48 protein-coding genes and 1 pseudogene (1 of these 49 running past the window's edge) are annotated in these 54,565 nt (G+C 72.7%); 27 read left to right on the top strand and 22 right to left on the bottom strand.

Annotation, left to right across the window (positions count from 1 at the left end; all coding sequences use genetic code 11):
* Positions 1-363 carry the 5' portion of a GlxA family transcriptional regulator gene (locus ACWDY5_RS26525; RefSeq protein WP_449724879.1) on the bottom strand. 582 nt of this gene lie to the left of the window's left edge, so 363 of the gene's 945 nt are visible here — the first part of the coding sequence; its start codon is at positions 361-363; its stop codon lies beyond the left edge, outside the window.
* 130 nt (positions 364-493) lie between these two features.
* On the opposite strand from ACWDY5_RS26525, the gene ACWDY5_RS26530 reads away from it, so the two are divergent.
* The 3 genes from ACWDY5_RS26530 to ACWDY5_RS26540 are packed head-to-tail and all read left to right on the top strand — an operon-like array spanning position 494 to position 1,842.
* Entirely contained in the window at positions 494-1,129 is a 636-nt protein-coding gene (locus ACWDY5_RS26530; RefSeq protein ID WP_449724880.1) for a DJ-1/PfpI family protein, read from the top strand.
* A 4-nt stretch (positions 1,130-1,133) separates the two neighbouring features.
* Positions 1,134-1,598 carry a hypothetical protein gene (locus ACWDY5_RS26535; RefSeq protein ID WP_449724881.1) on the top strand — a complete coding sequence of 155 codons (465 nt, stop codon included), beginning with the start codon at positions 1,134-1,136 and terminating at the stop codon, positions 1,596-1,598.
* A 1-nt stretch (position 1,599) separates the two neighbouring features.
* Positions 1,600-1,842 carry a hypothetical protein gene (locus ACWDY5_RS26540; RefSeq protein WP_449724882.1) on the top strand — a complete coding sequence of 81 codons (243 nt, stop codon included), beginning with the start codon at positions 1,600-1,602 and terminating at the stop codon, positions 1,840-1,842.
* Between the two features lie 1,111 nt (positions 1,843-2,953).
* On the opposite strand, the gene ACWDY5_RS26545 is transcribed toward ACWDY5_RS26540, so the two are convergent.
* From ACWDY5_RS26545 to ACWDY5_RS26580, 8 genes and pseudogenes are all read right to left on the bottom strand, one after another.
* Positions 2,954-4,177, bottom strand: coding sequence for a Glu/Leu/Phe/Val dehydrogenase dimerization domain-containing protein (locus tag ACWDY5_RS26545; protein ID WP_449724883.1), 1,224 nt, complete (start codon positions 4,175-4,177; stop codon positions 2,954-2,956).
* A 61-nt stretch (positions 4,178-4,238) separates the two neighbouring features.
* Positions 4,239-5,468 (bottom strand): annotated as a pseudogene (gene thrS / locus ACWDY5_RS26550) (threonine--tRNA ligase); the annotation flags it as partial.
* Between the two features lie 157 nt (positions 5,469-5,625).
* On the bottom strand, positions 5,626-6,234 hold the full coding sequence (locus ACWDY5_RS26555) for a TetR/AcrR family transcriptional regulator (RefSeq protein ID WP_449724884.1): 609 nt from the start codon (positions 6,232-6,234) through the stop codon (positions 5,626-5,628).
* Between the two features lie 144 nt (positions 6,235-6,378).
* Entirely contained in the window at positions 6,379-7,752 is a 1,374-nt protein-coding gene (gene eccD, locus ACWDY5_RS26560; protein WP_449724885.1) for a type VII secretion integral membrane protein EccD, read from the bottom strand.
* Between the two features lie 14 nt (positions 7,753-7,766).
* Positions 7,767-8,123: a YbaB/EbfC family nucleoid-associated protein gene (locus ACWDY5_RS26565; RefSeq protein WP_449724886.1), complete on the bottom strand. Its 357-nt coding sequence runs from the start codon at positions 8,121-8,123 to the stop codon at positions 7,767-7,769.
* A 21-nt stretch (positions 8,124-8,144) separates the two neighbouring features.
* The gene (locus tag ACWDY5_RS26570) at positions 8,145-9,242 is read right to left on the bottom strand and encodes a polymorphic toxin type 44 domain-containing protein (RefSeq protein ID WP_449724887.1); all 1,098 of its coding nucleotides are present in this window, start codon (positions 9,240-9,242) and stop codon (positions 8,145-8,147) included.
* On the bottom strand, positions 9,239-10,198 hold the full coding sequence (locus ACWDY5_RS26575) for a WXG100 family type VII secretion target (protein WP_449724927.1): 960 nt from the start codon (positions 10,196-10,198) through the stop codon (positions 9,239-9,241). The genes ACWDY5_RS26570 and ACWDY5_RS26575 overlap by 4 nt, the downstream gene beginning before the upstream one ends.
* A 34-nt stretch (positions 10,199-10,232) precedes the next feature.
* Complete coding sequence (locus ACWDY5_RS26580; RefSeq protein ID WP_449724888.1) at positions 10,233-10,982, bottom strand: WXG100 family type VII secretion target; 750 nt, start codon at positions 10,980-10,982, stop codon at positions 10,233-10,235.
* Between the two features lie 123 nt (positions 10,983-11,105).
* On the opposite strand from ACWDY5_RS26580, the gene eccCa reads away from it, so the two are divergent.
* The 6 genes from eccCa to ACWDY5_RS26610 all read left to right on the top strand — a co-directional run bounded on the left by eccCa (position 11,106) and on the right by ACWDY5_RS26610 (position 18,454).
* Positions 11,106-15,074 carry a type VII secretion protein EccCa gene (gene eccCa, locus ACWDY5_RS26585; RefSeq protein WP_449724889.1) on the top strand — a complete coding sequence of 1,323 codons (3,969 nt, stop codon included), beginning with the start codon at positions 11,106-11,108 and terminating at the stop codon, positions 15,072-15,074.
* A gap of 119 nt (positions 15,075-15,193) precedes the next feature.
* Positions 15,194-15,553: a WXG100 family type VII secretion target gene (locus ACWDY5_RS26590; protein ID WP_252480385.1), complete on the top strand. Its 360-nt coding sequence runs from the start codon at positions 15,194-15,196 to the stop codon at positions 15,551-15,553.
* A 22-nt stretch (positions 15,554-15,575) separates the two neighbouring features.
* Positions 15,576-15,899 (top strand): hypothetical protein, encoded by a 324-nt coding sequence (locus ACWDY5_RS26595; RefSeq protein WP_449724890.1) that lies wholly within the window; start codon positions 15,576-15,578, stop codon positions 15,897-15,899.
* Between the two features lie 102 nt (positions 15,900-16,001).
* A complete protein-coding gene (locus tag ACWDY5_RS26600) occupies positions 16,002-16,367 on the top strand; it encodes a hypothetical protein (protein WP_449724891.1) in 366 nt (121 codons plus the stop codon).
* Entirely contained in the window at positions 16,364-17,635 is a 1,272-nt protein-coding gene (locus ACWDY5_RS26605; RefSeq protein WP_449724892.1) for a WXG100 family type VII secretion target, read from the top strand. Before ACWDY5_RS26600 ends, ACWDY5_RS26605 begins: the two co-directional genes overlap by 4 nt.
* A 12-nt stretch (positions 17,636-17,647) precedes the next feature.
* Positions 17,648-18,454 carry a hypothetical protein gene (locus ACWDY5_RS26610; RefSeq protein WP_449724893.1) on the top strand — a complete coding sequence of 269 codons (807 nt, stop codon included), beginning with the start codon at positions 17,648-17,650 and terminating at the stop codon, positions 18,452-18,454.
* On the opposite strand, the gene bla is transcribed toward ACWDY5_RS26610, so the two are convergent.
* The 4 genes from bla to eccB are packed head-to-tail and all read right to left on the bottom strand — an operon-like array spanning position 18,447 to position 22,591.
* Positions 18,447-19,355, bottom strand: coding sequence for a class A beta-lactamase (bla, locus tag ACWDY5_RS26615; protein WP_449724894.1), 909 nt, complete (start codon positions 19,353-19,355; stop codon positions 18,447-18,449). The genes ACWDY5_RS26610 and bla overlap by 8 nt on opposite strands.
* Positions 19,356-19,374: 19 nt before the next feature.
* Positions 19,375-20,508 (bottom strand): S8 family serine peptidase, encoded by a 1,134-nt coding sequence (locus ACWDY5_RS26620; RefSeq protein ID WP_449724895.1) that lies wholly within the window; start codon positions 20,506-20,508, stop codon positions 19,375-19,377.
* A complete protein-coding gene (locus ACWDY5_RS26625) occupies positions 20,508-21,170 on the bottom strand; it encodes a LuxR C-terminal-related transcriptional regulator (protein WP_449724896.1) in 663 nt (220 codons plus the stop codon). The genes ACWDY5_RS26620 and ACWDY5_RS26625 overlap by 1 nt, the downstream gene beginning before the upstream one ends.
* Positions 21,167-22,591, bottom strand: coding sequence for a type VII secretion protein EccB (gene eccB / locus ACWDY5_RS26630; RefSeq protein WP_449724897.1), 1,425 nt, complete (start codon positions 22,589-22,591; stop codon positions 21,167-21,169). Before eccB ends, ACWDY5_RS26625 begins: the two co-directional genes overlap by 4 nt.
* A 100-nt stretch (positions 22,592-22,691) precedes the next feature.
* Between eccB and ACWDY5_RS26635 the strand changes: the two genes are divergently transcribed.
* Positions 22,692-23,795 carry a type VII secretion protein EccE gene (locus tag ACWDY5_RS26635; protein ID WP_449724898.1) on the top strand — a complete coding sequence of 368 codons (1,104 nt, stop codon included), beginning with the start codon at positions 22,692-22,694 and terminating at the stop codon, positions 23,793-23,795.
* A 4-nt stretch (positions 23,796-23,799) separates the two neighbouring features.
* On the opposite strand, the gene ACWDY5_RS26640 is transcribed toward ACWDY5_RS26635, so the two are convergent.
* On the bottom strand, positions 23,800-24,594 hold the full coding sequence (locus ACWDY5_RS26640; RefSeq protein ID WP_449724899.1) for a helix-turn-helix domain-containing protein: 795 nt from the start codon (positions 24,592-24,594) through the stop codon (positions 23,800-23,802).
* 69 nt (positions 24,595-24,663) lie between these two features.
* Here ACWDY5_RS26640 and ACWDY5_RS26645 point away from each other — a divergent pair, with 69 nt between their 5' ends.
* Positions 24,664-25,596 (top strand): alpha/beta fold hydrolase, encoded by a 933-nt coding sequence (locus ACWDY5_RS26645; RefSeq protein WP_449724900.1) that lies wholly within the window; start codon positions 24,664-24,666, stop codon positions 25,594-25,596.
* Between the two features lie 139 nt (positions 25,597-25,735).
* On the opposite strand, the gene ACWDY5_RS26650 is transcribed toward ACWDY5_RS26645, so the two are convergent.
* Positions 25,736-26,407 carry a winged helix-turn-helix transcriptional regulator gene (locus tag ACWDY5_RS26650; protein ID WP_449724901.1) on the bottom strand — a complete coding sequence of 224 codons (672 nt, stop codon included), beginning with the start codon at positions 26,405-26,407 and terminating at the stop codon, positions 25,736-25,738.
* 51 nt (positions 26,408-26,458) lie between these two features.
* Here ACWDY5_RS26650 and ACWDY5_RS26655 point away from each other — a divergent pair, with 51 nt between their 5' ends.
* From ACWDY5_RS26655 to ACWDY5_RS26670, 4 genes are all read left to right on the top strand, one after another.
* A complete protein-coding gene (locus ACWDY5_RS26655) occupies positions 26,459-26,866 on the top strand; it encodes a DUF1761 domain-containing protein (protein ID WP_449724902.1) in 408 nt (135 codons plus the stop codon).
* A gap of 44 nt (positions 26,867-26,910) precedes the next feature.
* A complete protein-coding gene (locus ACWDY5_RS26660; RefSeq protein ID WP_449724903.1) occupies positions 26,911-27,537 on the top strand; it encodes a TetR/AcrR family transcriptional regulator in 627 nt (208 codons plus the stop codon).
* A complete protein-coding gene (locus tag ACWDY5_RS26665) occupies positions 27,534-27,737 on the top strand; it encodes a helix-turn-helix domain-containing protein (RefSeq protein ID WP_449724904.1) in 204 nt (67 codons plus the stop codon). The genes ACWDY5_RS26660 and ACWDY5_RS26665 overlap by 4 nt, the downstream gene beginning before the upstream one ends.
* A gap of 439 nt (positions 27,738-28,176) precedes the next feature.
* Entirely contained in the window at positions 28,177-28,479 is a 303-nt protein-coding gene (locus ACWDY5_RS26670) for a hypothetical protein (protein WP_252480400.1), read from the top strand.
* Here the strand turns inward: ACWDY5_RS26670 and recD2 are convergent.
* Positions 28,464-30,689 (bottom strand): SF1B family DNA helicase RecD2, encoded by a 2,226-nt coding sequence (recD2, locus tag ACWDY5_RS26675; RefSeq protein WP_449724905.1) that lies wholly within the window; start codon positions 30,687-30,689, stop codon positions 28,464-28,466. The two genes, ACWDY5_RS26670 and recD2, sit on opposite strands and share 16 nt — an antisense overlap.
* A gap of 103 nt (positions 30,690-30,792) precedes the next feature.
* On the opposite strand from recD2, the gene ACWDY5_RS26680 reads away from it, so the two are divergent.
* The 3 genes from ACWDY5_RS26680 to ACWDY5_RS26690 all read left to right on the top strand — a co-directional run bounded on the left by ACWDY5_RS26680 (position 30,793) and on the right by ACWDY5_RS26690 (position 37,518).
* Positions 30,793-34,002 (top strand): BTAD domain-containing putative transcriptional regulator, encoded by a 3,210-nt coding sequence (locus tag ACWDY5_RS26680; RefSeq protein WP_449724906.1) that lies wholly within the window; start codon positions 30,793-30,795, stop codon positions 34,000-34,002.
* A 67-nt stretch (positions 34,003-34,069) separates the two neighbouring features.
* Positions 34,070-36,010: an AAA family ATPase gene (locus tag ACWDY5_RS26685; RefSeq protein ID WP_449724907.1), complete on the top strand. Its 1,941-nt coding sequence runs from the start codon at positions 34,070-34,072 to the stop codon at positions 36,008-36,010.
* On the top strand, positions 36,007-37,518 hold the full coding sequence (locus tag ACWDY5_RS26690; RefSeq protein ID WP_449724908.1) for a hypothetical protein: 1,512 nt from the start codon (positions 36,007-36,009) through the stop codon (positions 37,516-37,518). The genes ACWDY5_RS26685 and ACWDY5_RS26690 overlap by 4 nt, the downstream gene beginning before the upstream one ends.
* On the opposite strand, the gene ACWDY5_RS26695 is transcribed toward ACWDY5_RS26690, so the two are convergent.
* Positions 37,502-38,476 (bottom strand): Lrp/AsnC family transcriptional regulator, encoded by a 975-nt coding sequence (locus ACWDY5_RS26695; protein WP_449724909.1) that lies wholly within the window; start codon positions 38,474-38,476, stop codon positions 37,502-37,504. The genes ACWDY5_RS26690 and ACWDY5_RS26695 overlap by 17 nt on opposite strands.
* 108 nt (positions 38,477-38,584) lie before the next feature.
* On the opposite strand from ACWDY5_RS26695, the gene ACWDY5_RS26700 reads away from it, so the two are divergent.
* The 3 genes from ACWDY5_RS26700 to ACWDY5_RS26710 all read left to right on the top strand — a co-directional run bounded on the left by ACWDY5_RS26700 (position 38,585) and on the right by ACWDY5_RS26710 (position 41,861).
* Positions 38,585-40,120, top strand: a complete 1,536-nt coding sequence (locus ACWDY5_RS26700; RefSeq protein ID WP_449724910.1) for a carboxylesterase/lipase family protein — start codon at positions 38,585-38,587, stop codon at positions 40,118-40,120.
* Positions 40,121-40,157: 37 nt separating this feature from the next.
* A complete protein-coding gene (locus ACWDY5_RS26705; protein WP_449724911.1) occupies positions 40,158-40,802 on the top strand; it encodes an MBL fold metallo-hydrolase in 645 nt (214 codons plus the stop codon).
* A gap of 63 nt (positions 40,803-40,865) precedes the next feature.
* Positions 40,866-41,861 carry an exonuclease domain-containing protein gene (locus tag ACWDY5_RS26710; protein WP_449724912.1) on the top strand — a complete coding sequence of 332 codons (996 nt, stop codon included), beginning with the start codon at positions 40,866-40,868 and terminating at the stop codon, positions 41,859-41,861.
* Here ACWDY5_RS26710 and ACWDY5_RS26715 read toward each other — a convergent pair.
* From ACWDY5_RS26715 to ACWDY5_RS26730, 4 genes are read right to left on the bottom strand one after another with little or no spacing between them, the layout of a single operon-like run.
* Entirely contained in the window at positions 41,809-43,029 is a 1,221-nt protein-coding gene (locus ACWDY5_RS26715) for a glycosyltransferase 87 family protein (protein WP_449724913.1), read from the bottom strand. The two genes, ACWDY5_RS26710 and ACWDY5_RS26715, sit on opposite strands and share 53 nt — an antisense overlap.
* Entirely contained in the window at positions 43,026-44,936 is a 1,911-nt protein-coding gene (locus tag ACWDY5_RS26720; RefSeq protein WP_449724914.1) for an ArnT family glycosyltransferase, read from the bottom strand. Before ACWDY5_RS26720 ends, ACWDY5_RS26715 begins: the two co-directional genes overlap by 4 nt.
* Entirely contained in the window at positions 44,933-45,811 is an 879-nt protein-coding gene (locus ACWDY5_RS26725) for a TauD/TfdA dioxygenase family protein (protein WP_449724915.1), read from the bottom strand. The genes ACWDY5_RS26720 and ACWDY5_RS26725 overlap by 4 nt, the downstream gene beginning before the upstream one ends.
* Before the next feature lie 18 nt (positions 45,812-45,829).
* Positions 45,830-46,633, bottom strand: coding sequence for an L-tyrosine/L-tryptophan isonitrile synthase family protein (locus ACWDY5_RS26730; RefSeq protein ID WP_449724916.1), 804 nt, complete (start codon positions 46,631-46,633; stop codon positions 45,830-45,832).
* 269 nt (positions 46,634-46,902) lie between these two features.
* Here ACWDY5_RS26730 and ACWDY5_RS26735 point away from each other — a divergent pair, with 269 nt between their 5' ends.
* Complete coding sequence (locus tag ACWDY5_RS26735; RefSeq protein WP_449724917.1) at positions 46,903-47,862, top strand: LysR family transcriptional regulator; 960 nt, start codon at positions 46,903-46,905, stop codon at positions 47,860-47,862.
* 65 nt (positions 47,863-47,927) lie between these two features.
* On the top strand, positions 47,928-48,860 hold the full coding sequence (locus tag ACWDY5_RS26740) for an aldose 1-epimerase family protein (protein WP_449724918.1): 933 nt from the start codon (positions 47,928-47,930) through the stop codon (positions 48,858-48,860).
* Here the strand turns inward: ACWDY5_RS26740 and ACWDY5_RS26745 are convergent.
* A complete protein-coding gene (locus ACWDY5_RS26745; protein ID WP_449724919.1) occupies positions 48,785-49,693 on the bottom strand; it encodes a helix-turn-helix transcriptional regulator in 909 nt (302 codons plus the stop codon). The genes ACWDY5_RS26740 and ACWDY5_RS26745 overlap by 76 nt on opposite strands.
* Before the next feature lie 177 nt (positions 49,694-49,870).
* On the opposite strand from ACWDY5_RS26745, the gene ACWDY5_RS26750 reads away from it, so the two are divergent.
* The 4 genes from ACWDY5_RS26750 to crtI all read left to right on the top strand — a co-directional run bounded on the left by ACWDY5_RS26750 (position 49,871) and on the right by crtI (position 54,480).
* On the top strand, positions 49,871-50,866 hold the full coding sequence (locus tag ACWDY5_RS26750) for an aldo/keto reductase (protein WP_449724920.1): 996 nt from the start codon (positions 49,871-49,873) through the stop codon (positions 50,864-50,866).
* A 71-nt stretch (positions 50,867-50,937) separates the two neighbouring features.
* Complete coding sequence (locus tag ACWDY5_RS26755) at positions 50,938-51,822, top strand: oxygenase MpaB family protein (RefSeq protein ID WP_449724921.1); 885 nt, start codon at positions 50,938-50,940, stop codon at positions 51,820-51,822.
* A gap of 40 nt (positions 51,823-51,862) precedes the next feature.
* On the top strand, positions 51,863-52,969 hold the full coding sequence (locus tag ACWDY5_RS26760) for a polyprenyl synthetase family protein (protein ID WP_449724922.1): 1,107 nt from the start codon (positions 51,863-51,865) through the stop codon (positions 52,967-52,969).
* Between the two features lie 41 nt (positions 52,970-53,010).
* Entirely contained in the window at positions 53,011-54,480 is a 1,470-nt protein-coding gene (gene crtI, locus ACWDY5_RS26765; RefSeq protein ID WP_449724923.1) for a phytoene desaturase family protein, read from the top strand.
* Positions 54,481-54,565 lie beyond the last annotated feature (85 nt).

Raw genomic sequence — 54,565 nt, forward strand, 5'->3', positions numbered from 1 at the left:
GGTGGCCCGCATCCCGTCCAGCACACCGGCCTCGGCCAGCACGAACGCCCCCGAGCAGATCGAGGCGATGCGCGCCCCGGCCGCCGCGGCCGCCCGCAACGCGGCCAGCACCACCGGGTCCACCGGAAGGCTGACATCGCGGACGCCGGGAACTATCACCGTGTCCGCCCCGGCCAGCGCGCTCAGGTCCCAGCGGGTGCGCACCTCGAACATCCCGGCATCCACCACACCCCCGGCCGAGCACACCCGCACCTGGTAGGCGGGCCGGCCGCCGGGCAGCCGGGTCCGCTCGAACACCTCACACGGAATGGCCAGATCCGAGGGCACCACGTCGTTCAACGCCACAATGGCCACCACCCGCATGGCCACACCATACCCATCGCCGCAGGTCACCGGCTTGGCGAGAAGTCGGCGGTTATTGGCTTTCCAGCCACTCGTGCCCCAGCGGCCCACCCGCCACAGTGATCACCGACCCCGAGGGGAAAGGATCACCATGCTCGCCCAGATCGTCCTGTTCGACGGCGTCGACCCACTCGACGCGATCGCCCCGCACGAGGTGCTCGGCGCCGCCGGCGCCCACACCGGCGGCGCGATCACCGCCCAGCTCGTCACCGTCGGCACCGCCACCACGGTGGTCAGCGGCAACGGCCTCACCCTGCACGCCCAGGCCGCACTCGACCCCGACCGCGCCGACCTACTGATCATCCCCGGCGCCGCGGGCTCCATGGCCAACGGCGCCACCGAGATCACCGACCGGCTCACCGCAGCCCTCACCCCCGCCCTGCACCAGGCACTGCACACCTTCACCGCCCGCCCCGGCACCGTGCTCGGCACCGTCTGCGGCGGATCACTGCTGGTAGGCGCGGCGGGCCTGCTCACCAACCGGCCCGCGGTCACCCACCGCGCCGGCCTGGCCCAACTGGCCGCCTTCGGCGCGGTCGTGGTGCCCGCCCGGGTGGTCGACGACGGCGACCTGGTCACCGCGGGCGGCGTCACCTCCGGCCTGGACCTCGCCCTGCACCTGGTCGAACGCTTCCTCGGCGCGGAGACCGCCTTCGCCATCGAGACCCTGTTCGAACACGAACGCCGCGGCGTGGTCTGGCGTGCCGACGCGGTGACGACGGGCTGAGCCGATGACGAAGTTCCTGCTCAGCGTGCACGTGCTCGCCGCCATCGTGCTGATCGGCCCGGTCACCGTCGCCGCCAGCCTGTTCCCCCGCTACGCCGGCGCGGCCCTGCGCGCGGAGGCCACCGCGGTCCCGGTGACACTGCTGCTGCGGCGGATCACCCGCGGGTACATGATTGCTGGAATCGTGGTGCCGGTGTTCGGCCTGGCCACCGCGGTCCAGCTGAAGGTGCTGGGCGACGCGTGGCTGATCATCTCCATCATCCTCACTGCGCTCGCCGCCGCGGTCCTCGCGGTGGTTGTCGTGCCGGCGCAAACCACGCTGGTCAACGCCCTACCCAAGGCCGGCGGCGACGAGCCGTGGCAAGGCGTGCTGCGCACACTGCGGATGTCCACCGGCGTCTTCAACCTGCTGTGGGCGGTCGTGGTGGTGCTGATGATCGTCCGCCCCGGCTCGACCACAGGAGCCTGAGATGCGCCTGCTCCGCTACGCCGCCCTGGCCGAGATGATCACGGTCGCGGTACTGCTGCTGAACCTGGTGACGGTGCACTGGCGTCCGGTCAGCGCACTCACCGGACCGCTGCACGGCACGGCATACCTGCTGGTCATCGCGGCCTGCCTACTGATCGAGGACACCCCGGCCCGCACCCGCCTGCTCGCTTTCATCCCGGCCATCGGCGGCTACCTCGCACTGCGCCACCTCCAGCAACGCTAGGCCGGCCAGCTCCTTCACCCGCCGCGGCCGCGTCCGGGATCCCCCACACCGGCACCATCCGCTTGATCTTGAGCTGGGCCGCGATCTGATCGGCGCACTCGCCCCGCCGACCTGCCCGACCCATTGTGCTGCAACACCTTTCGGCAACGCGGACCCGGCTCATGGTCCACCAGCCACCCTCGGTCTCCCTGCGGAGTGCAACGCCAGCAACGCGAATTCGTCCCCTTCCTCGGCGAAGTCGATCTGCTGGGTCACAGGCGGAGCCGGACGCCGGTCGCCTCGGCCAGCCGCTCGGGTCTCGATGCGGGTTGTGGGTTTTTGCTGCTTGAACGGATCAGTTTTGATTGTCACTGAAATTATCGGAGGAGATGAGCTTTTGTTGGTGACTGTGGTGCTGGCGTGGCTGTTCCGGCACACCATCAAGAGATGGGTCGACCGGCACCGGCGGCGACCCGGCCCGGGGTCCGGCGGGTGAGATCGACGAGGTAGGATCGGGCCACTGAAGTGCGGTTATGGTCCAGACGCGGTGGTTGACACCGCACAGTTGACCCGATCGGGCGACAGTGATCCAAAACGAAAGGCAACCAAAACCGGGGTTCGAGCGTTCCGCAGAGGAACGGTGGCGGCGGCGGACCCCGTCAGGGGCGGCAGCGACCACTGCTCCCCCGGCCCCAGCCAAGGCTCACTCGACCCCGCACCGGGAAGTCGATCGGCCGGATATCGGCAAGCCAGCGAGCCCCGGCCGGCCAGCGGCTCGCGCCGGCACCGCGCCCACGGCCGTGGCCCGGGGCCCCGCCCCGGCAGGGGTGGCCAGCGCGGTCTGGCCCCGGCTCGCGGAGGAGTTCCGGCGTGGTGCCGGGACTTCAGCTTGCGCGAGCCAAGGTGAGGCGCAGCCGGAACTCGGGTGAGCGCGGAAGCCGGAACTCGCGAGACATCGGAAGCCGGGCGCAGCGGGCCAGGCTGGCCGGGCGAGGCTTGACGGGGGCGGCTTGACGGCGCGGCAGAGGCTGAACTGCGCTGCGGAAGCTAGGCGAGTGTGGACGCCGGGCGGAGCGGCTGGGGCGCGAGGCTGGGATGCGCGCCGGTGGCCGACCGGTGGCCGGGGCGGTGGTCAGCCGAAGCGGGCTTCGATGGCGGCGAGGTTTTCCGTGGTCATCGCGGTCGCGGCGGCGCGTGGGGGTACGCCGGTGGTGCGGGAGCGGTGCAGGATCTGGGTGACCAAGTGGTGCATTTGGGTGCGGACCTTGGTGAAGGATTCGGGGGCGTTGGGGTTGATGTCGCCGAAGAGGGTCCACCACCACCAGGAGTTGGTGGCGGAGTTGGCGACGATGTCGGGGATGACCGTTACGCCCCTGGCGGTCAGGGCCGTTTCGGCTTCTGGGGTGACGGGCAGGTTGGCGGCTTCGACGATGAGGCGGGCCGTGACGCGGGTGTGGTTGGCCGTGTTGACGCAGTAGGAGATCGCCGCCGGGACCAGGATCTCGGTGGACAGGGCTAGCCAGGCGTCTCGGGGCAGCTGCTCGTCGGTGGGGCGGAGCTGGGTTCGGTCGATGGCGCCGTGGGGGTCGCGGGCGCGCAGGAGGCGTTCTACGTCCAGGCCGTTGGGGTTGGCGATGGTGCCGTGGATGTCGGCGATACCCACCACGCGCAGGCCCGCCTCGGCCAGGAAGCGGGCCGTGGCGCCGCCCATGGAGCCGAAGCCCTGGATGACCGCGCGGGCGCCTTCGCGGGGCATCTTGAGTTCGGCCATCGCGGTGAGGGCGGCTTGGGCTACGCCTGCTCCGCCGACCAGCTCGTCCAGGGCGATGCCGTCGACGGTGATGGCGAAGGCGTCGGTGAGGCGTTGGGTCGCGGCGGGTTCGTCGTCCAGCAGGGGGTAGACGGCTTGGATCGAGCTGCGCAGGCCCAGCTCGGCGATGACCTCGTCCAGGGTGTCCTGGCGCAGGCCGAGGTCTTCGCCGGTGGTCCAGGCCGTTTCCAGGTACGGGCGGACGGCTTCCAGGTAACGGCGCAGGACTTGGCGGGACGCCGGGTCGTAGGGGCTGCAGTCGATGCCGCCCTTGGCCCCGCCGAGCGGGAGGTACCGCGCGGCGGGGTCGTAGTTGAGGGCTTCCTTGGCGGTCATGCCGCGAGCCAGGCCCCGGACCTCGGACAGGATGCAGCCTTCGCGCATGCGGAGGCCGCCGCTGCACACGCCGCGGACCAGGCGGTCGATGACCAGGAAGCCGCGTTTGCCGGTGACCGGGTCGGTCCAGGTCAGTTCGAGCAAGGGAGCGAGATCATCACCGGCCTGCTCCCGCGCCGAGGCGGCCGGCTGCTGGATGACCTCGATCATGGGCGCTCCTCTTACTGACTGACCAAACAGTTGACTCAGTATCGATCATCGACCGCCGATGTCAACCGACGTCCTCCCAGAGGTCCGGGCTGTGCGCCTGCACCACCGCCCGCACCCTGCGCAAACAGTCCTCCACAGGCATCGCGTCCAGGCGACGGCCGTCACGCAGGCGCAGGGCGACCTGGCCTTCGGCCGCCTCTCTCGCGCCGATCACCGCCTGGTACGGGGCCAGGCGGGCGGCGCGGATCCGGGCGCCGAGCGACCCCTCCCCCGGTTCCAGCACCTCCGCTCGCAGGCCGAGGTCGCGGCAGCGACGCAGGAGCTCGGCGGCGTGCGGCTCCTCCTCCGGCGAGATGGGCAGGATCGCCAGCTGACGCGGGGCCAGCCAGGGCGGGAAGGCGCCGCCGTGGCGTTCGATCAGGTGGGCCACCGCCCGCTCCACGCTGCCGATCACACTGCGGTGCACCATGACCGGCCGGTGCCGTCCGCCGTCGGGGCCGATGTAGTGCAGGTCGAACCGCTCCGGCTGGTAGAAGTCGACCTGGACGGTGGACAGGGTGGACTCGCGGCCCGCGCTGTCCGCGATCTGGATGTCGATCTTGGGGCCGTAGAAGGCCGCTTCGCCTTCCACCGCCTCGTAGTCGATGCCCGCGGCGTCGAGGACCTCGCGCAGGATCGCGGCCGCGCGCTGCCACATCTCGGCCCCGGCGACGTACTTGCCGCCCGCGCCGGGCAGCGAGAGCCGGTAGTGGGCGTCCTGGATGTCCAGTGCCGCATAGGCATTCCGGATCAGCTCCAGCGCGCCGGCGGCCTCCTCGGCGACCTGGTCCAGGGTGCAGAAGATGTGCGCGTCGTTGAGCTGGATGGCGCGCACCCTGGTCAGGCCGCCCAGCACGCCGGACAGCTCCGCGCGGTACATGCCACCGAGCTCGGCCAGGCGCAGCGGCAGCTCGCGGTAGCTGTGCGCGCGGGAGCGGTACATCAGCGCGTGATGTGGGCAGAGGCTGGGGCGCAGCACCATCTTGTCACCGCCAAGATCCATGGGCGGAAACATGTCCTCGCGGTAGTGGTCCCAGTGCCCTGATCGTTCGTACAGCTCGCGTTTGGCCAGCACCGGCGAGTAGACGTGCTGGTAGCCGGCGCGGAGTTCGGCGGAGCGGATGTACTCCTCCAGGCTGTGCCGGATCGCCGCGCCGTCGGGCAGCCAGTACGGCAGGCCCGCGCCGATCAGCGGGTCGGAGTCGAACAGGTTCAGCTCGCGGCCGAGCTTGCGGTGGTCAGGCATCGTGGTCTCCTCGCTGAATGCGGAGAGCGGGTGACCACATGGCGAAGCCCCGGGGCACCCGCCCCGGGGCTTCGCGTCAAGTCATGCTGTCAGCGCGCCGGGACGTACTCCGGCGTCGTAGTCACGTTGGCGCGCTGCATGTCGATCACCGTAGCAGACCGGCTCAGACCAGTGCGCCGAGTTTGTCCGCGCTGATGCCCAGCTCCCTGGCCACCGCCTCGTGCAGCCAGCCGGTCAGGTCCTCCGGGCGGACCGTGCCCTGCCGCGCGACCAGCTGCACCGCGAGGCCGTCCAGTAGCGAGGTCATCCGCCAGGCCGCGCCGCGCGGGTCGGGGCAGACGAACGCACCCTCGGCCACGCCCTCGTTGATCAGCTCCTCGACCGCTTCCCGCCAGCGCAGGTCCAGGTTCTGCGCGACCTTGCGCAGGTTGTCATCGTGCAGCGAGGCGGCCCAGCCCTCGATCCAGAGCACCCAGCCGGTGGCGTCACCGGTGGGCGCGTAGAAGCGCAGCACCGCGGCGAGGCGGGACAGGGCGTTGCCGGCGGCGCGCAGCTCGGCCAGGCGGGCCAGGTCGTGCTCGGCGGCGGCGGCGAAGGCCTCGGCGATCAGGTTCTCGATGGTGCCGAAGTGGTAGAAGACCAGCGCGGTGCTGATGCCCAGCGAGGCCGCGATGTCCGCCGGGCGTGTGGCAGCGATTCCCCTGGTGCGGATGTGTTCGATCGTCGCACGGAGGATGTCGTGGCGGCGCCCACCGTTCTGCCTGTTCGACACCTGATCACTCTAACCGCTCTGCCCCAGGTCGGTGCGGGTTGGGGGTTGGGGTTCGTAAGGGGATTATTTTCACTTGGCACTGAAGTTATCGGGAAGACGAAGCTTTTTGCCACGACGGAGGTGAGGGGGCGGGTCAGGGCTGGCTCAGCCGACCGCGTCGCGGATGGCGTTGTAGATGCCGAGCACGGCACCGGCCAGCGGCACCACCGAGATCAGCAGCGTGTACTCCAGGGCGTCCAGCAGTCGCGCGCCCTGCGGCGAGTGCTTGCCGCGCACGACACGCGCGGCGTAGCTGATCGACACTCCCCCGCCGACCGCGACCGCCGCCGCGGTGGCCAGCAGCCACGGGGCCGGCAGCGCCCAGCTCAGCCAGACCGCGAGCACGCCGAGGCCGCCCAGTCCGGTGCTGATCACCGCGATCCGTTGCAGGGTCCCGGCGTAGGTGCGCGAGCGCAGCACCCAGACCAGGCTGGTGACGCCGACCAGCAGCGCCGGCCACATCGAGTCGGACCTGGCGAGCACCACCGCGCAGCCCAGGACCACCGCGCCGAAGGCGGCCAGCAGGCCGGTGAGGATCTCCTCCGCGGCGGTGGTCTGGCCGAGGACGTCGGGGCCCAGTGCGGGTTTCTCGTCGGCGCGGAAGGACTTCATGTCGGCCGGGACCGTGGGCAGCGGCAGCCGGGCGAAGCGCAGCGCGATCATCGGGGCGGCCGCGCCGAGCGCGGTGACCAGCGGGAGCGTGACGGCCGCGGCGTGGCCGGGGTCGAGGTCGAACAGCAGCACCGCGGCGGCGGTGAGCGCGCCCAGGGCGGCCGCGATGGCCAGGGCGCCGAACCAGGCCAGGCGGTGGGCCAGCAGGACCGCGGTGATGGCGGCGTAGAGGGTCAGCGCGGCCAGGCCGAGGGCCAGGGACTCCGGGCGCAGCGGCAGCGGCTGGTGTGGCGGCAGCGCGGACATCCCGGCCAGCAGGGCGGGCAGGGCGCCGGTGGCGGCGCAGGCGCTGCCCGCGCCCAGGTCGGTGTAGGCGCGGGTGAGCGCGCCGCCGATGAGCAGCAGGGCCACCGCGAGCACGCCGGAGACGATGGGGGCGAACAGGTTCCCGGTCAGCGCGGCGGTGGCGAGCAGGGCGGCGCCGCCGAGCAGGATGGCCGCGGCGGCCAGGCCGAGGACGCGGCCGACCTGGGGTTGCCAGGCGCCGGAGCGGGCGGTGGCGGAGCTGGCGATGGCGTCGACGACGTCGTCGAAGAGCAGCGGGGTCTCGTAGCGTTCGCGGGGGCTGAGGTAGAGAACCTCGCCGTCGCGGACCGCGGCGGCGGCCACGGTCAGGCCGGGGGCCAGCGCGGCCTCGCCGAGCCGGGACAGGCCCCAGCCAGGACCCGCCCCGGCAGGCAGGTCCTGGGCGCCGGCCAGGCGGATGAGTTGTGGCAGCAGCTCGGCGACCGTGCTGGCCATGGGCAGAGCGAGGTCCATCCGGGCGCGCGGGGTCACCACAGTGACCCGCCTGGCCGTCGGCGTCATGCGAGTTGTCCTTGTCAGAACTGGAAGTTCTCCGTGCGGGCGGCGGAGGCGATCACCGGGGCGAACCGGGCCGTGCTGGCCTCGGCGACCCGGCGCAGCCCGTCGTTGACCGCTTCGGCGACGTGCTCGCCCAGTTCGCGGGCGTCGCTGCGGCGCAGCTGCTGCGGGTCGATGAGCACCTCGGTGACCCGGCCGGTGCCCTGCACGGTGACGGTGACCTCGTCGCGCTGGGAACGGCCCTGCACCAGCATGCTCTCCACGTTGCGCTGGATGCGCTCGATCTCCTCCTGCTGGCGGCGCACCCGTTCCAGGAGGTCGTCGACCTGGGGGATGTCGCCGCGGTCGAAGGCGGCAAAGGGATCGGGCTGCATATGACCGTCCTTTGTGGAGTGTTACGGGGTGATCGAGCCACGCTGGCGCAGCTCGTTCAGCCGGGTGGGGTCGGTGATGTACTGGCGGATCAGGTCCGGGGTCAGCTGCTCGGGCGGCACCTGGCCGAACAGCTGGATGCCCATCTCCACCGCGTACTGGTCGGCCGGGTCGGTCCAGTGCCCGCTGGCCAGGTCGGCGGCGTTGGCGCCCTGGTGTAGCTCGAAGCCGCTGAACCCGGCGGCGGTGCCGACGTAGCCGTAGTGCAGGTTGGACCAGAAGTCGTGCCGGATCTTCAGGGTGGTGCCGTCGATGCCGGTGAGGAAACCGGCGTGCCGGTTCATGCCCATCAGCTGCCGGATCTCGCCCTTGTGGTCCCACGGCCCGCCGGGGCGGACCAGCCAGGTGAACAGGCCGAGGGCGTGGGTCTTGTCGCGGGTGCTGGTCAGGGGTTCCAGCAGCGCGCCCCAGCCGGGGTTGTTGAGCCGGTGCAGGCCGGCCGCGGTCTGGGAGCGGCCGTTGTAGCTCATCTCGTTGGCGATGTAGTCGACCAGCCGCTGGAACGGGGTGCGCGGGGGCGGCGGGGCGCCGGCAGGGAACAGCGCGGTGAGCTCGTCGCCCAGCTGGGCGACGATCTTGCGGGCGGCCAGCACCGCGACCTCGCCCATGGCGTTGGCGTGCACGAGGTACGGCCTCAGGTCACCGTTGTAGATGGCGGCGGAGACCGACAGGCGTTCGACGTTGCGGCCGCGTTCGGTGAAGTCGGCGAGCACCTTGTCCATGGCGGCGCGGGCCTTGCGCAGCACGGTCGCGGCCGCGCGCAGCTTCTCCGCCTGTTGCCGCAGCTGCTGTTCCTGGCCGATGCGCAGGCCGGTGCTCCAGCGCTCCACCAGGGCGAGGAAGGCGGCGTAGGCGGGGCCGCGCCAGCCGCTGTTGGCCCGGCGCGCGGCTTCCAGGGTGGCACTGGCCACTGTGGACAGTCGGTCGGCGAGGCCGGTGAGGCGGGTCGCCTCGGCCGCCAGCGCGGCCGGGTTGCCGGTGACCACGAGCTGAAACTGGCGCAGCGCGGCGGCGTAGCCGGCCAGCACGGCCGAGACCGGGCTGCCCACCGCGGTGGTCATGCCGACACCTTGCCGTCACCGTCGCCGTCGATCGCGACCTTGATCGGCGTGCCGCCGACGGTGGCGTTGACGATGGTGTCCCGCCCCGAGGGCGCGGTCACCGTGGCACTGCCTTCGCCAGTGGTCACGGTGACGCTCACCCCGGCGCCCGTACCGTGACCGCTGGGGGACGGCACGGGGTTCGGGATGCCGGGCGGTGGCGCGCTCGGGGCGGGAGTTCCGGTGGCCGGGTTGGCCGGGTCGACCGGGATCCACATGTTCTGCCCGTTGCCGGGCTGCGTGGTTCCGGGCAGGGCGGTGCCGAGGGCGGGCGGCTGGTACTGGGTGAAGTCCTTGGCGGGCAACGTGGTCGGCTGGGCGCCGCCGGGCGCGGGGGCCGTGCCGTCCTTGCCGGTGACCAGGCCGACCAGCTTCTCCAGCTGGCCCAGCACCTCGGCCATGGTGGTCAGCTTCACGGCCAGCTCCACCGCGCCCAGGGACTTCAGCAGCGCGCCGAGCGCGGCCAGGAAGCCCTTCAGCGCGCCGCTGGTGGCGGTGGACAGGGCGACCGCGGCGGCGTAGGTCCACGGGTTGGACATCAGCCCGGCCACGGTCGGGTTGATCGCGGCGACGATGGTCTTGAAGGCCAGCTGGGCCTTCTGGATGATCGAGGCGGCCAGGCCGAGCTTCTGCGCGACCTCCTTCACCACCGAGATGATCTTGGTGAAGGAGTCCAGCAGGGTGGTGATCTTCTTGCCGGCCGCGCCGGAGGCCGGGCCGTGCCAGACCTTGCGCAGCTGCTCCCCCGCCTGCCTGAGCTGCTGGTAGAGCTGGGCGAACTCGTTGGCCTTGGCCAGCAGGTCGGTGACGTGCTTGAGGATCTGGCCGGGGTTGCCGTTGATGATCCAGTTGAGGAAGGTGCCGGGCCCGCCGCCCTTGGCGGTGACGTCCATGGCGGCGCTGACGGGGAAGGCCATCGCGGTCACGCGGATCTCCTCTGCTCGGCCGGCGTCAGGACGCCGAGATCGGGCGGTACACCCGGGTGTCGGCGAGTCCGGTGAAGCTGGGCCGCACCAGGCCGTTGTTGTAGAGCTGTCCGCGTTCGCCGACCACCGCCACCACCGGGTCGCGGTCGAAGGCCAGCACCACGATGTCACCGGCGCGGATGCCGCCCGGCACGTCGCCGAGGTCGCGGGCCAGCCCGGCGTAGACGCCGATCACCCCGGCCCGCTGCTGGTTGCCGGCCTCGGTGTCCAGCCAGCGGGCGAAGGCCACCGGGTCGGCGAAGGAGCGCTCGCCCAGGTCGCTTATCCCGGCGGCGCGCAGGTAGCCGAGCACGTTGTCCACCGAGGCGGGCTGGGCCGCGCCGGAGAGGCTGGCACCGGTCGCGGCGGCGGCCAGCCTCTCGGCATTCGGCGAACTCCACAGGGTGGAGGACACCGCGGCCAGTTCCGACTGCCTGCCGGCGTAGACGTCGGCGATGCGCCGGTCATGGTCCTGGTAGGTGTCGGCGACCTTGCGCACGTTGTCGTTGAACTCCTGCAACAGCGAGAGCAGCGTGTTCAGCGAGCTGACCTGGGTGGCCTCCAGCTTGGCGTTCATCGCGCCGACCGCGGCGCCGAGGGCGGAGAAGTCCGAGGGGTTCACCCGCATCGAGCGCAGCGCGCCGACCGCGTTGGCCGCCTGCATGATGATGCCGCTGAGGTTGCCGGCCACCGACCGCATCTCCTCGGGGCTGGCGTCGAACCCTGGCAGGCTCACGGCCATCTCACCCTCCCACCTCGCCGGTCATGTGCTCCCCAGCGAGAGTAGGTTCCCGGGCTCGGCGCACGGACGGCAAAAGTACCCACCAGCGCGCGGGCCGAAGTGACCAGAATCGGCTGGGTGCAGACCGCGCGGAAGAGCCGACGGGTCCCCGAGCCGCCCGCGGGGGAGATCACCCTGCAGTCCCCGCCCATGCTGGCCAAGGGCGGCAACCAGGGCATGATGGGCCTGCTGTTCATGCTGCCGATGATGCTGGGCATGGGCGCGATGTCCTTCGTCTACATCGGACGCGGCGGCGGGGTGATGACCTACGTCTTCGGCGGCCTGTTCGTGGTGGTGATGATCGGCATGATCGTCATGTCGCTGGCCCAGGGACGCTCGCAGAACAAGGCCAAGATCAACGAGGAGCGGCGGGACTACCAGCAGTACCTGGCCAACCTGCGCAGGCAGGTCCGCGAGGTGGCCGCCGCCCAGCGCGCCCACCTGCTGGACTCGCATCCCGAACCGGCCGACCTGTGGACCTTCGCCGAGGGCGACCGGCTGTGGGAGCGGCGGCGCTCGGCGACCTCCTTCGGGCAGCTGCGCGCCGGGCGCGGGCCGCAGCGGCTGGCCACTCCCCTGCGCGCGCCGCAGACGGTGCCCCTTGAGGAGCTGGACCCGGTGTCCTCGACCTCGCTGCGGCACTTCATCCGCGCCTACGCCACCGTGCCGGACCTGCCGGTGTCGGTGTCGCTGCGCTCCTTCGCCCGGATCGGGGCGAGCGGGCCGCGCGCGGTGGTGCTGGACCTGGCGCGGGCGCTGCTGGCCCAGGCGGCGCTGTTCCACTCCCCCGCCGACCTGCGGATCGCTGTCTGCGTGGCCGCGGACCGGCGCGGGGACTGGGAGTGGGTGAAGTGGTTGCCGCACGCCCAGGACGCCACCGCCGCGGACGCGGTCGGCCCGGCCCGCCTGGTCGCCGGGGACCTGACCACGCTGGCCGACCTGCTGGGCAGCGACCTGGGTGACCGGCCGCCGTTCACCAGGCGGGCCGGGATGGGTTACGACGCCCCGCACATCCTGCTCGTGGTCGACGGCGGCCGCACCTACGGTGATCCCCGGCTGGCCCCGGTGGGCGGGCAGCACGGGGTCACGGTGCTGGACGTCGGCCACGAGGTGCCCATCGACACCCCCGGCACGGAAAGCCTGCGGCTGCACCTCTCGCCGCAGCGGATGGGCATGGTCACCGGTGAGGGCGCGGAGTCCAGGGTGGCCTACCTCGGCGAGCCCGACGGGCTGTCCATCGCCGCCGCCGAAGCCCTGGCCAGGGCGCTGACCCCGCGTTTCCACGGGGTGGCCGCGCCGTCGGAGGCGCCGGTGAGCGTCACCTTCGGCCTGGCCGGGCTGCTCGGGCTGGGTGATCCGCGCGATGTGGACCCGGCGGTGACCTGGCGGCCGCGCACCCCGCGGGAGCGGCTGCGGCTGCCGCTGGGCCTGGATCCGGAGGGCAGGCCGGTGGAGCTGGACCTCAAGGAGTCCGCGGAGAACGGCATGGGACCACACGGGCTGGTGGTCGGCGCGACCGGCTCGGGCAAGAGCGAGCTGCTGCGCACCCTGGTCACCGGGCTGGCGGTGACCCACTCCTCGGAGACGCTGAACCTGGCGCTGATCGACTTCAAGGGCGGGGCGACCTTCGCCGGGATGACCGGGCTGCCGCACACCTGCGCGGTGATCACCAACCTCTCCGACGACCTCACCCTGGTCGACCGGATGGCCGACGCGCTCAACGGCGAGATGCTGCGCCGCCAGGAGCTGTTGCGCGCGGCCGGGAACTTCGCCTCGGTCCGGGACTACGAACGGGCCAGGGAGAACGGCGCGCCGCTGGCCCCGCTGCCCTCGCTGCTGCTGATCATCGACGAGTTCAGCGAGCTGCTCTCCAGCCGCCCGGAGTTCGTGGACCTGTTCGTCATGATCGGCCGCCTGGGCCGCAGCCTCGCGGTGCACCTGCTGCTGGCCTCCCAGCGCCTGGAGGAGGGCCGGTTGCGCGGGCTGGAGGCGCACCTGTCCTACCGGATCGGCCTGCGCACCTTCTCCGCCGCGGAGAGCCGCACCGTGCTCGGCGTGCCCGATGCCTACCACCTGCCCGCGATCCCCGGCTCGGCCTACCTCAAGAGCGACACCGAGACGCTGCAACGGTTCAAGGCCGCATACGTCTCCGGCGACCTGCCGCCGAGGGAGTCCGGCATCAGCGGCGAGACCACCGCGCCCGGCCGCCAGGTGCTGCCGTACTCCCTGGACCGAGTGGAGATCATCGAACCGGTGCGGGCCGAACCGGCCGAGGCCGCGCAGGCCGCCACCGGGGAGACGATCATGGGCGCGATGATCGACCGGCTCATCGGCAAGGGCCCGGACGCGCACCAGATCTGGCTGCCGCCACTGGACGAGCCGCCTGCCCTGGACCACCTGCTGCCGCCGCTGGGCGCCGATCCCGAGCGCGGCCTGTCCCCGATCGGCTGGGGCGGCAACGGCAAGCTCACCGTGCCACTGGCCATTGTGGACAAACCTTTCGAGCAGCGCCGCGACCTGATGTGGGCCGACCTGGCAGGCGCGGGCGGGCACGTGCTGCTGGTGGGCGCGCCGCAGAGCGGCAAGAGCACCTTCCTGCGCAGCCTGATCGGCGTGCTGGCGCTGACCCACACGCCGGTGGAGGTGCAGTTCTTCCTGCTGGACATGGGCGGCGGCGCGCTCGGCCCGGTGGCCGGGCTGCCGCACGTCAGCGGCTACGCGGTGCGCCGCGACGCCGACTCCTGCCGCCGGATGGTCGCCGAGCTGTCCACCCTGCTGGCCGAGCGGGAGGCGCTGTTCGCCCGGCACGCGGTGGACTCGATGACCACCTTCCGCCAGCGCCGCGCCGAGATCCGGGAGAGCGAGCTGGGCGACCGGGAGTTCGGCGACGTGTTCCTGGTGGTGGACGGCTGGACCACGGTGCGCGAGGAGTACGAGCAGCTGGAGGAGTCGATCACCCGGCTGGCCGCCAGGGGCCTGGGTTTCGGCATCCACGTGGTGATCGCGGCCAACTACTGGATGGCGGTGCGGCCGCCGCTGCGGGACTCCATCAGCACCCGCTACGAGCTGCGGCTGGGCGATCCCAGCGACTCCGGAATCGACCGCCGCGCCGCCCAGAACGTGCCGGCCGGCACCCCTGGCCGCGGGCTGACCCCGGACAAGCTGCACTTCCTCGGCGCGCTCCCCCGCATCGACGGCGCCCAGGTCGCCGAGTCGGTGACCGCGGGCACCGCGGACCTGGTCGAGCAGATCACCGCCGCCTGGCCAGGAACCGTTGCGCCGCAAGTACGTCTGCTCCCCCACGAGTTCCCGGCCAGCGACCTGCCCGATGTGGCGGCGCATCCGGGCAAGCAGGTGCCCTTCGGTATCGCCGAGGCCGACCTGTCGCCGGTGTTCCTGGACTTCCAGACCGAACCGCACTTCCTGGCCTTCAGCGACGTCGAAGGCGGCAAATCGGGGCTGCTGCGCACCATCGCCAACGGCATCATGGCCCGCTACACACCCGAGGAAGCCGCGATCCTGGTGGTGGACTACCGGCGCGGCCTGCTCGGCGCGGTCGACGGCCCGCACCTGCTGGGCTACGCCGGCAGCGCCCCGGTGCTGGACGGGCTGATCGCCGAGGTCGTGCAGGCCATGCGCGCCCGGCTGCCCGGCCCCGAGGTCACGCCGGACCAGCTGCGCCGCCGGGACTGGTGGCAGGGTCCCGATCTTTTTGTGCTGGTCGACGACTACGAGCTCGTCGCTACCGCCGGCGGCACCGCGCACCCGCTGCTGCAACTGGTCGAGTTCCTGCCCCAGGCAAGGGATATTGGCCTGCACCTCGTCGTGGCCAGGGGCAGCGGCGGCGCGGCGCGCGGCATCTACGACCCGGTGCTGATGCGGATCAAGGAGCTCGGCTCCCCCGGCCTGGTCATGTCCGGCTCCCGCGATGAAGGCGTGCTGCTGGGCGATGTCCGCTGTTCCCCACAACCGCCCGGCCGGGGCCAGCTGGTGTCCCGGCGGCACGGCAACCAGCTCGTCCAGGTCGCCTGGACCCCGGGGAGCTGAGCCGGTGTGGGTACAACTACCGCCACCCCGACCGGCACTTGTGCCGTTGGGCGGCAACAACTCCGTACTTAGGCTCGACACCAGGGAACACCCGGTGAACGAGAGGAGGTGGTTCGCCCATGGCCGGTCCCGGCTTTGAGGCCGATGCCGCCGCGATGACCAAGGCGATCAGCGGCTTCCACCAGTCCGCCACCGCGACCAAGTCCACCATGACCGGACTCCAGAACGACCTCGGCTGGGCGCTGAGCAACTCCTACCAGGGCAACCAGGCCGCCGCCTTCCAGCAGCTGCACACCACGCTGCAGGAGAAGATGGCCAAGGCCACCGCCGCCCTCGACCGGATGTCCAGCCTGATGACCGACGTCAGCCGCAACTACAACACCGGCGACACCAACGCCACCGACGACATCAACAAGGTGGCAGGCGCCGCGGCCAACAGCGCGGCCGGATCCGTGTTCAACCGCCTCGCTGGCTCCTGACCGGGAGAGGACACCAACGCCCATGCATTCCACCGGCAGCGGCGGGGACGTCGTCTCCGTCAACTTCAGCCAGCTCGCCGCCAGCTCCGACGCGCTGTCCAACCGCGCCAACGCCCTGGAACGGCACCTGCACGAGCTGGACGGCTCGCTCGGCTACCTGCGCAACACCTGGTACCGCTCGGGCAGCGCCGCGGGCGCGCAGGCCCAGCAGGCCGAGAACGACCTGCGCTCGGCCATCGCGGAGATGGTCGCGGTCATCCGCAACTTCTCCGCCAACACCGGCAAGGCCATGACCGACCAGATGGCCATGGAGCGCACCAACGCGGGCCTGTTCCCCAGCGGCTGACATCCCCGCCAGCCGCTGGCCCCTGCCCGGGGCAGACCCGGAAATCTTCGCCCTGGGCAGGGTCCGCGGCCCGCGCGACCGACCACAACCGAGGGGGCAGGGGTGAGCACCGAGAACAACTCCTTCGCCGTGCACCTGGCGTCGCTGGTGGACTTCGCCCGCGAGCTGGGCACCCAGCTGACCGGCATGGCGCAGCCGCTGGCCCACCTCGGCGGCCTCACCGAACGCGAGGTCCAGCTGGGCCAGTTCACCGAGGCCGACCTGCTCGGCGCGCACCACCTGGCCGCGGCCGAGGAGATGCACGCCCTGCTCGGGCGGGCCGGGCAGGCCATCGACTTCGCCGAGGACGTCACGCACACCATCGCCGAGGCCTACCGCCGCCAGGACCAGCAGGCCGGGCAGGCGCTGGTCAACCTCGGCAACGTGCTGCAGATCTCCGACCCGCGCACCGACCCGGGGAGGATGTGACCCCCGTGCACTTCGCCAGCGACGGACAGACCGACTTCGCCCGCTACAGCCACCGCCAGCTCTACGACATGCTGCACGCGGGCCAGCCCAAGACCATGCGCGCGGCCGCCGACGCCTGGGACGCGGTCGGTTCCCGGCTGCACGAGCAGGCGGGCAACCTGGAAGGGCAGCTCGCGCGGTTCCGGCACCAGTGGCGCGGCGGCGCGGCCGAGCAGTACCAGTCGATGATCACCGACCTGGCCACCGGGCTGCGGCGCACCGCCGAGGCCGCGCACGCCATGCGGGACCTGGCCCACGACACGGCGGAAGCGCTGATCAAGGCCCAGGCGACCATGCCGCCGCCGACCGAGGTGCCCGAGGTCTCCGCGGCCACGCTGCGGATGGCCGGCGCGCCGATCCAGCTGGGTCCGGGCACCTCCCCGGAACTGGCCGCGCGGGTCGCGGCGCAGCAGGCCGAGGCGGTGGCCGCGGTCCGCCAGCAGCAGCAGGCCGCGCAGGTGGCCAACGCCAGCCACGCCCGCGCGGTGCTGATCATGGAAGACCTGGCCAACCGGTACCGGGTCGCGCAGGCTTCGATTCCCGAATCCCCTGCCGGGCGAGTGCCTGCCGGCCAGCAGGGCGCCGACCACCCCGGCGCCGGGGCCGCCGCGCCGGTCAAGCCGCCGCTGTTCGGCGGCATGTTCGCCGCCGGCCTCGCGGCCGCCTCGGCCGCGGCGGCGGGTCGCTTCGCCGGTGCGCTGCCCAAGGTGCCGGACTGGGCGAAGAAGCCCGATCCGCAGCAGCAGACGCAGCCGCAGACGCAGCCGGGCGCTGTCACTCCCGGGATCGGCGCGGAGGCGGCCAGGCTCGGCGCGGGCGCGGCCGGGCTGGGCGCCGGACTCGGTGCGGGACTGGGCAAACTCGGCGGCGGTGGCGGCGCGGGCGGGCTGGGCAAGATCGGCGCTCCTGGCGGCTCCGGCACGCAGGCGCAGGCCGCGGCCGGGCTGGCCGGAGCGGCGGGCGCGGCAGCCGCCGCCAGGGGCATGGCAGGCGCGATGGGCGCCGCCGCGGCGGCTGCCGGCTCCGCCCAGGGCATGGCAGGCGGCATGCCGATGATGCCCATGATGCCGATGGGCGGCGGCATGGGCGGCGACCTCGCCGGTGGCCGCCGGATCCCGCCCTGGCTGGTGGAGACCGAGGACGTGTGGGGCGAGTCCGCGGTGATCACCCCGCAGGTCATCGGCGAGGAACCCGAGGACCGCCCCGAACCACCGTCCTTCCGCTACTGAGAGGTCCCCGCCATGCCCAGGCTCACCGACCAGGAGATCGCGCAGCTGGCCTGGGACGCCGGGTTCCGCGGCGACATGCTGAACACCGCCGTCGCGGTCGCGCTGGCCGAGTCCAGCGGCCGCACCGACGCCATCGGCGACATCGCGCTGGAGACCAGCAAGTGGGGTCCTTCGGTGGGGCTGTGGCAGATCCGCTCGCTCAACCCCGGCCACGGCACCGCCCGCGAACAGGCCCAGCGCGACGAGACCGCCAACCTGGACCCGGCCACCAACGCGGCCAACGCCTACGCCATCTCCGGCAACGGCACCAGCTTCCGCCAGTGGTCCACCTACACCAACGGCGACTACCAGCGCTACCTCGACCGCGCCCGCGCCGCCTCGGCCCTGGCCACCGGCAACCCGGTCCAGCCCGTCCGCCAGGCCGAACCCGCACCTGTGCCCGCACCCGCGCCCGCTCCTGTTCCGGCGGCCCGCGGCAACGGCCAGTCCTTCCACGCCGCCGACGGCACCCTCGGCCCGCTGGCCCGCACCCTGCACACCGCCGCGGCCGACCTGAACACCGTGCGCGGCAACCTCACCGCGAGCACCCTGCCCGGCGACGCCTTCGGCCAGATCCCGCAGTCCCGGCAGGCCGCCCAGTCCCACGCGGCCACCCTCGCCGCCCTGGCGGGCACCCTCGGCGCGGCCGCCGAGGAGATCGACCGCACCGGCGGAAACGTCACCACCGCACGGGAGAACTACCTCCGCCAGGACCGCCACCACGCCGAGCAGTACCGCCAGATCATCCTGCGGCTGTTCACCGGCACGAACGTCAGGTGAGCTTGCCCAGCACGTAGGCCGCGGCCTCGGCGACCACCGCCTGCTGGTACTCCGCGTCCTTGGCCGCCTTGCTGGACATCACCGCCACCACCAGCGGCGCGCCCCCAGGCGGCCACACGATGCCGATGTCGTTGAGCGTGCCGTAGTCCCCGGTGCCGGTCTTGTCCGCCACCGTCCAGCCCGCGGGGACCTTCGCCCGGATGCGCTGACCGCCGGTGGTGTTGCGCTCCAACAGATCCCGCAGGAACGCCCGCCGGTCCGCCGGCAGCGCGTCACCCAGGACGATCTTGCGGTAGTCCTCGCCCAGGGCCCGCGGCGAGGAGGTGTCGCGCGGATCGCCTGGTGTGGCCTCGGTGAGCGCGGGCTCGGTGCGGTCCATCCGTGTCACCGTGTCGCCGAGGCTCCGGACGTACTCGGTCAGCTTCGCCGGGCCGCCGACCTCGCGCAGCAGCAGGTTGCCCGCGGTGCCGTCGCTGTAGCGGACCGCGGCATCGCACAGCTGCCGCAGGCTCATCCCGGTGGCCACGTGCTTGCTGGTCACCACCGCGCTCTTGAGCAGCTCCTCCTTGCCGTAGCGCACCACGGTGTCCAAATAGGACAGTGGATGCCGCGCCAGCACCGCCGCCGCGGCCAGACCCTTGAACGTCGAGCAGAACGCGAACCGCTCCTCCGCCCGGTGCTCGATGGTCGCACCGGTGCCGGTGTGCAGCGCGTACACCCCGATCCGCGCGTCGAACTCCCGCTCCAGCTCCACCAGCCGGTCATGCCGCTGCGGCGCGGCGGAAGTCGACGACGGCGGCGCGCTGGTGGTGACGGCGGGCTTCTCCTCGCTCGCGCAGGCGGCCAGCGGCACCAGAGCCGCCGCACCGAGGAACGCGCGACGGCTGAAGGTCGACGACATGCCCCGACCCTACCCAAGATCACTTGCTGGGCGCGCCCGCCCCGTCCCCGCCGATCCGCCAGCGCCGGGACCGCCCGCGCCGCACCGCCGCGGTGGCCACCACCGCCACGCCCGCGGCCAGCACACCCAGCACCGCCAACGCCCCCGGCAGCCGATCGTGCCGCACCGGATCGGCCGGACCCGCCGCGATCGCCACCGTCGGCCGCGGCCCCGCATCCGGCCGCTCCCCCGCCACCGGCGCCGCCACCCCGGGCGGCAGCTCCGCGGTCACCGCCGAGTACGCGTCCAGCACACCCCAGCCCAGCACCGGATCATGCGCGCCACCAGCGCCACCGGCCGTCACCAGCAACCGCGTCCGCACCTGCTCCGCCGACAACTCGGGGCGATACCCGCGCACCAGCGCCGCCGCACCAGCCACATAGGCAGCGGCGAAGGCCGGACCGCCCACCCCCCACCGATGCCCGCGCCCACCGGCGGACACGCTCACCAGGTCCGCCCCCGGCGCGGCCAGCCCCAGATGCTCCCCGGACTCCGCCGACACCGCCGCACCGGACTGGTCGATCCCGCCCACCGCCAGCACACCCGGCAGCGCGCCGGGAAAAGTCCGCGTGGACGGCTTGTCCCCCGCCGCCGCGGCCACCACGACCACGTTGCGGGACAACGCGGTGCGCACCGCGGCCGACAGCGCGCCGCTGCTGCTCGCCGACGGGCTCACCACCGCGATCACCGTCGCGCCGCCCTCCACCGCGCGGGTGATCCCCGCGGCCAGGGAGTCCGGATCGGCCTGCGGCACCCGCACCGCCAGCACCTGGCTGCCCGGCGCGATCCCGGCGAACGTGGTGTCCGGATCCGGCCGCGCCGCGATGATCCCGGCCGCGAACGTGCCCCGCCCGTCACAGTCGGCCTGCGCCTCCCGCACCCGCCCGGCCAGCTGCCCGGCCGCCTCGACCCCTGGCGCGACCACCGCGACCCGCTGCCCGGCCCCCTCGGTCAACGGCCACAACCGGTCCGCCCCGATGAGCCGCTGCGCCCAGTTCACCGGACCGCTGTAGTTCCCGGCGGGCGCGGCGCACTGCTGCGCCACCGCCACCGGCGTGAAACCAAAGGCGCACAACGCGCACACCGCCACCAGACCCGCGGCGCGCCGCCCCATCAGGCCCGGCCCGCCCAGTCGGCGGGTGTGCTGTGCGCCAGCCCCTCCTCGATCGCGTACCGGGTCAGCTCCGGCCGGCGACGGCAGCCCGTCTTGTCCCGGATCCGGTCCAGGTAGGAGCGCACCGTGCGCACGCTGATCGCCATCGCCTCCGCGATGTCCTGGTCCCGCTCCCCCGCCGCCAGCAACGCCAGCACCTGCCGCTCCCGCACCGACAGCTCGATCACCGGCCCGTTGTTGCGGTCCCGCGAGGCGTTCAACACGTAGGAGGCCAGCGTCGGCGACACATAGCTGTTCCCGGCCGCGATCTCCCGCACCGCACGCAAGATCTCGTCCCCGTCGCTGTCCTTGGACAGATAACCCCTGGCCCCGGCCGCGATCGCGCCCAGCACCTCCGACTGCCCGGCATGCGCCGAGACCACCAGCACCCGGTGCCCCATGCCGACCACCTCCATCACCGCGGCCGCGTCGCGTACCCCCGGCAGCTTCAGGTCCAGCACCACCACCGAACCGGCTCCGCTGCGCCGCGCGGCGAACTGCGCCACCGACTCGGCCACCCCGTCCAGCTCGACATCCGGCGCATCCGCCAGCACCCTGGCCACCGCGGCCCGGTACAGCGGATGATCCTCGATGACCCCGACCCTGATCCGCGTTCCGCTCACCGCGCCACCACCTCCTGCGCCTTGGCACGGTCCAGGACCGGACCGGTCCGCAACAACGCCAGCACACTCGCGGGCACCGGCCGACGGGCCACCGCCCCATATCCCAGAGCCTGCACCGACTCCCCGCCCGCCACCGGGAACTTCACCCCGGCATCGGTCACCAGGTACACCGCACCGGAGGACGCCCCCGGCGCAGGCTGATCCGCCACCAGCGCCCCGGCCCCGCCCGGCACCAGCGCCACCTCCGCCACCCGCCCCTGATCGTCCACAGTGGACGCACTGACCGAGGAGTCACCATAGGCCAGCTTCGCCCCGGTGGCCCCAAAATCGCTCGCGCACACCGTGCCGGGCAACCCGCCGAGGGACACCGGTTCCGGCCGCCGCAACGGATATCCGGTCGGCTCGCGCTCCACCGAACTCTCCGCTCTCGGCGCCTCGGCCAGCTCCGCCGCGGGCACCGGCAGCACCCGCGCCCGCCGGTCCGGATAGGCCGCCGCGTTGCCCGGCGCGGCCAGCACCAGCCTGGCCTCGGTCTCGGTCACCGGCGCCACCCCGTCCGCGCGCACCACGTAAAAACCGTCCGCCACACCATCGGCCTGGAGCACCTGCCCCACCCGAGTGTCCACAGTGCCCAGTCGCGGACCCGGCGATCCCGCCTGCCGCAACGAAACCACCGCCAGGTCCCGGCCGACCGGCACCGTGTTCAGCCAGTTCCGCGCCACCGGCAGCGCCCGCACCGGCTCATACCCCAGCGCCACCACCGCCCGCTCGTCGGCCAGCTTGAACCGATGCCCACCGGTCAACAGGAACCGCTCCCCGGAGGCCAGCCGCACCAGCAGCCCCTCCCCCGCCCGCAGCTCCCGCCCACCCGGCGCGCGCCCCACCGACACACTCGAACCCGGCTCCACGTTGGCGGGCAGGTCGGCCGAACCACGCGAACAACTCGTCCACGGCCCGCCCAGCAGCCGCCCGGTCTCCGGCAACGAGTCCGGCGCACCCTCGATCCCCACCGTCGCTCCCCTGGGCAGGTCGGCCAAGGTCTTCGCGGGCACGGTCACCGTGCGATCCCCGTTGCCACCGGCCAGCAGCCGCGCGGAGGCGAAGTTCAGCACCGGGTGCAGCAGGTCGCCCTCACCGAGCACGAACCGGGCGCCGGTCTCCTTCTCCACGATCACCTGGCCGCCCTGCTTCCACTCCGCGGCCCGCGCCGGACTGAGCACCCCGATGATCCCGAACACCGCGGTGACCAGCAGCGCCACCGCGATCCCGAGCACCGTGCCCAGCACCAACCGCCTGCTCGGCGAGACCGGGTGGTTGGCGTCCCCGGCCACCAGCGCGGAGATCAGCCGCCTGCGCAGGAACTGGTACGCCTGCACCTGGTCCTTCTGGGTCCACACCGCCGCCCCCTCGCGCCGTCGCACTGCTGCGCAATACTATCGATCACCACGGACAGTTCCGGTCATCTGTTGACTGAAATCCTTGTGCCGCAAGGAATTCCCAAACACTCGGTGGTGCATGCGGATGAGCGTTCTCTCGACCGGCCGGCGGGGACGGGTGGTGCCGTTGGGTGCGGGCACAATTGCCGTCGCGGAGATCGCGGCCCTGGGCGTGCTCGGCACCATCGTCCCCTTCGGACCGTGGAGCATCCTCGCCCTCAGCGTCGCCACCATCACCCTCGCCGTTACCCTGCTCCGCGTCCGCGGCCTGCCCGCCTACCGCTGGGCCGCCCTCTACCTGCGCTTCCGGCACCGCCGCCGCAGGCTCGCCGCCCGCGAGGCGGCCACGCCGCTGCGCGCCCTGCTGCCCGACCTGTCCGTGCATACCCAGGTCGACCGCGCGGGCAACAGGGTAGGAGTGGCAACACTGGACTCCGACGGCAGTTTCTGCACGATGGTGCGAATCGCTCCGGCCGCACACCCTGCGCCGGACGCGCTGACCCGGCTGCTCCACCAGGCCTACGAACGCTCCGGCATCCGGCTCACCAGCGCCCAGCTCACCATCTGGGCCGTCCCCGGCCTGCCGGCCAGCACCGGCGCGGCCACCCCGATCCGGGTGCACTGGCTGTCCCTGCGCTACCGCCCCGCCGAGGAACCCCTGGCCGCACTGGCCCGCGGCGGCGGCGAGGAAGGCAGCCGCCGCGCCATCGCCAGCGCCGCCCACCGCCTGGTCAGCCAGCTCGCCGAAGCCGGCTACCCGGCCACCGCCCTGGACACCCTGGAACTGCACCAGGAGCTCCTGGTCGCCCTCGGCGCGGACCCGGAGGTGGTCTCCGGCCCGGTGGCCAACGACGGCACCGCCCGGCACCGGGTCACCGAATCCTGGCGCGATGTCTCAGTGGGACGGCTGCGCCAGGCTTGTTTCGTGCCGAAGGACCCGGCGGACGCGGTGGCGCTGCTGGGCCGGTGCGCGCCGGAGGCGATGTTCACCTGCACCTCCTACACGCTGTCCCGGGCGGCCAGGGGTGAACTGGTGGCCAGGGCGCGGGTGCGGGTCGGGGTCGCGGCGGACGGGCTGTGGCTGAGCCCCCAGCGGGCCTCGCAAAGCCTTGGCGTGCCGGTGGTCCCGGTGGACGGCCGGCAGGACCGGCACACCATCGCGACCCTGCCGCTGGCCCTGACGCCCTGACCGCTCAGCCCGGCCACGCCCGCTCGTCCACCGCCAGCCACGGCTCGCCCGCGGCGGCCACCGGGGTGGTCCCGGTGAACGCGCGGATCTCGTGGTGCAGATGGGACTGGTCGGCGTAACCGCCCTCCGCGGCCACCCGCGCGGCGCTGTGCCCACGCACCAGGCGGTGCACGGCGTGGTCGAAGCGGACCAGCATGGCCGCGCGCTTGGGGGTCAGGCCGAGCTGCGCGCCGAAGCGGGACCACAGTCGCTGGCGACTCCACCCGGTCCGCGCCGCCAGTTCGCGTACCCGCACCCGGCCGTGGCTGCCGAGGATCTCCCGCCACACCCAGGCCACCTCGGGATCAACCAGCCGGCCCGCGTCCAGTCGCGCCGCCAGTTCGGCCTCGACCAGCGCGAACCGCTCCGGCCAGGTGCGCGCGTGGTGCAGCCGCTCACGCAGTGTCAGCGTGCCGCGACCCCACAGGTCATCGAGGGCGAGGACCTGCCCGCGCAACTCCGCCAGCGGCAGCCCGAGCACCGGGTGCGCCAGCAGCGGGGACAGCCGCAGCTGCACGCAGTCGACCCCCTCGGCCCGCACCCGGAACACGGTGAAGCCGAGCCCGGCGGCCACGCTGGTCATCCGCCGCCCGCCCACGGCCACCGGACGGCCGCCGAACTCGACGGCCACGGTGACGGCCGGATGCGGGATGGCCCGCAGCTCAGCCGGGACATCACCGGGAATGCGGAACCCGGCCATGTCGGCACCGGGTCGCGCCCGCGACGGTCGCGCGATCTCCCAGGCGGCGGTGTCCGGCACGCCCTGACCCTAGGAGCGGCGCGGACATTTCTCCAAGACCCCCGCCCCGCCCACCGCGAAGGTGTTGCCATGAGACAGAAACCCAACCCACGCGGACGGCGGTGGCGGATCGCCCTGCTGACCCTCGGCGGCCTCGCCTTCCTGCTCGCGGCGAACACGGTGGCCGTGCGCACCGAGACCGCTGAAGCCACCGGCACGCGGATCGTGCGCCTGCCCGGCGGGGACATCCACCTCGTGCGGGAGGGGCCGCCCGGCGCGCCCGCGGTGGTGCTGCTGCACGGACTGACCGGCTCGACGGCCTGGTGGGATCCGGTGCTGCCGGGTGTGCGCGACCTGCACGTGCTGCGGCTGGACCTGCTCGGCCACGGCGGATCGGCCAAACCCCTTACTGGCTACGGCATTCCCGAGCAGGCCGACCGGGTCGCCGCCGTGCTCGACCAGCTCGGCATCCGCCGCGCGACCATCGTCGGCCATTCCACCGGCGGCTACGTCGCCACCGCACTGGCCGAGCGGCGCCGCGACCTGGTGGCCGCGATCATGCTGATCTCCACCGGCCCCCGGCTGGACGCCTTCCTCGGCAACAGCCCCGCCGCCGCCCTGCTGACCACCCCGGTGCTCGGTGAGCTGCTCTGGCGGCTGCGCACCGAGAGCATGATCCGCGACGCGGTCGGCACCGCGTTCACCCGCGAGGTGCAGGTCCCCGACCGGCTCATCGCCGACATCCGCGGCATGACCTACCGCGCCCTCACCGCAACCGACGAGGCGGCCAGCGCATTTCTGACCGAACGGCCCCTCCCCGACCGGCTCACCGGGATCGGCCTGCCGACCCTGGTGGTCTTCGGCGCGCGGGACCGCCGGTGGCAGCCGTCCTCCGCCCAGGACTACCGGCGGGTGCCCGGCGCCCGGGTCGAGATCCTCGACGGGGTCGGCCACACGCCCATGTTCGAGGACCCCGGCACCACCGGGGCACTCCTGCACGAGTTCGCCACCCAGGCCCGCTGAGCCGGGTGGGCCTGCTTGGTCGATCCCGGCGGGGTTGTCGTTTGTCGCTCTGTGGCTTAATTTCGATCGACACTGAAATAATCACACTGGCAGAATTCACAAGCACAGCAACGGTCGACCTGCCGATCGGCAGCGTCAGCTAGCGAGGATCGAGCGAGGGCAGAGCGGTAGCCCGCCCAGCGGGGAAAGCTCCGCGGAGGGCTTCGACATCACCCTGGAGGCGTCCCGCGGAGACCGCCTGGTCGACCGTGAGCGCACCGGCCGCGAGCCCGACGACAACCTCTGGCTCGGCCGCCAGGACCGTGTCCGGCCGGCGGTCGGGCTGGGCCACCGCGCGCGGGCCGTTCTCGTCGATGTGCGCGACGACGAGGAAGCCGTCGACCTCGAAGCCGAGTTCCAGCGCGGGAGTCGCGGTCACACCCCGGAGCAGCGCGGGCAGCGCGACCACCAGCCAGCGCGGCTGGAACGAGTCGCCGTCACGTCCGGTCGTCATCAGCGGCGCGCCCCACCTGCCCAGCGCCTCCATCGGCTCGCGAAGCCCCGCGCCCCACGGGGTCAGGGCGTAGCGGACTCCCGCATCGCCAAGCCGCCGCTCGACGATGCCGTTCCCCTCCAGGCTCCGCAGCCGCTCCGCCAGGAGGTTGGTCGCGATCCCCGCGAGGGAGGTCTTCAGCTCGTTGTAGCGCTGTGGGCCGGGCAGCAGCTCGCGCACGATCAGCAGGTTCCAGCGGTCGCCCACCACGTCCAAGGCGCGGGCGACTCCGCAGTACTGCCCGTACGAGCGACCAGGAGAGCGCTTGACTTTTTCCATTGCGGTTGATTTTATCACGCTCCGGCGTTCAGACAACCAGGGAGTTTCGCCATGGAGATCAACTGGCTGGCCACCGTGCTCGCGATCGTGGTCGGCATGGCCGTGGCGGGCTTGTGGTACAGCAAGATCGGCTTTGTGTTCGTGTGGTGGAAGCTGACCGGCCTGACTCCGGAACGGTCCAAGAAGGCCAGCAAGAGGAACATGACCCAGCTCCTCATCGCGAACAGCGTGACCGCGGTCGGACTGGCGGCCGGCATCGGGATCACGTCGGCGGCCACTGGCGACAAGTCAGTGGGCCTGGCGCTGCTGGTCGGCCTGGTGGCCTGGTTGACGTTCTCGGCGACCACGCTCCTCCAGCACAACGCCTTCGAGCTAAAGCCGCCGAAGCTGACCCTGATCAACTGTGCCTACCAGCTGGTGCTGTTCCTCGCCATGTCGCTGGTGATCGGACTGTTCTAGCCGCCCGCCGCGGACCGGTTTGATGGATGCACTAGATTTAGGTCGTGCAACCTAATCCTGGGTCGAGCGAACTGACGTTCACCGAGGCCGCGCGCCGCAAGCAGATCGTGCTCGCCGCGATCGAGACCATCGCCGAGCTCGGCTACGCCAAGGCCTCCTTCGCGCAGATCGCCCGGCGGGCCGGGCTGAGCAGTCCCGGGCTGATCTCCTACCACTTCGACGGCAAGGACGACCTGATCGGACAGGTGGTCGCCGAGGTCTACGACACCGGCGGCGCGCTGGTGCGTCCGGAGAGCGCGGCGGCCACCTCCGCCTGGCAGGCGCTGCGCGGGTACCTGGAGGGCAGCATCAGGTTCTACGACACCCACCGCACGCACATGCGGGCGCTGGTGCAGATCCTCCAGGGCCATCCCGAGGCGCTGAGCCGGTGGGTCGGGGCGAACAACGCCGCCGAGCTCGCCGGCCTGACCGAGGTGCTGGAACGCGGACAGCGCGCGGGCGAGTTCCGCGAGTTCGACCCCGGCACCGTCGCGGTGATCATCCGGCAGCTGCTCTCCGGCGCGCTGCAGCACCTGCTCACCCAGCCGGACCTCGACCTGCCCGGCTACACCCGCGAACTGGTCTCCCTGTGCGAGCACGCCCTCCACCACCACGACAAGGAGCAGCGATGAGCTTCACCCCGCGCGAAGACGCCGAGGACCTGGCCAAGGTGCTGCGCGAGGCCCGCGAGACCCAGGGGGTCACCGCCGCGGAACTGGCCCGGCGCACCGGTATGCGCACCACGGACGTGCTGGAGTTCGAGGCGGCGAGGGTCATTCCGGCCGGGGAACCGTTCGCGGTCTACATGCGGGCGCTGGGGTTCGAGGCCTGAGCCGCGCGGGTCTGGCGGGGTTAAGCGGTGCCCGGGAACGCGATGAACTTCCAGGTCCGCAAGAACCGCTCCCCGAGGCCACCGATCGAGCCATACCAAGCTGCCGAGGAGAGTGGCTTGATCATCGGCTAGGAAAGCGGCTCAGCCATCGGCACGGTGATGGAGCAGGCCATCCGCCTGCGCGGGTCGCTGACTTGGCATCAGGGCAGCGAAATGCACCGCTGTCACCAATTCAGCCGCACAGCGGCAGCGTAGACCGAGCACAGCGCGCCCTGGCTGGCATCCTTGACTGCCCTCTGCCGATTCCGCGGGAAGGCCGGACTGGCGACCGTCCACTAAGGACAATGCGCCATTCACCGTTACGCCGCAGAAAATTCCATCCCATCAGGTGACGCTGCCGATTTACCTTGCCAGCCTGGCAAAGCCAACTATGAAGTGCGTGACCACCGACCAGCTCCTCTACTGCATGCACTCCTGGACCTGGAGCACCCAGCGCATCCCGCTGGTCCCGCCCACCGGCCCAGCCTGGCGCGTGCAAGCCACCCCACGCCCCTACGGCGTCACCGTCATCCTCACCGTCTTCCACCCCGGCGAGCCCTGGCAGGACTCCCGGCACATCCTCACCGCCGAGATGCTGCGGGCCAAGGACTCCGCCGCGGTCAACCGGATGCTCAACAAGATCGTGGCCGGGCTGTTCCGGCGGGCCGGGGTCGAGGTGCCGCTGCGTTACGAGCCGGCGTGATCGCGCAGTCGCCAGGCCAGCGCGGTGTGGCGGCGGCCGGCCCCGACCGTGCGCACCGCCTGGCCGATGGCGCGCCGCGACCCGACCAGCACCACGATCCGCTTCGCCCGGGTCACCGCGGTGTAGAGCAGGTTGCGTTGCAGCATCATCCAGGAGCTGGTGGTCAGGGGGATGACGACCACCGGGTACTCGCTGCCCTGGCTGCGGTGGATGGTGACCGCGTAGGCGTGGGTCAGCTCGTCCAGCTCGCTGAACTCGTAGTCGACGTCCTCGTCCTCATCCGTGCGCACGGTGAGCTTCTGCTCGTCGTTGTCCAGCGCGACCACCACGCCCAGGGTGCCGTTGAACACGCCGTTGGCGCCCTTGTCGTAGTTGTTGCGGATCTGGGTGACCTTGTCCCCCACCCGGAACACCCGGCCGCCGAAGCGGCGCTCTGGCACGTCGGGGCGACTGGGCGTCAGCGCCTCCTGCAGCACCAGGTTCAGCGCGCCCGCGCCTGCCGGGCCGCGGTGCATGGGGGCCAGCACCTGCACGTCGCGGCGCGGGTTCACGCCGAACTTCTTCGGCAGCCGGCGGGCCACCACGTCCACGGTCAGCTCCGCGGCGGCCTCGGCCTCCTCCACCGGGAACAGGAAGAAGTCGTCAAGGCCGTCGGTCACCGGCGGCTCGCCCGCGTTGACCCGGTGCGCGTTGGTGACCACGCCGGACTGCTGCGCCTGCCGGAACACCTGGGTCAGCCGCACATTCGGGATCGGGCTGCCCTCGGCCAGCAGGTCGCGCAGCACCTCGCCAGCGCCCACCGACGGGAGCTGGTCCACATCTCCCACCAGCAGCAGGTGCGCGCCGGGGCCGACCGCCTTGACCAACTTGTTGGCCAGCAACAGGTCCAGCATGGACGCCTCGTCCACCACCACCAGGTCCGCAGGCAGTGGGCGGTCCCGGTCGTAGGCGGCGTCCCCGCCGGGTTTGAGCTCCAGCAGCCGGTGCACGGTGGCCGCCGGGTGGCCGGTCAGCTCGGTGAGGCGTTTGGCGGCGCGGCCGGTGGGCGCGGCCAGCAGCACCCTGGCGTTCTTCGCCCTGGCCAGGGTCACGATCGAGCGGACGGTGAAGCTCTTGCCGCAGCCCGGTCCGCCGGTGAGCACCGCGACCTTCTTGGTCAGCGCGAGCTTGACCGCCTCCTCCTGCGCGGGCGCCAGCTCGGTCTTGTTCTGCCGGTGCAACCACGCCAGCGCCTTGGCCCAGTCCACCGAGGCGAAGTCCGGCATCCAGTCCGCCCCCGCGCGCAGCAGCCGCAGCAGCGAGGCGGCCAGGCTGACCTCGGCGCGGTGGAACGGCACCAGGTAGATCGCGCCGACCGGGGTGTCCGCGTCCTCGCCGGGCACCTGCTCCCGGACCACGCCTTCTTCCTCGACCAGCTCGGCCAGGCAGTCGATCACCAGGCCGGTGTCCACCTGGAGGATCTTGATCGCCTCGCTGATCAGCTGCTGCTCGGGCAGGAAGCAGTTGCCGTTGCCGGTCGCCTCGGACAGGGTGAACTGCAAGCCCGCCTTCACCCGCTGCGGGCTGTCGTGCGGGATGCCCACCGACTTGGCGATGGTGTCCGCGGTGCGGAACCCGATGCCCCACACGTCGTTGGCCAGCCGGTAGGGCTCCTGGCGGACCACCTCGATGGACTTCTCCGCGTACTGCTTGTAGATCCGCACCGCCAGCGAGGTGGACACCCCGACCCCTTGCAGGAAGACCATCACCTCCTTGATCGCCTTCTGCTCCTCCCAGGCGGCCGCGATCAGCTTGGTGCGCTTGGGTCCCAGCTTGGGCACCTCGATCAGCCGCTCCGGGTGCCGCTCGATCACGTCGAGGGAGTCCACGCCGAAGTGCTCGACGATCCGGTCCGCCAGCACCGGCCCGATGCCTTTGATCAGCCCGGAACCCAGGTACCGCCGGATGCCCTGCACGGTGGCGGGCAGCACCGTCGTGTAGTCCTCCACGTGGAACTGCTTGCCGTACTGCGGATGCGAACCCCACCGGCCGCGCAGCCGCAGCGACTCCCCCGGTTGCGCGCCCAGCAGCGCGCCGACCACGGTCACCAGGTCGCCGCCGCGCCCGGTGTCCACCCTGGCCACGGTGTAGCCGGTCTCCTCGTTGGCGAAGGTGATCCGCTCCAGCACCGCCTCCAGCACCGCCTGCCGGACCGGCTCGCCCGCGTTCATCCCCGCTGCTCCTCCCCCGCGCCACCGTCAGGAGAACACCTACCACAACGCCTGGCACAGACCCGGTGTGCCAGGCCAGCTCCGGCCCAGGCAGCATTGCGGGGTGGCTGGCACACCGTGGGTTTCGGCGTTGCGTACGGCCCGGCTGCGCAGCGGACTCACCCAGGAGGAGCTGGCCGCGCGGGCCGGGCTGAGCGTGCGCACGGTGCGCGGAGTCGAGCAGGGCGAGGTGAAGGTCCCGCGCGGGGACACCCTGCGGCGGCTGGCCGCGGTGGTCGGCCTGCCCGATCCGGAGCTGCCCGAGCCGGGCGAGCTGCGCGTCGGCGTGCTCGGACCGCTGCTGCTCTCCCGCGGCTCGACGGTGCTGGACTCCTCGGCGGCCATGCCCCGGCTGCTGCTCGGCCTGCTCGCGCTGCGGGCGGGGCAGCTGGTCAGCCACGGCGAGATCACCCACGCGCTGTGGGCCGACCGGCCGCCGGAGTCCCGGCAGAGCCTGGTGCACACCTACCTCAGCCGGCTGCGCAAGCAGCTGCCCGACGGCGACCGCGACCGCCTGGTCACCCTGCACGGCGGCTACCTGTTCAACCCGGGCCCCGGCCAGCTCGACCTGGCCGAGTTCGCCGATGGCCTGGACCGCGCGGAGAGCCTGGCCGGGACCGACCCGGTGGCCGCGCTGGCCGAGTACGAGCAGGCACTGAACCGGTGGCGCGGCCCGGTGCTGGCCGACCTGCCGGGCAGGCTGCGCGAGCACCCGGTGGCGGTCGCGGTGACCAGGCGCCGGATCGAGGCCGCGCTGGCCTACGGCGAGCTGGCCGTGCGGCTGGGCCGGGCCGAGCAGGCGGTGCGCGCGCTGCGCCCGCTGGCCGCCGAGCACCCACTGCACGAGGACCTGCACGCGGTGCTGCTGCTCGCCCAGGCCGGCTCGGGCCGTCAGGCCGCCGCGCTGGAGGTCTTCACCGGCATCCGCGACCGCCTGGATACCGACCTCGGGGTCCGGCCCAGCGCCGCGCTGCGCGAGGCGCACCTGCGGGTGCTGCGCGGCGAGGTGCCCGCCGCGCACAGCACCTTCACCACCGTGGTCCCGGCGGCCGTGCCCCGCCCGGCGCAGCTGCCGCCCGCGATCGGCGGGTTCACCGGCCGCACCGCGGCGCTGGCCGAGCTCGACGAGCTGCAACCGGGCAGCGAACCGGTGCTGCTGACCGGCACCGCGGGGGTCGGCAAGACCGCGCTGGCCGTGCACTGGGCGCACCGGGTGCGCGCGGAGTTCCCGGACGGCCAGCTCTACCTCAACCTGCTCGGCCACACCCCCGGCCAGCCGCTGACCCCGCTGGCCGCGCTGGACCGGCTGCTGCGCGGACTCGGCGTGCCTGCCGAACGGGTGCCCGCCGAACTGTCGGCCGCGGCGGGCCTGTATCGCTCGTTGGTGGCCGAACGACAGCTGCTGGTGTTGCTGGACAACGTCTTCGACGACGAGCAGCTCCGCCCGCTGCTGGCCGTCGGCCCCGGCGCGCAGGTCGTGGTCACCAGCCGCAACCGGCTGGCCGGGGTGCGCGCGATCGTGGTGGACGTGCTCGACGACGAGGAGGCGGGACAGCTGCTGGCGGCCACCGTCGGCGCCGAGCGGCTGGCCGCCGAACCGGAGGCGGCCGCGGCGCTGATCAACGCCTGCGCCCGGCTGCCGCTGGCGCTGCGGATCACCGCGGCGAACCTGGCCGCGCACCCGGCCTGGCCGCTGTCCGGGATGGTCGGCGAGCTGCTCGACGGCGACCGGCTCAGCGCGCTGGAGATCGGCGAGCACGAGCTCAGCGGGGTCCGGGCCACCTTCGACTGCTCCTACCTGGCCCAGGACCTGCCGGCCCGCGCGGTGTTCCGGCTGCTCGGCCTGGCCCCCATCGCCGAGTTCAGCACCGAGGCGGTCGCCGCGCTGGCCGGCTGTGCACTGGCCGAGGCCACGGACGCGCTGGCGCGGCTGAGCACCGCGCACCTCATCCGCCCGGCCGCGAACAACCGGATCACCCTGCACGACCTGCTCCGCGAGTACGCCGCCGAACGCGCCGCCCTCGAGCTCACCCCAGCCGAGCGCACGGCTGCGGTGCTGCGGCTCTACGGCTGGTACACCCAGACCGTGGAGACCGCCTCGTGGGCGCTCTACGGCCACTGGCGGCAGGTGCCGCTGGCCCCGACCCCGCCGGTGCCGCCGGAGGTGAGCTTCGCCGGCTACCGGGTGGCCACCGACTGGCTGGACGCCGAGATCGGCAACATCACCGCGCTGATCGCGCACGCCGCCGAGCGGGGCCCGCGCCCGGCGACCTGGCGGCTGATGGGCGTGGTGCGCAACTACTTCCTGCTCCGCCCCAGCCCGGCCTGTCTGCCCGCCGCGCAGGCCACCCTGGCCGCGGCCGAGGCCGAGGGCGACCCGGCGGGGCAGGTGGTGGCGCTGATCAGCCTGGCGGACGCGGAACGGTACCGGGAACGCCGCGAGCAGGCCGTCGAGCTGTACCAGCGAGCACTGGAGCGCTACGCCGAGGCCGGGCTCACCGCGGGCGCGGCCGCCATCCACACCGACATCGGCTCCTACGGGCTGCGCGAGCAGAGCCTGGCCGCGATCAAGGCCAACGAGCTGCGCATCCTGGCGCTGCACCAGGCCGAGCGGCACGACCCGATCTCGCACCTCACCACGCTCAACGCGCTGTTCTACGTCTGCCACCGCCTCGGCGAGCACGAGGAGGCGCTGCGCCACCGGGACGCGGCCGAGGAGCTGGCCCAGCACCCGGCTGTGCCGCCGCACAACCCGTGGGTGCTCTACCTGCTGGGCTCGCACGCCAGAGTGCTGGGCCAGCGCGAGCTGGCCGAGCGCAGGCTCCGGCACGCCCTCGCGGTCACCAGACAGGTGCGCGCGGACTGGGCGCAGCGCTACGTGCTGGCCGAACTGGCCGAGCTGCACATGGACACCGGCAACCCGCGCGAGGCCCTCGAACTGGCCAGGGAGTCCCTCGAGCTGGCCAGGCGCTGCGCGGACACCATCGCCGAGCACCACTCGCTGATCGTGCTCGGCCAGGCGCACACCCGGCTCGGCCAGACCGACGAGGCCCTGCACTGCCTGCGCTGGGCACGGCAGCACTACCGCCGGGACCGCAACCACTACGGCGAGGTGGACGCGCTGCTGGCGCTGTCCCGGGCCTGGTCCGCCCGCGACCCCCGGCCGGCCCGCGCCTACGCCCGCGCCGCGGACGAGCTGGCGCGGCGGATCCAGGACAACTTCCTGGTGGCCGAGGCCAGGTCGCTGCTGGATCCTGCCGGTGGCGCGGCGTAATCGATTGACCGCATAACGTTTCAGGCACTCCGGGACCCTGCCCGGACCGCGTGGTTAACGTCGAGCCATGGGCCGATCACGCAGTGCAGCCATGCGGCTGGTCCGGGATCTGATGTCCCGGCCGGAGCAGCACGGACGCCCGACCAGCCAGCGTTATCCGGTGCTGGTGGTCACCGGTTCCCGGGGCAGCGGCAAGTCCACGCTGCTCACCGAGCTCGGCGAGCGCCTGGACCAGAACGTGCCCTACGCCCGGCTGGACCTGGAGTCCAGCAGGCACGCCTCGGTCGCGCAGCTGCTCTCCGCGCTGGCCTTCCAGCTCAACCGCTGGTGCCGCGGCTACGGCCACCTGCGCTTCCCCCGGCTGGCCGCGGCCAACGTGGTGATCGCGCTGGACCTCGACCAGGAGGACCGGCCGGCCGCCCGCCGCACGGTGCTGGCCGCGCTGCAACAGCGGCGCAGGCTGGACGCCTTGGCCCAGATCCTGGAGACCGCGGCCGGGGACGCGCTCAACGCCGCGCAGCTGCCGGCCGCGGTGCCCGCCGGGCTGATCGGCAAGCTGACCGGCGCGCTGGTCGGCTGGGCCAGCGGCTGGCGGTGGACCAGGGTGGCACTCGGCCGGTTCCTGACCTGGTTCAAGCACCAGGACCGCGCGCCGGACCGGGATGAGGACCCACTGGAAGTGTTGGTGGACCTGAACCTGTGGGCGCGCGAGGGCGCCGACGACCACGACCGCTACCTGCTGGAGCAGCTGCTGTGCCGGGCGTTCCTGGCCGACCTGCGCGCGGCGTTCGGCACCCGGCGCGCGCAGGAGTGGTCGCTGAACTGCGTGTCCCTGCTGGACAACGCGGACACCCTGCTGGGCCGCCGGTTCCTGGACCGGCTCACCGACACCCGGCAGCAGTCCGAACCCGATCCGCTGACCCTGGTGGCCACCAGCCGGGGTCTGCTGCTGGACCGGGTGGACCCGGCCGACGTGGCCGCGCTGACCGAACGCGACCGGAACTACGCCGAACTGCGCCGCAGGCTGGAACCCCGTCGCCCGCGGTGGCTTCGGCTGCGGCTGCCCGACCTCACCGAGGCGGAGGTGCGCGAGCGGGTCGCCGCGCTGGGCAAGCGGATCGGCGACGACCGGCGGATCGCGCACACCGTCCACCGCTTCACCGGCGGTCACCCGGCCGCGGTCCGGCTGCTGGTGGACGCGCTGCGCGCACACGCCGAGGAACGGCCCGAGCTCGCCGAGCTGCTCACCCGGCAGGAACCGCACGGCCTCGGCCAGGAACAGCGGCTGTGCGTGGCCGACCGGATGCTGCACCGCCTGCTCCAGGACCAGCCGGTGGACCTGGACTTCCCCGAGCTGACCGTGCTCGCCGACCTCATCACCTGCGCCGCGGCCCGCACCGAGGACGACGGCCTGTGGCTGGCCGGGCAGCGGCGCCTGCACGCCGCCGACGGCACCCCGCTGGCCGAGATCAAAGCCGCCCAGCTGTGGCCGGAGCACGGGAACCTGTTGCGCCGCCTGCTGTTGCGACGACTGGCCGAACGGGCGGAGACCGAGACCGCGAGCTGGACCGCGGTCTTCGGCGTGCTGCGCGAGCACAGCCCGGCCGGTTCGGTGGCCGCCCGCTACTACGCCCTGGCCGCCGGTGACCTGGCCACCGTCGCCACCACCGAGGCCCAGCGACTGTCCGAAGTGGACACCCAGGTCTGGCTGGCCGAGCTGCACCAGGTGACCGCCGCGCCCAACCGTCTGCCGCACCGGGAGCCCGCGGTGGCCGAGGTGCGCGCGCTCACCAGGGACCTGCCCCTGTCCGACCGCGTGCAGCACAGCACCGCCGGGCTGGTGGCCGCGCTGTGGCTGGACGCCGACCCGTTGCGCCGCAACACCCGGGGCGAGCTGTACCAGGAGATCGCCTCCTTCTGCACCGACCTGGCCACCTCCTCCGGCGCGGCGCCGACCGTGCTGCTGGAGGAGGCCCGCCGTTACCACCGACTCGCGGAGCAGTCATGATCGCCGAGGTCGAGCAGGACCTGTTCACTCCCCCGCCCACCAGGGCGCGCCGCCGCCGACGGCTGGTCAGGCTGCTGGTGCTGACCGCGGTGGTGGTGCTGCTGGCCGGGGTCGGCACCTGGGCGGCCGGGCGGTTGCTGGACGCCTGCGGTGGACCGTCCTCCGGAGTGTCCGATGTAGACGGTGAGTGCGTCGGGATCACTGACGGCTCTTATGAGTTCCACCCGGACCTGGCCGAGGTGCAGCGCAAGATCCTGGCCGAGAACGAGTGGGTGCTGGCGCAGAACAAGCCCTATGTCAGCGTGGCGCTGCTGTCCCCGTTGACCTGGAACGGCTCCAGCGCGCTGGACGGGGCCAAGATCCTGCGGCTGGTGCAGGGCACCTTCGTCGGGCAGCAGCGGGTCAACCGCAGCTCGCTGGCCGGTGATCCGCAGCCACTGGTCCGGCTGCTGCTGGCCAACGCCGGATCGGGGCTGCGGCACTGGGAGCCGGTGGTGGCCGGGCTGGCCAACCGGATGAGCGGCGCGGACCGGCTGGTCGCGGTGGCCGGGCTGGGCATGAGCGTGGCGCAGACCGAGGCGGCGGCGAAACGGCTCTCCGCGCTGAAGCTGCCCATGATCGGCGCGCTGATCACCGCCGACGGCCTGGACCACGAGCACATCACCGGCCTGATCCGGGCCAACGCCACCAACACCGACTACGTGGCCGCGCTGGCCCGCCACCTGGCCACCCGCCCAGACCTGCGGGAGGGCCTGCTGGTCTACGACGCCAACCAGCCCGACCTCTACACCCGCACGCTCAAGGAGGCCCTGGAACGGGAGTTCGGCAACCGCGGCGGCTACCTGCGCTACCCGCCGCAGAGCTTCGTCGGCGCGTCCATCCCCGGTGAGGCCACGCCCAACATGTTCGACGGCATCACCAAGAACATCTGCACCGTGCATCCGCAGCTGGTGTTCTACGCGGGCCGGGAGAGCGACCTGGTGAGCTTCGTCGAGGCGCTCAGCCACCGGGTGTGCCGGGCCGAGCCGCTCACCGTGCTGACCGGGGCCACCGGCTTCGGCCTGGTGAAGGTGCTCATCAGCAAGCTGGTCGCGGCCAACGTGACCGCGGTCTACGCCTCCTCGGTGGACGCCGAGCGGTGGCGGGACGGGGCGCCGGAAGCGCCGAACTACCGGGACTTCCACGCCGCGTTCACCGAGCACTTCAGCCAGGCCTCGCTGGATGACGGCTACGCGGTGATGCACCACGACGCGATGGTGACCGCGGCCCGCGCGATCCGGCTGGCCGCCGAGCAGTCCAGGGCGGCGGACCGGCTGCCCACCCCGGCGGACGTGCTGAGCCAGCTGCTCAACCTGAACAACGCCTACCAGGTGCCCGCCGCCAGCGGCCAGCTCTCCTTCAGCGCCAAGACCAAGGGCAACCCCGGCGGCAAACCGGTGCCGGTGCTCCAGGTGCCACCGCCCTCGGCCGGGCCGCCGACCACGCCGTACTTCACGCCGAGTGGCTGACCCCGGCGCGGCGGGCGACGTGCAGCACCGGGGTGACGTCCACGCCGATGACCTCCGGCAGCGCGCCCAGGGTGCCGGTGATCAGGTCGTAGAGGTCCTCCCCGTCCCGGCAGACCACCGAGACCAGCAGGTTGCTGGGCCCGCTGGTAGTCGCGGCCATCGCGGTGGCCTGGTGTGCGGCGAGCACGGCGGCGACCCGGCCGAGCCCGGCAGGCTGGATGGTCAGCCACAGCAGGGCTTCCAGGTGGTAGCCGAGCAGCCGGGGGTCGGCCGTGGTGGTGATGGCGATCGCGCCCTCGCGCAGCAGCGCCGCCACCTTGCGGCGGGCGGTGGACTCCGAGACGTTGCTCTGCCTGGCCAGCTCGGTGTAGCCCAGCCTGCCGTCGGCGCGCAGCAGCGCGATGAGCCGCTGGTCCACCTCGTCCGGCACCGGCCGGGGCCGGGTGGCCGGCCGCGCGGTCGTCTCCCCCAGCCGCACGCGTTCTTCCGGGGTGAGCAGTGGCGCGCGCCAGCCGAGGGAGTGCGGGTAGATCCACAGCAGTCGCCTGGTCTGCCAGGAGTCGATCGCGCCCAGCCGGGGAAGTTCCTTGAGCAGCAACAGTTTCAGCCGCTCCGGCGGGCTGACCCAGACGGTGGCCGCGATCTCGTCGCCGCCTTCCAGGATGAGCACCTGCCAGACCTCGGGCAGGGTGGAGAGGGCTTCGGCCACCTGCGGGGTGCGGCCGGGACGGCAGCGGATGCGCAGGGCCAGTCCGGTGACGCCGGGGTCGAGCACCGGGTTGGGGATGGCGGTCACCCGCACCGTGTCCCCGGCCAGCAGCGGGCCGAGCCGGCGGGTGACGGTCCGCTCGGAGACGCCCAGCGCGGCCGCCACGCTCGACCAGGCGGCCCGGCCGTTGACCTGCAACGCGGCCACCAACTTGCGGTCCAGCTCGTCCAGTTCGCCGGTTCTCGTCATGCCGCGACCTCTGTTCGCTGGTTTTCGTCATCTCAGCGTACGGGCCGACCGGTTTCAGGCAGTCCGAGGTGAGCTGGATTTCGAGAGACCCGGATACAGGAGGCTGACGTGGCAGAGGTGGACAGGCGGACGGCGCTCGGACTGGCCGGGGGCGCGGCGCTGGCGGCGGCGCTGCCGGGCACGGCGGCGGCCTCGGGCGGGGACGACTCCGACGTGCTGGCGTGCACGCCGCTGGGCAGGCTGCGCGGGGTCCGGCAGGACGGGATCACGGTGTGGCGCGGCATCCGCTACGCCGAGGCGCCCACCGGCGAGCACCGGTTCACCGCGCCGAGGCCGGTGCGGCCCTGGCGCGGGGTGCGCGCGGCGACCGAGTTCGGCCCGGCGGCCCACCAGCTCGCCGGGCCGCCCCGGCCGCCGGGTCCGGAGAGCGAGGACTGCCTGTTCCTCAACGTGTACTCGCGGGGCACCAGGGGCCGCCGCCCGGTGGTGGTGTGGATCCACGGCGGCGTGTTCGTCAGCGGCGCGGGCAGCGACTACGACGGCACGGTCTTCGCCGAGCGCGACGACGTCGTGCTGGTGACCATCAACTACCGGTTGCACGCCTTCGGTTTCCTGCACCTGTCCGGCAGGCCCGGCTCCGGCAACACGGGGTTGCTGGACCAGGTCGAGGCGCTGCGCTGGGTGCGCCGCTGCATCGGCGCCTTCGGCGGGGACCCGCGCAACGTCACGGTGATGGGCGAGTCCGCGGGCGGCATGTCCATCGGCTCGCTGCTCGGCGCGCCCGCCGCCACGGGCCTGTTCCGGCGCGCGGTGGTGCAGAGCGGCGGCGCCCGCCCGCACTTCACCCCGGCCCAGGCCCAGCGCACCACCGACTTCATGCTCAAGCGGCTCGGCATCCCCTCCCCCGGCTCGCCCAAGCTGTTCACCGTCCCGGCGGCCGACGTGGTGGCCGCGGCCGCCGAGGCCAGCACCGCCCCCGAACTCGGCGGCGAGGTCTTCCACCAGGTGCTGGACGGCCACGTGCTGCCGGTGCACCCGCTGCGCCGGATCTCCTCGAAGGTGGACGTGCTGATCGGCACCTGCCGGGACGAGTCCAACCAGCTCGCCGGGATCTTCCCGATGTTCGTCCCCGGCATGGAGAACAAGCTGAGGTCGGTGGCCGGCGCGGACCGGTTCGCCGCCATCCAGGCCGCCTACCGCGAGCACACCCCGGCCGGTCGCGATCCGCGCCTGGACCTGGCCAGCGACATCTTCGTCCAGCTTCCCTCGATCTGGCTGGCCGAGGCCGTGCACCGCGCGGGCGGCCGCGCCTGGGCCTACCGCTTCGACTACGCCCACGCCTCCCCGCTGGGCCCGGTGCACGCCAGCGACCTGCCCTTCACCTTCGGCAAGGCAGACCCACAACGCCTGCACCCACAAGCCGATCGCCAAGTCGCCGACCGGCTGGCGCGGCAGCTCAACGACTCGCTCAGCGCCTTCGCCCGCACCGGCGACCCGAGCCTGCCGGAGCTGCCCCGCTGGCGACCGTTCGACCCTGCCGGCCGGCACACCCTGCTCTTCGCCGAGCACCCGTCGATCAGCCAGGACCGGGTGTCCGCCGAACTGCGGGCGGCCTGGCACGGGGTGCCGCCGACCGCGTTCTGAGCCGCGGGCCGCCCGGCCCGGCGGTAGCGTTCGGCGTATGCGACTGACCAAGTACGGGCACGCCTGTGTCCGGGTCGAGCACGAGGGCGAGGCCATCGTGCTCGACCCCGGCGCGTTCACCGAGCCCGAGGCGCTCACCGGCGCCACCGCGGTGCTGATCACGCACGAGCACTTCGACCACTTCGACGGCCAGCGCCTGCGCGCGGCCCTGGAGGCCGACCCGGCGCTGCGGGTCTGGACCACGGACGCGGTGGCGGCGCAGCTCACCGGGCTGGGCGGGCGGGTCACCGCGGTCGGGCACGGCGACCGGTTCGACATCGGCGCGGTCGAGGTGGAGGTGCACGGCGACTGGCACGCCGAGATCCACCCGGAGATCCCGCTGGTGCGCAACAGCGGGTTCCTGCTCGGCGGGACGGTGTTCCACCCCGGCGACGCGCTGACCGTGCCGGAACGCCAGGTGGACACGCTGCTGCTGCCGCTGCACGCGCCCTGGTCCCGGCTGGCGCACCTGGTCGACTACCTGCGCGAGGTCAAGCCGAGGCAGGCCTACCAGGTGCACGACGTGCTGCTCAGCGAGGCGGGCCGGGGCGTCACCAGCAGCCTGCTCGGCGAACGCGGTCCCGGCACCGGGGTGCCGCTGACCCTGCTGGCCCCCGGCGAAAGCGTCGAACTCCCCGCCTGACCCGCCCGGTGATCACCACGACGGCTACGCTGCGTCCGGTGATCGCTACGGGTTGGGGGGTCGGTGGGCTTCGCGGTGGTGGACGTCGAGACCACGGGCTTCGCCGCAGGCCGCGACCGGATCATCGAGGTCGCCGTCGTGCAGGCCGACGCCTCGGGCAGGGTCACCGACGAGTGGTGCACCCTGGTCAACCCCCATCGTGACCTGGGCGCCCAGCACGTCCACCGGATCACCACCCGCGAGGTGCTGCCCGCCCCCACCTTCGACCGGATCGCCGGCGACCTGGTCGCCCGCCTCACCGGCCGTGTCCTGGTCGCGCACAACCTGACCTTCGACGCCCGCTTCCTGCACGCCGAGCTCACCAACGCCGGCGTCCCCCTGCCCGCTGAGGCCACCGAGGGCGTCTGCACCATGACCCTCGCCCCGCGCTACCTCACCACCGACCGCCGCAACCTGGCCGCCTGCTGCGCCGCCGCGGGCATCCCGCTGACCAACGCCCACTCCGCCCTGCACGACGCCCGCGCCACCGCGGCGCTGCTGGCCCACTACCTGTCCGCGGGCGACGGCGAGTGGGCGCGGTTGATCGCGGTGGCTCGCGCCCGCAGTTGGCCTTTCGTGCCCGCCCTGGACACACCGGCGGTGCACCGGGGCGCGCCCGGCCACCCGGTCGCCCGCCGCCCCCGCCGCGCGGACGCCCCCGCCTACCGCCAGTCCCGCCGCACCTCCGCCTACTACCGCGCCCGCCACGCCCCGGACTCCTTCGTGCCCGCCCCGGCCGCCGAGCCGGTCGCCCTGCCCGACGGATTCCGCCTCCACCCCGGCGACCGGATCGCCTTCACCGGCCAGACCGACCAGCCCCGCGAGCTCCTCCAGGCCCACGCCACCGCCGCAGGGCTCATCACCCACCCGGAGAACGTCTGCCGCTGGACCAAGGTCGTGGTCGCCGCCGACCCGGACTCCCTGTCTGCCAAGGCGCGCAAGGCCCGCGAGTACCGCATCCCGATCATCACCGAACCGGTGTTCGCACAGCTGCTCGACGAGCTGCGAACGCCACGATGACCAGGAACCCCAGCGGATAGGCGTTCTGGTACAACAGTTCCAGCCCGCCCGCGGGCGGCAGCCCGATCAGCCCCAGCGGCGGCAGATCCATCCGGTGCCCGTTGAAGAAGTGCATCGGCCAGGCGAAGCTCAACAGCGCCGCGACCACCCCGGCCGCGCGCGCACCCACCCCGTCCGCCAGCAGCGGCGGCAACGCGATCAGCAGCGGCACGAACCACACCCAGTGGTGGCTCCACGAGATCGGCGACACCATCGCCGCGGTCAGCCCCACCAGGGACACCGCGAGCAGCCGCCGCCCGTCCCGGTGCGCCCGCCGCGCCACCCACAGCCCGGCCCCCGCGGCGAGCAACGCCAGCGGCGGCCACAGCCACAGCGGCGTGCTGTCCACCCCCAGGATCCGGGACAGCATGCCGTTGAGTGACTGGTTCATCGGGTTCTGCACATCGCCGACCCGCTCGGTCGCGGCGAACGTGCCGGTCCAGAACCGCACGGTGTCCCCCGGCAGCAGGACCAGGCTCACCAGCACGGTGCCCACCGCGGTCCCGGTGGCCGTGGCGGCCGCGCGGTACTGGCGGGTCAGCAGCAGGTGCAGGATGAAGAAGGCGGGCACGATCTTGATCCCGGCGGCGATGCCCACACCCACCCCGCGCCAGCGTTGCGGCAGGCGCAGCAGGTCCACCACCACCAGCGCCATCAGCAGCAGGTTGACCTGCCCCAGGTACACCGTCCAGGACACCGGTTCCAGCCAGAACAGCAGCGCGGTCAGCACCATGGTCAGCCGCCCCAGCTCCCGGCCACGCGGCACGCCGATCGCGCGCAGGCCCACCCACACCACCGCGGCCAGCGCGGCGATGTTGGCCGGGAACACCAGGTACTGCCCCAGCTGCTCCGGCCCGAAGGTCAGCGGCAGGAACAGCAGCGCCGCGAACGGCGGGTAGGTGAAGGCGAACATCCCGCCCGCGAGCTTGCCGGGATACAGCGGCTCCCCGGCCAGCACCGCCTCGCCACCGGCCCGGTAGACCTTGAGGTCCCAGAAGTCCGACATCACCAGGTACCCGGTGATCGCCCAGTGCAGCGCGGCCAGCGCCAGGACCAGCGCCACCGACACCGCGGTGATCGGCACCGCCTGCCGGGCCAGCCTGCGCAGCGGGACGGGCGGCTCGGTCATCGGGCACCTGCCTGGCAGTCGTAGAGCGTCTCGGGCGCGTCCGGCGGGCCGCTCGGTCCCTGGTACTCGGCGAAGGGCACGGCGGCGCAGCGCTCGGTGACCCACCGCTGCCGCTCCTGGGCAACCGGCCCGCCCATCCCGCCGTGGAACCCGGCCACCATGACGAACCGCAAAGCCTTGGTGCGCACCAGGTTGTCCAGTTCGGCCAGGGTGGGCACCCCGGCCGCGCCGGTGAACCCACCCATGGGCAGCACGCTGTGCCCGAGGCGCAGGTAAGGGGCCGCGGTGTTCACCGTCGGCACTGCGAGCAGGTACCGCTCACCCCGGTGCTGCTTCTCGACATAGCCGAGCAGCCCCCGGTTCGGGGTGACCATGTGCATGTCACCCAGCTCAGGCGGCAACGGGGTGTCCGGCGGCAACCCGTGCATGGCGGCCATCCCCGCGGCCGGCAACGGATCACCCGGTCCCGCGACGGGGTTGAGCGCGGTCAGGCTGGGGAACGGCTTGCCGGAAGCCGCCACCGACCAGACCGCGGGGGCGGTCAGCAGCACCAGCACGGAGCCGACAGCCGCCGGAATGGTCAAGCGCCGCAACGGGTGCAGCGCGCCCACCACCAGCACGACCACCGTCACCGTGGTCAGGCCGACCACCAGCACGGTCAGCCCATCCGTCGCCGCACTCAGCCCATCCGTCGCCGCTGTCAGCCCGTCCGCCGCCGCGGGCCGCACCGAGGCCCGCGCCGACAGCACCGCGGCCCAGGCCCCGCTCACCGCCACCCCCAGCGGCAGCAGCCAGGCCGCACCCCCGCCCGCCCGCCACAACCTGGCCAGCAGCACCAGACCCGCCCCGGTCAGCGCCGCGATCGCCGGCGTCAGGGCGGCCGCGTAGTACGGGTGGATGCCGGAAGCCGCGCTGAACACCACCGCGTGCACGCCCAGCCACAACCCCCACAGCAGCCATCCGTCCACTGTGGACCTGTACTTGCCTCCGGTCACCAATCCGACGGCCAGCGCGAGCACCGCGAACGGCAGCAGCCAGGCGATCTGCGTGCCCAGCTCGGCATTGGCCAGCCGCCCGATCCCCGGCGGCCCGCCGAAGTCGGCGAGGAAGCTAGCCACCTGTCCGGCCGCGGCGTCGGTGTGCGCGAAACGGCCGAGCCCGTTGTACCGGAAGGCCATGTCCCACACCGAGTTCGTCGTGCTGCCATCGACATAGGGCCGGTTCGCGGCCGGGGTCAGCGCCACCAGCACCAGCCAGGCACAGCTGACCGCCGCGGTCACCACACCGGCGAGCAGCAGCCGCAACAGCCGCGCCCGCGTCGGCGCCGAAGCCGCTACCAGGTAGGGCACGGCCAGCGCGGGCAGGACCAGCAACGCCTGCCCGAGCTTCATCTGGAACCCCAGGCCCACCCACACCCCGGCCAGCGCCAGTGGCCAGGCCCGCGCCGAGCGCAACGCACACGTCGTGGCGTGCGCGGCACCCACCAGGCACAGCACCAGCAGGGTGTCCGGGATGTTCACCCTGGCCAGCACCACGGTGATCGGCGTCAGCGCGAACACCAGCCCGGCCAGCAGCCCGGCCCGCCGGCCGGCCCAGCGCCGCACCGCGTCGTAGAGCAGCGGCACCGTCGCCGCCGCCGCGAGCGCCTGGGGCAGCAGCAGCGCCCAGTCGTGGAAGCCGAACACCCGCGCCGACAAGGCCTGCACCCACAGCGCGCCCGGGATCTTGTCCACGCTCAGCGTGCCGGCCGGGTCGATGGCGCCGTAGAGGAAGGCGTGCCAGTCGGCGCTCATCGCGCGCACCGCGACGGTGTAGTAGTAGTGCGGCTCCACCGAGCCCGCCGCCCAGAAGGTCAGCCCGAACGTGCCGAGCGTGAGCAGGGCGACCGCGAACGTGTTGCGGTTCACCGGTTCTCGACCCGCTCCTCGCTCGGGCTGGCCGGGTTGCGCAACGGTGGTTCGCCGAGCACGTGCACCCGGCGGATGTGCCGGGGCGCGCGGTGGGTGAAGGCGGTCCGGCCGTGCAGCAGCGTGTAGTTGTCCGCGATGACGAGGTCGCCCTCCTGCCAGGTGTGCTCGTAGTACCAGCGCGGATCGTGGGTGGTGGCATGCAGTTCGGTCAGCAGCGCGGGCACCTCCTCGGCGGGCAGTCCGGCGAACTCGTGCTCGGGCCGGTTGAGGAAGCTGTCGTCGTCGGCCCGCGGCGGCTCGTGGTAGCGCAGGGTCGCCTCGCTGGTGCGCGGGTGCGGCACGATCAGCGGCGAGACGGCCTTGCCGCCGTAGTGGCTGAGGTTGGGGATCCGGTAGGTCACCTCGATCCGCGACCAGCGGTCGAAGGTGGCCCCTTCGGTGTGCGCGAGCAGCTTCGCGCTGTCGCAGAAGGTGGTCGCGCCGCCCTGGCCGCCGCCGGGCGCGCTGACGCAGTGGAAGACCTGGAACTCCGGGATGTAGGGCCGGTACATGCCGTCCCAGTGCAGCGGCACGTAGGAGTGGTCGAAGATGTGGTCGGCAGGCGCCTCGGCCTCGATGAGCTCCAGCACCGCCCCGAAGGGCCATATCATGATCTCGCCCCAGCTCTCGCTCCAGGCGGTCAGCTCCTCCGGTCCGGCGAAGGTGGTGAACCCGCGCAGCAGCAGGAGGTGGTGACCGCGGGCGAGCTCGCGCAGCACGTCCACGGGCAGGCGGCGCGGGTCCTGGCCGGGCCCGGTGGGCTCGATCAGCAGGCCGACGGCCTCCAGGGTGGACACGGTGACGCCGGGCAGGTCGAGGGCGAGGTCTGTCATGGCGGTGCGCTCCAGTGCTCAGGGCAGGACGTAGTGGCTGGGGCGGCCGGCCCGGTGCACCAGCCGCGCACCCAGCCGTTCGGCCTCGATCCGTTTCATCAGGGTGAATCCGGCTGGCTCGCGCACGGCCACCGCGTGCCAGGGCGTGAGCCAGGCGTCCGGGGTGCGGCCCAGCAGCAGGCCGAGCTTGGCCGCGCCGCAGGGCTGCGGGTGGATGGAGAGCCGGACCGCCGCCGGGAACCGCGCGCCGACCAGCTCACCCCAGGCCCGGCTGCGGGCGAGCACGCCGTAGGCCCGGTGCCTGCTCTCCCGTTGCAGTGCGGCGCGGGTGCCGGTGTAGTCCGGGCCGTCGCGGTCCTCCAGCAGGAACCGGACCAGTCCCAGGTACATGGCGCGCAGGTCCGCATCGGCGCGGACCTTGGCGCGCAGGCTGGACAGCGGTTCGGTGTACTCGCGGTCGAGCAGGTCGCGCAGCGAGGCGGGGCTGACTCCCGGCGCGTAGTCGTCCAATGTGTACAGAGCCAGCCGGTCCGCGCCGGTGGCGCTGATCAACGCGGCCATCTCGTGCTGGTAGGCCGTGATGTCCTCATCCGGCACGCCGATCAGGTCGCCGAAGACCCGCCCGTCGGAGCAGATGGTCAGCCGGACGCCCGGCGGGTACACCTCGGCGAGGTCGGCGCACAGCTCGTCCAGGAAGGTGATCGCGAGCTCTTCGGCCAGGTCCGGGAGGTGCCCGAGCACCTTCTCCCGGTTGGGCGACTTGACCGGAAAGGCGGGCAGCACGAACTGGATCGGCCGGTTCGCGGAAATGGCGTTGAGCACCGAAGGCAATTGCGCGGAAAGGCAGCGCGGGCACGGATCTTGCGGACACGATCGCCCGCCGCGCGCTTTTCGTTGGTGCGCCAGCACAAGTTCGAGCACCCGCGTGGCCAGCCGCACCGGTGTCGTCGAGGACAACATGAAACTCATTAGAATTTGAACAAACCGGCGGGGCCACTGACAGTCGACCATGACCCGATGGCATGGATCGGCCAGTCAGGGGGCCTATCAGCGGCTACGGCACCAGGTCCAGGCGTCCTAACATCGGGTTCATGGATGTGGAGATCCGGCATCTGCGGATGATTCGGGCGATCAGCGAGGTGGGCAGCCTCAGCGGCGCGGCCATCCAGCTCGGCCTCACCCAACCGGCGCTGACCCGTCAGCTACAGCGGCTGGAGCGGGCCTTCGGCGGCACGCTGTTCCACCGCGACCGCAACGGAACCCGCCCCACCGCATTGGGCGAGCTGGTGGTGCAACGGGCCAAGGTCCTGGTCCCCTCGGTGGACGAGCTGATCCAGGAGGCCCGCCAGCACACCGCCCCGCTGCACACCGGTCCCACCCAGATCCGGATCGTCGCCCACCCGACCCCGCTGCCGGGGCCGGTCACCGAACGCCTGCACCAACTGGCCCCTGAGGCCAGCATCACCCTCCGGCAGGAACGCTCCGGCCAGACCGCGATGGAACTTCTGGCGGGTGGCGCGGCCGACCTGGGTGTGCTTGCCGAGCACCCGGCCATGCCGCTGGACCGCCTGCCGGGTGTGGCGGTGCACACCATCGCCACCGAGCCGCTGTTCATCGCCGTCGCAACAGGACATTCGCTAGCGAACGAATTCGAGATCTCCCTGGCCGACCTTTCCGAGGAGAACTGGATCCTCCCCCAGGGCCTGGAGATCCGTTGCGCCGAATACCTCCGCGGCCTCTGTGCGAATGCCGGATTCATCCCGCGCATCGCCTACCGCCTGGACAGCGCCAACGCCCGCGAATTCATCCGCACCGGCCTGGGCGTCATGCTGGCCCAGGCGACCTTCCGGCTGGAGGATGGCATCTCGGTCCGCCCCTTCCACGGCGCCCGCCCTGACTTCCGCCACATCCTGGCCGTGCGCACCGACAGCCCGGTGGCCCGACTGGCCGACGCCCTGGTCACCAGCGCCATCCGCGCCTACTGGGCCAAGGCCGACCAGGCCCCGGTCTACCGCAGCTGGCTCTCCCGCACCGACGAGCTGGCGGGCTGACCCGCCGGCCATCCGGCAGCGCCTCGCCACGCACCCGCGCCGTCCCGGATGACACAATCCGCCTCATGACGACGAACGGGCGCCTGTACGAGATCCGCTCCGGCCGGCACACCGCGGTGGTGGCCGGAGTGGCCGCCACGCTGCTGTCCTGGCGGGTCGACGGCGTCGAGCGGCTGCTCACCCACGCGGCCGAGGAGCTCGGCGACAGCTACCAGGGCAAGACCATCGTGCCGTGGCCCAACCGGATCGACAACGGCGCCTACACCTTCGACGGTGTGCGGCACCAGGTCCCGATCAACGAGCCCGACCGGCGCACCGCCCTGCACGGGCTGCTCAGCTGGACCGAGTGGTCGCTGGTCGAGCACACCGAGGACCGCGTCGTGCTGTCCCAGGAACAGCGGCCACAGTACGGCTACCCGTTCCAGCTCTCGCTGCGCATCGAGCACCAGGTCGACGCCGAGGGCGTGCGGATCACCTTGCACGCCACCAACACCGGCCACACCCGGGCGCCCTTCGGCGCCGCGCACCACCCGTACCTGGCCACCGCCGGACTGGTCGAGCTGACCCTCCCGGCCGCCACCTACTACCCCACCGACAACCGCCTGCTGCCCATCGGCAAGGAGTCGGTGGCGGGCACCGCGCTGGACTTCCGCACCACTCGCGCGCTCGGCTCAGCCGCCTTGGACACCGCGTTCACCGACCTGGTCCGCGACGAGCAGGGCCTGGCCGTGGCCAGGGTGGCCGACGCCACCGGCACGACCACCGAGCTGTGGATGGACGGCGGCTACGACTACCTCCAGGTCTACACCGACGACTACGCCCCGGCGGCCCGCACACCGCGCTCCGGCATCACCATCGAGCCGATGACCTGCGCGCCGAACGCCTTCAACAGCGGTGACGGGCTGATCGTGCTGGAGCCAGGTCAGGACTGGAACGGCTCCTGGGGATATCGGTCCATCGCCTCGAACTCCGCCAGCGCGGCCTCTGCCTCGGCCTGATCCTCCGGGGTCTGGTACGCCAGCATGCCGAGCAGTTGCAGGCGGTCGTGGCTCACGGTGCCCGGTTCCGCGGCGTAGAACAGCAGCCGCTGGTCGTGCTCTGGGGTCAGCAGGATCTCGCAGCGGGTCTCGATCAGCCCCATCTCCGGGTGCAGGAACCGCTTGTGGTCCGAGCGCCGGACCGCGACCTCGTGCTTGTCCCAGAACTCGGCGAACTCCGCGCTGGCCGAGCGCAGGGCGCGGACGAACTCGCGCACGTCCTGGTCACCGGCCCGGCGGGCCGCGGTGGCGCGCAGGTCGGCGACCTGCACCCGGGAGTGCTCCGCGTGGTCCTCGGCGGGGAACAGCGCGCGGCTCTCCGGCCGGGCGAACCAGCGCCAATGGAAGCTGCGGTCCCAGCCGTGCGCCGCCGCGAGATCACCCATTAGTGCGCGGGCCAGCGGGTTCTGGGCCAGGCAGACGCCGAGGTCGGAGATGACCATGGCCGGGTAGTCCCACAGCCGGTAGAGCAGCGGGATCATGCTGGGCCGGAGTTCGGTGGTGCGGGGCGGGGCGGGTGGCTCGTGCCCGGCGAGCAGGTACAGGTGGTCGCGTTCGTCGTCGGTCAGGCGCAGCGCACGGGCCAGCGCGGCCAGCACCTGGGGGGTCGGATGCCGGCCTCTGCCCTGCTCAAGGCGGGCGTAGGTGTCGGTGGCGATGCAGGCGAGCTTGGCCACCTCCTCCCGGCGCAGACCGGGGGTGCGGCGGCGGGCCAGGTCGAGGCCGCCCACCTCGGCGGGTTGCAGGCGGGCTCGGCAGCGGCGGAGGAAGTCGGCAAGTTGGGTTCGGTCCACGGCTCCACCCTGCCCTGCCGCACCGACAGTTATCCAGGACCTCTGCGTCCCTGGATCAGGGCGTCCCTGGGACGGCCTGATCCAGGGACGGGGAGTCCTCTCCTCAATTCGCCGCGGGCGGGGCAGGCTCATGGCAGCGGCACCACCGCCGCCGAACCGACCGGAGGAAGCAACACCATGATCACTCGTCCCCTTGGCGCCACCGGACCGGCGGTCGGCGCGCTCGGCCTGGGCTGCATGGGCATGTCGGACCTGTACGGCCCGGCCGACCGGACCGAGGGCATCGCCACCATCCGCGCCGCCCTGGACGCGGGTGTGACCGTGCTGGACACCGGCGACTTCTACGGCATGGGCGACAACGAACTGCTCATCGCCGAGGCGCTGCGCGGCCGGGACCGCGACCAGGCGGTGATCAGCGTCAAGTTCGGCGCGCTGCGCGACGCCGACGGCGGCTGGCTCGGCTTCGACTGCCGTCCGGCCGCGGTGAAGAACTTCGCCGCCTACTCGCTGAAACGGCTGGGCACCGACCACATCGACGTCTACCGCCCGGCCCGGCTCGACCCCGCGGTGCCGATCGAGGACACCATCGGCGCGATCGCCGAGCTGGTACAGGCCGGGCACGTCCGGCACATCGGGCTGTCCGAGGTCGGTCCGGAGACCCTGCGCCGGGCCGCCGCGGTACACCCGATCGTGGATCTGCAGATCGAGTACTCGCTGATCTCCCGCGGCATCGAGGCGGAGATCCTGCCGGTCTGCCGCGAGCTGGGCATCGGCATCACCGCCTACGGAGTGCTTTCCAGAGGCTTGCTGTCCGGGCACTGGCAGGCCGACCGGACCATCGAGGCCGGGGACTTCCGTGCGCACAGCCCACGGTTCGCGCCGGAGAACCTCAGACACAACCTCGATGTGGCCGAGGCGCTGAGCGCGGTGGCCGAGGCCAGGGGCGCCAGCACCGCGCAGGTGGCCATTGCCTGGGTGGCGCACCAGGGGCAGGACATTGTGCCACTGGTGGGCGCGCGCAGCCGGGAGCGGCTGGCCGAGGCCCTTGGCGCGCTCGACCTGGAACTGTCCGATGTGGACCTCGAAGCGATCGAGCGCGCGGTACCGGCGGACTCCGCCGCCGGTCCCAGGTACCCGGAACCGCTGATGGCGCATCTGGACAGCGAGCGGTGACCCCGGATCGGCCCATGTCGCCCGCTGGGGCGGGTGAGCGATGATGGAGGCTCCCCCTGGAGGAGTCAGCCATGACCGCACCCGGTCCCGGATCGCTGCACTGGCGTTACTCGGGTGACCGCCGCTCGCTGCTGCTGCTCGGTCGGGTCGGCCTGCTGGAGCTGATGTTCCCGGCACTGGGCGCCGGCGTGGTGCAGCACTCGGCGTTCTACACCGAGCCGTGGGCCCGGACGCTGCGGTCGATCCCGCAGATCGCCGGGGTGGTCTACGACGGTCCGGCCGCCGAGGACACCGCGCGCGGCATCCGGGAGCTCCACCACGGCATCACCGGCCACGACGAGCAGGGGCGGCGGTACCACGCGCTGGATCCGGAGGTGTGGTTCTGGGCGCACGCGACCATGCTCGACGTGGTGCTCCAGACCGCGGAGGTCTTCGACCGGCCGTTGACCGAGGCGGAGCGGGAGCAGCTGTACGCGGAGTCCCTGCTGACCTATCGGCGCTACGGGGTGAGCGATCGTCCGGTGCCCAAGGACTGGGCGGAGTTCCAGGCCTACTTCGATCAGGTGTGCGCCGAGCAGCTGGAGCTGACTCCGGCGGCGCGGGCGCTGCTGGGGTTCGTGGAGCGGCCGGAGACGATGCCGCAGCCATGGCTGCCCGCGCCGGTGTGGCGGCTGGTCGCGCCACTGGTCGGCCGGGTGCTGTGGTTCCTCACCAGGGCGCTGCTGCCGCCGGTGGTGCGGGTGAAGATCGGGGCGTCCTGGCGGCCGGTGGATGAACGCCGGTTTCGCCGGTTCGCGGCGGTGGTAGCCCGGCTCTGGCCGTTGCTGCCGTACCGGCTCCGCTACATCCCGAGGGCGCGGGCCGCCTTCGCCCGGGTCGGCGGCCGCGACCGGCAGTCTTGGCGTCGTCGCAGGTCAGCGCCGTTCGCGGATGCGCGTTCCGGAGGCGGCGGCTAGCGTCGCCAGACGGGAGACGCGGCGAGCGGAGGAGGGGGACTTGCCTGTCGAACAGGTGGTGTTCGCTGCGGAGCTGACCGAGGCCGGGCTGGAGCCGGCCATCGAGGAGTTCCTCCAAGCTCGCGGCGACAGCGATGTGCGCGGCGGTGTCGACCCGATGCTGGTGCGGGCCCTGACCGAGCTCGCGCTGGCCGGCGGCAAGCGGATCCGGCCCGCCTTCGCCTGGTGGGGCTGGCGGGCCGCCGGTGGCGACCCCGCCGGGGAACGCGCCGACTCGGTGGTGCGGGCGCTGGTGGCGCTGGAGCTGCTGCAGTGCAGCGCGCTGGTGCACGACGACGTGATGGACCGGTCCTCCACCCGGCGTGGGCGGCCCGCGGCGCACGTGGTGTTCGCGGGGCGGCACCGGTCGGCCGGGTGGTCGGGCTGTGCGGAGCGCTTCGGCGACGGCGTGGGGATCCTGGTCGGGGACCTGGCGCTGGCCTGGGCCGATGACGCGCTGGTCAGCTCAGGGGTCAGCCACGACATGCTGCGGCGGGCCTGGCAGCCGTGGCAGGCGATGCGCAGCGAGATGGTGGCCGGTCAGTACCTGGACCTGCGGGCGCATGCCAAGGGCGAGGACTCGTTGCCCGCGTTGTTGCGGGTGGCGCGGTTGAAGACGGCGAGCTACACCATCGAGCGGCCGTTGCAGCTGGGCGCCGAGCTGGCCGGGGCGCCCGCGCCGATGGTGCGGCAGCTGCGGGCGTTCGGGCGTTCGCTGGGGGTGGCCTTCCAGCTGCGCGATGACCTGCTGGGGGTCTTCGGCGATCCGGCGGTCACCGGCAAACCGGTCGGGGACGACCTGCGGGAGGGCAAGCGGACTCCGCTGCTGGTGCTGGGCGCGCAGCTGGCCGAGCGGGCCGGGCGGGCGGCGGTGGCCGAGCTGCTGGGCGGAATCCTTGCCGGTGGCGGGAATGCCGTGGTGGATGAGTCCACTGTGGACCGGGTTCGGCTGGCGCTGACCGAGGTCGGCGCGGTGGCCGCGGTGGAGCGGATGATCACCGAGCACACCGCGGCCGCGCTGGCGGCGCTGGCCGCGGCGGACCTTGGTGCGGGCCCGTCCGGGCAACTGGGTACGTTGGCCAGGGTGCTGACCGGACGCGACCACTGACCGGGTGGTGGCGGGCGGGTGAGGCGAACGGAGCGCGGACCATGCGGCGGGTGACCGGGCGGAGCGACCACGTCCTGGTCGTCGGCGGTGGGTTGGCCGGGTTGTCGGCGGCGTTGCACCTGCGGGGCAGTGGCCGCGAGGTGACCGTGGTGGAGCGCGAGCCGCACTCGGGTGGCCGGGCCGGGCGGCTGGACGTGGACGGGTTCCGACTGGACACCGGGCCGACCGTGCTGACCATGCCGGAGCTGGTCGAGGAGGCGTTGCACGCGGTCGGGGACTCACTGGAGCGACGGCTGGAGCTGTTGCCGCTGCATCCGGCCTACCGGGCGCGTTTCGCCGACGGCAGCAGCGTGGACGTGCACACCGGGGCCGAGGCGATGGCCGAGGAGGTGCGGCGGTTCGCCGGTCCGGCGGAGGCGCAGGGGTACCTGCGGCTACGGGAATGGCTGGGCCGGATGTACGCGGTGGAGCGGGACCGGTTCATCGGCGCGAACTTCGACTCGCCGCTGGACCTGGTCGGCTCCTCGCTGGCGAAGCTGGTGGCACTGGGCGGGTTCGGCAGGCTGGGCCCGGCGGTGGGCAGGTTCATCCGGGACCCGCGGCTGCAAAGGGTGTTCTCCTTCCAGTCGCTCTACGCCGGGGTGCCGCCACAGCGGGCGCTGGCCGCCTACGCGGTGATCGCCTACATGGATACCGTGGCCGGGGTGTGGTTCCCGCGCGGCGGTATGCGGGCCCTCCCCCAGGCCATGGCCGAGGCCGCCGCGGCCGCCGGGGTGCGGTTCCGCTACGGCGAGACCGTGGAGTCCCTGGAAGGCAGGGCGGGCCGGGTGCTGGCCGCGCACACCGCCACCGACCGGATCACCTGTGACGCCGTGGTGCTGACCACCGACCTCACCGAGACCTACGAACTGCTCGGCCACCGCCCCCGGCGACCCGTCCCGCTGCGCTGGTCCCCCTCGGCGGTGGTAGTGCACCTGGCCGCGGAGAAGGCCTCCCCGGACCTCGCGCACCACACGATCAGCTTCGGTGAGGCGTGGGAGCAGACCTTCGCCGAGATCACCGACGGCGGGCAGATGATGTCCGACCCGTCCCTGCTGCTGACCACCCCCTCCCTCACCGACCCCACCCTCGCGCCCCCCGGCCGCACCGGGCACTACCTGCTCGCCCCGTGCCCGAACCTGGCCGCCGCACCGCTGGACTGGGACCGGCTGGGCCCGCGCTACGCCGAAGAGATCGTGACCGTGCTGGCCAAGCGCGGCCTGCTGCCCGACCAGGCCGCGGTGACCCGGCTGGCCCTGGTGACCCCGGCGGACTGGGCACGGCAGGGCCTGTCCGCGGGCACCCCGTTCGCGCTGGCACACACCTTCGCGCAAACCGGCCCGTTCCGGCCGGGAAACCTGCCCCGGGCGTTCGCGAACGTGGTGCTGGCCGGCGCGGGCACCACGCCGGGGGTGGGGATTCCGCCGGTGCTGATCTCCGGGCGGCTGGCGGCCCAGCGGATCACGGGCTGAGGCCACCACCGCGCCACAGCGACCAAGCAGCCACACGACAGCGGCCGGGCGGCCCCCGCGGCGGAGCGACTGCACGGCGGCGAAG

The organism is Crossiella sp. NPDC003009, assembly GCF_053591555.1.

Coding starts and splice junctions, on each gene's coding strand:
- ACWDY5_RS26530 (WP_449724880.1), top strand. CDS start 494: ATGCTCGCCCAGATCGTCCTGTTCGACGGCGTCGACCCACTCGACGCG.
- ACWDY5_RS26535 (WP_449724881.1), top strand. CDS start 1,134: ATGACGAAGTTCCTGCTCAGCGTGCACGTGCTCGCCGCCATCGTGCTG.
- ACWDY5_RS26540 (WP_449724882.1), top strand. CDS start 1,600: ATGCGCCTGCTCCGCTACGCCGCCCTGGCCGAGATGATCACGGTCGCG.
- ACWDY5_RS26545 (WP_449724883.1), bottom strand. CDS start 4,177: ATGATCGAGGTCATCCAGCAGCCGGCCGCCTCGGCGCGGGAGCAGGCC.
- eccD (WP_449724885.1), bottom strand. CDS start 7,752: ATGACGCCGACGGCCAGGCGGGTCACTGTGGTGACCCCGCGCGCCCGG.
- ACWDY5_RS26565 (WP_449724886.1), bottom strand. CDS start 8,123: ATGCAGCCCGATCCCTTTGCCGCCTTCGACCGCGGCGACATCCCCCAG.
- ACWDY5_RS26570 (WP_449724887.1), bottom strand. CDS start 9,242: ATGACCACCGCGGTGGGCAGCCCGGTCTCGGCCGTGCTGGCCGGCTAC.
- ACWDY5_RS26575 (WP_449724927.1), bottom strand. CDS start 10,198: ATGGCCTTCCCCGTCAGCGCCGCCATGGACGTCACCGCCAAGGGCGGC.
- ACWDY5_RS26590 (WP_252480385.1), top strand. CDS start 15,194: ATGGCCGGTCCCGGCTTTGAGGCCGATGCCGCCGCGATGACCAAGGCG.
- ACWDY5_RS26595 (WP_449724890.1), top strand. CDS start 15,576: ATGCATTCCACCGGCAGCGGCGGGGACGTCGTCTCCGTCAACTTCAGC.
- ACWDY5_RS26610 (WP_449724893.1), top strand. CDS start 17,648: ATGCCCAGGCTCACCGACCAGGAGATCGCGCAGCTGGCCTGGGACGCC.
- bla (WP_449724894.1), bottom strand. CDS start 19,355: ATGTCGTCGACCTTCAGCCGTCGCGCGTTCCTCGGTGCGGCGGCTCTG.
- ACWDY5_RS26620 (WP_449724895.1), bottom strand. CDS start 20,508: ATGGGGCGGCGCGCCGCGGGTCTGGTGGCGGTGTGCGCGTTGTGCGCC.
- ACWDY5_RS26635 (WP_449724898.1), top strand. CDS start 22,692: ATGAGCGTTCTCTCGACCGGCCGGCGGGGACGGGTGGTGCCGTTGGGT.
- ACWDY5_RS26645 (WP_449724900.1), top strand. CDS start 24,664: ATGAGACAGAAACCCAACCCACGCGGACGGCGGTGGCGGATCGCCCTG.
- ACWDY5_RS26650 (WP_449724901.1), bottom strand. CDS start 26,407: ATGGAAAAAGTCAAGCGCTCTCCTGGTCGCTCGTACGGGCAGTACTGC.
- ACWDY5_RS26655 (WP_449724902.1), top strand. CDS start 26,459: ATGGAGATCAACTGGCTGGCCACCGTGCTCGCGATCGTGGTCGGCATG.
- ACWDY5_RS26665 (WP_449724904.1), top strand. CDS start 27,534: ATGAGCTTCACCCCGCGCGAAGACGCCGAGGACCTGGCCAAGGTGCTG.
- recD2 (WP_449724905.1), bottom strand. CDS start 30,689: ATGAACGCGGGCGAGCCGGTCCGGCAGGCGGTGCTGGAGGCGGTGCTG.
- ACWDY5_RS26685 (WP_449724907.1), top strand. CDS start 34,070: ATGGGCCGATCACGCAGTGCAGCCATGCGGCTGGTCCGGGATCTGATG.
- ACWDY5_RS26690 (WP_449724908.1), top strand. CDS start 36,007: ATGATCGCCGAGGTCGAGCAGGACCTGTTCACTCCCCCGCCCACCAGG.
- ACWDY5_RS26695 (WP_449724909.1), bottom strand. CDS start 38,476: ATGACGAGAACCGGCGAACTGGACGAGCTGGACCGCAAGTTGGTGGCC.
- ACWDY5_RS26705 (WP_449724911.1), top strand. CDS start 40,158: ATGCGACTGACCAAGTACGGGCACGCCTGTGTCCGGGTCGAGCACGAG.
- ACWDY5_RS26715 (WP_449724913.1), bottom strand. CDS start 43,029: ATGACCGAGCCGCCCGTCCCGCTGCGCAGGCTGGCCCGGCAGGCGGTG.
- ACWDY5_RS26725 (WP_449724915.1), bottom strand. CDS start 45,811: ATGACAGACCTCGCCCTCGACCTGCCCGGCGTCACCGTGTCCACCCTG.
- ACWDY5_RS26735 (WP_449724917.1), top strand. CDS start 46,903: ATGGATGTGGAGATCCGGCATCTGCGGATGATTCGGGCGATCAGCGAG.
- ACWDY5_RS26740 (WP_449724918.1), top strand. CDS start 47,928: ATGACGACGAACGGGCGCCTGTACGAGATCCGCTCCGGCCGGCACACC.
- ACWDY5_RS26750 (WP_449724920.1), top strand. CDS start 49,871: ATGATCACTCGTCCCCTTGGCGCCACCGGACCGGCGGTCGGCGCGCTC.
- ACWDY5_RS26755 (WP_449724921.1), top strand. CDS start 50,938: ATGACCGCACCCGGTCCCGGATCGCTGCACTGGCGTTACTCGGGTGAC.
- crtI (WP_449724923.1), top strand. CDS start 53,011: ATGCGGCGGGTGACCGGGCGGAGCGACCACGTCCTGGTCGTCGGCGGT.